The organism is Actinomadura chokoriensis, from assembly GCF_041463665.1.
Taxonomy (GTDB): domain Bacteria; phylum Actinomycetota; class Actinomycetes; order Streptosporangiales; family Streptosporangiaceae; genus Spirillospora; species Spirillospora chokoriensis_A.
In genome coordinates, this window is sequence record NZ_JAXCEJ010000020.1 from 1 (window position 1) to 55,855 (window position 55,855).

57 protein-coding genes (1 of these 57 cut by a window edge) are annotated in these 55,855 nt (G+C 72.1%); 31 read left to right on the forward strand and 26 right to left on the reverse strand.

Annotated elements, in window-relative coordinates; translation table 11 throughout:
* Window positions 1-119: 119 nt before the first annotated feature.
* From SM418_RS27070 to SM418_RS27080, 3 genes are all read right to left on the reverse strand, one after another.
* Complete coding sequence (locus SM418_RS27070) at window positions 120-617, reverse strand: DinB family protein (protein WP_371946158.1); 498 nt, start codon at window positions 615-617, stop codon at window positions 120-122.
* Between the two features lie 267 nt (window positions 618-884).
* Window positions 885-1,469: an SH3 domain-containing protein gene (locus tag SM418_RS27075; RefSeq protein WP_371946157.1), complete on the reverse strand. Its 585-nt coding sequence runs from the start codon at window positions 1,467-1,469 to the stop codon at window positions 885-887.
* Window positions 1,470-2,104: 635 nt separating this feature from the next.
* Window positions 2,105-2,662, reverse strand: coding sequence for a TetR/AcrR family transcriptional regulator (locus SM418_RS27080; RefSeq protein ID WP_371946156.1), 558 nt, complete (start codon window positions 2,660-2,662; stop codon window positions 2,105-2,107).
* A 71-nt stretch (window positions 2,663-2,733) separates the two neighbouring features.
* Between SM418_RS27080 and SM418_RS27085 the strand changes: the two genes are divergently transcribed.
* Entirely contained in the window at window positions 2,734-4,110 is a 1,377-nt protein-coding gene (locus SM418_RS27085) for an amidase (protein ID WP_371946155.1), read from the forward strand.
* Between the two features lie 58 nt (window positions 4,111-4,168).
* Here the strand turns inward: SM418_RS27085 and SM418_RS27090 are convergent, their stop codons facing one another.
* The 5 genes from SM418_RS27090 to SM418_RS27110 form a co-directional block, all read right to left on the reverse strand.
* Window positions 4,169-4,930 (reverse strand): glucose 1-dehydrogenase, encoded by a 762-nt coding sequence (locus tag SM418_RS27090; RefSeq protein ID WP_371946154.1) that lies wholly within the window; start codon window positions 4,928-4,930, stop codon window positions 4,169-4,171.
* Between the two features lie 69 nt (window positions 4,931-4,999).
* Window positions 5,000-5,596: a TetR/AcrR family transcriptional regulator gene (locus SM418_RS27095; RefSeq protein WP_371946153.1), complete on the reverse strand. Its 597-nt coding sequence runs from the start codon at window positions 5,594-5,596 to the stop codon at window positions 5,000-5,002.
* 85 nt (window positions 5,597-5,681) lie between these two features.
* Window positions 5,682-6,380 carry a deoxyribonuclease V gene (gene nfi / locus SM418_RS27100; RefSeq protein WP_371946152.1) on the reverse strand — a complete coding sequence of 233 codons (699 nt, stop codon included), beginning with the start codon at window positions 6,378-6,380 and terminating at the stop codon, window positions 5,682-5,684.
* A gap of 22 nt (window positions 6,381-6,402) precedes the next feature.
* Window positions 6,403-7,563, reverse strand: a complete 1,161-nt coding sequence (locus SM418_RS27105; RefSeq protein ID WP_371946151.1) for a serine hydrolase domain-containing protein — start codon at window positions 7,561-7,563, stop codon at window positions 6,403-6,405.
* 70 nt (window positions 7,564-7,633) lie between these two features.
* On the reverse strand, window positions 7,634-9,271 hold the full coding sequence (locus SM418_RS27110; protein ID WP_371966119.1) for a bifunctional lysylphosphatidylglycerol flippase/synthetase MprF: 1,638 nt from the start codon (window positions 9,269-9,271) through the stop codon (window positions 7,634-7,636).
* A gap of 217 nt (window positions 9,272-9,488) precedes the next feature.
* Here SM418_RS27110 and SM418_RS27115 point away from each other — a divergent pair, with 217 nt between their 5' ends.
* Window positions 9,489-9,944 carry a flavodoxin family protein gene (locus SM418_RS27115; RefSeq protein WP_371946149.1) on the forward strand — a complete coding sequence of 152 codons (456 nt, stop codon included), beginning with the start codon at window positions 9,489-9,491 and terminating at the stop codon, window positions 9,942-9,944.
* Window positions 9,945-9,982: 38 nt separating this feature from the next.
* Window positions 9,983-10,282 carry a Dabb family protein gene (locus SM418_RS27120; protein ID WP_371946148.1) on the forward strand — a complete coding sequence of 100 codons (300 nt, stop codon included), beginning with the start codon at window positions 9,983-9,985 and terminating at the stop codon, window positions 10,280-10,282.
* A 287-nt stretch (window positions 10,283-10,569) separates the two neighbouring features.
* On the opposite strand, the gene SM418_RS27125 is transcribed toward SM418_RS27120, so the two are convergent.
* A complete protein-coding gene (locus tag SM418_RS27125; protein ID WP_371946147.1) occupies window positions 10,570-10,800 on the reverse strand; it encodes a hypothetical protein in 231 nt (76 codons plus the stop codon).
* A 251-nt stretch (window positions 10,801-11,051) separates the two neighbouring features.
* On the reverse strand, window positions 11,052-11,720 hold the full coding sequence (locus SM418_RS27130) for a TetR/AcrR family transcriptional regulator (RefSeq protein ID WP_371946146.1): 669 nt from the start codon (window positions 11,718-11,720) through the stop codon (window positions 11,052-11,054).
* Between the two features lie 128 nt (window positions 11,721-11,848).
* Here SM418_RS27130 and SM418_RS27135 point away from each other — a divergent pair, with 128 nt between their 5' ends.
* Complete coding sequence (locus SM418_RS27135) at window positions 11,849-12,436, forward strand: HAD family hydrolase (RefSeq protein ID WP_371946145.1); 588 nt, start codon at window positions 11,849-11,851, stop codon at window positions 12,434-12,436.
* 95 nt (window positions 12,437-12,531) lie between these two features.
* Here the strand turns inward: SM418_RS27135 and SM418_RS27140 are convergent, their stop codons facing one another.
* The 3 genes from SM418_RS27140 to SM418_RS27150 all read right to left on the reverse strand — a co-directional run bounded on the left by SM418_RS27140 (window position 12,532) and on the right by SM418_RS27150 (window position 15,113).
* On the reverse strand, window positions 12,532-13,365 hold the full coding sequence (locus SM418_RS27140; protein WP_371946144.1) for an SAM-dependent methyltransferase: 834 nt from the start codon (window positions 13,363-13,365) through the stop codon (window positions 12,532-12,534).
* 446 nt (window positions 13,366-13,811) lie between these two features.
* Entirely contained in the window at window positions 13,812-14,027 is a 216-nt protein-coding gene (locus SM418_RS27145; RefSeq protein WP_371946143.1) for a hypothetical protein, read from the reverse strand.
* Window positions 14,028-14,042: 15 nt separating this feature from the next.
* Complete coding sequence (locus SM418_RS27150) at window positions 14,043-15,113, reverse strand: Rv1352/Rv1906c domain-containing protein (RefSeq protein ID WP_371946142.1); 1,071 nt, start codon at window positions 15,111-15,113, stop codon at window positions 14,043-14,045.
* Window positions 15,114-15,216: 103 nt separating this feature from the next.
* Between SM418_RS27150 and SM418_RS27155 the strand changes: the two genes are divergently transcribed.
* Window positions 15,217-15,885 carry a hypothetical protein gene (locus SM418_RS27155; protein ID WP_371946141.1) on the forward strand — a complete coding sequence of 223 codons (669 nt, stop codon included), beginning with the start codon at window positions 15,217-15,219 and terminating at the stop codon, window positions 15,883-15,885.
* A gap of 40 nt (window positions 15,886-15,925) precedes the next feature.
* Here the strand turns inward: SM418_RS27155 and SM418_RS27160 are convergent, their stop codons facing one another.
* Window positions 15,926-18,442: a M14 family zinc carboxypeptidase gene (locus SM418_RS27160; RefSeq protein ID WP_371946140.1), complete on the reverse strand. Its 2,517-nt coding sequence runs from the start codon at window positions 18,440-18,442 to the stop codon at window positions 15,926-15,928.
* Between the two features lie 54 nt (window positions 18,443-18,496).
* On the reverse strand, window positions 18,497-19,201 hold the full coding sequence (locus tag SM418_RS27165; protein WP_371946139.1) for a hypothetical protein: 705 nt from the start codon (window positions 19,199-19,201) through the stop codon (window positions 18,497-18,499).
* A gap of 185 nt (window positions 19,202-19,386) precedes the next feature.
* Between SM418_RS27165 and SM418_RS27170 the strand changes: the two genes are divergently transcribed.
* The 6 genes from SM418_RS27170 to SM418_RS27195 all read left to right on the forward strand — a co-directional run bounded on the left by SM418_RS27170 (window position 19,387) and on the right by SM418_RS27195 (window position 25,688).
* A complete protein-coding gene (locus tag SM418_RS27170) occupies window positions 19,387-19,680 on the forward strand; it encodes a hypothetical protein (RefSeq protein WP_371946138.1) in 294 nt (97 codons plus the stop codon).
* 546 nt (window positions 19,681-20,226) lie between these two features.
* Window positions 20,227-21,306 (forward strand): sugar ABC transporter substrate-binding protein, encoded by a 1,080-nt coding sequence (locus tag SM418_RS27175; protein ID WP_371946137.1) that lies wholly within the window; start codon window positions 20,227-20,229, stop codon window positions 21,304-21,306.
* A gap of 114 nt (window positions 21,307-21,420) precedes the next feature.
* A complete protein-coding gene (locus SM418_RS27180) occupies window positions 21,421-22,206 on the forward strand; it encodes an ATP-binding cassette domain-containing protein (RefSeq protein WP_371946136.1) in 786 nt (261 codons plus the stop codon).
* A gap of 10 nt (window positions 22,207-22,216) precedes the next feature.
* A complete protein-coding gene (locus tag SM418_RS27185; protein WP_371946135.1) occupies window positions 22,217-23,500 on the forward strand; it encodes a sugar ABC transporter permease in 1,284 nt (427 codons plus the stop codon).
* A gap of 203 nt (window positions 23,501-23,703) precedes the next feature.
* Entirely contained in the window at window positions 23,704-24,462 is a 759-nt protein-coding gene (locus SM418_RS27190) for an ATP-binding cassette domain-containing protein (RefSeq protein ID WP_371946134.1), read from the forward strand.
* Window positions 24,462-25,688, forward strand: coding sequence for an ROK family transcriptional regulator (locus SM418_RS27195; protein ID WP_371946160.1), 1,227 nt, complete (start codon window positions 24,462-24,464; stop codon window positions 25,686-25,688). The genes SM418_RS27190 and SM418_RS27195 overlap by 1 nt, the downstream gene beginning before the upstream one ends.
* 8 nt (window positions 25,689-25,696) lie before the next feature.
* Here the strand turns inward: SM418_RS27195 and SM418_RS27200 are convergent, their stop codons facing one another.
* The 3 genes from SM418_RS27200 to SM418_RS27210 all read right to left on the reverse strand — a co-directional run bounded on the left by SM418_RS27200 (window position 25,697) and on the right by SM418_RS27210 (window position 28,996).
* Window positions 25,697-26,917, reverse strand: coding sequence for a lysylphosphatidylglycerol synthase transmembrane domain-containing protein (locus SM418_RS27200; RefSeq protein WP_371946133.1), 1,221 nt, complete (start codon window positions 26,915-26,917; stop codon window positions 25,697-25,699).
* Window positions 26,918-27,120: 203 nt separating this feature from the next.
* The gene (locus SM418_RS27205; RefSeq protein WP_371946132.1) at window positions 27,121-27,390 is read right to left on the reverse strand and encodes a hypothetical protein; all 270 of its coding nucleotides are present in this window, start codon (window positions 27,388-27,390) and stop codon (window positions 27,121-27,123) included.
* A 61-nt stretch (window positions 27,391-27,451) separates the two neighbouring features.
* Window positions 27,452-28,996: a hypothetical protein gene (locus SM418_RS27210; RefSeq protein ID WP_371946131.1), complete on the reverse strand. Its 1,545-nt coding sequence runs from the start codon at window positions 28,994-28,996 to the stop codon at window positions 27,452-27,454.
* Window positions 28,997-29,102: 106 nt separating this feature from the next.
* On the opposite strand from SM418_RS27210, the gene SM418_RS27215 reads away from it, so the two are divergent.
* The gene (locus SM418_RS27215) at window positions 29,103-29,804 is read left to right on the forward strand and encodes an HAD family hydrolase (protein ID WP_371946130.1); all 702 of its coding nucleotides are present in this window, start codon (window positions 29,103-29,105) and stop codon (window positions 29,802-29,804) included.
* On the opposite strand, the gene SM418_RS27220 is transcribed toward SM418_RS27215, so the two are convergent.
* From SM418_RS27220 to SM418_RS27230, 3 genes are all read right to left on the reverse strand, one after another.
* Entirely contained in the window at window positions 29,796-30,863 is a 1,068-nt protein-coding gene (locus SM418_RS27220; protein WP_371946129.1) for a TRM11 family SAM-dependent methyltransferase, read from the reverse strand. The two genes, SM418_RS27215 and SM418_RS27220, sit on opposite strands and share 9 nt — an antisense overlap.
* Window positions 30,864-30,958: 95 nt before the next feature.
* Window positions 30,959-31,333, reverse strand: a complete 375-nt coding sequence (locus SM418_RS27225) for a hypothetical protein (RefSeq protein WP_371946128.1) — start codon at window positions 31,331-31,333, stop codon at window positions 30,959-30,961.
* A gap of 76 nt (window positions 31,334-31,409) precedes the next feature.
* A complete protein-coding gene (locus SM418_RS27230; RefSeq protein ID WP_371946127.1) occupies window positions 31,410-32,366 on the reverse strand; it encodes a ferritin-like domain-containing protein in 957 nt (318 codons plus the stop codon).
* A 222-nt stretch (window positions 32,367-32,588) separates the two neighbouring features.
* Here SM418_RS27230 and rimP point away from each other — a divergent pair, with 222 nt between their 5' ends.
* From rimP to SM418_RS27315, 17 genes are all read left to right on the forward strand, one after another.
* Complete coding sequence (gene rimP / locus SM418_RS27235; RefSeq protein WP_371946126.1) at window positions 32,589-33,326, forward strand: ribosome maturation factor RimP; 738 nt, start codon at window positions 32,589-32,591, stop codon at window positions 33,324-33,326.
* 25 nt (window positions 33,327-33,351) lie between these two features.
* Window positions 33,352-34,401, forward strand: a complete 1,050-nt coding sequence (nusA, locus tag SM418_RS27240; protein WP_371946159.1) for a transcription termination factor NusA — start codon at window positions 33,352-33,354, stop codon at window positions 34,399-34,401.
* 4 nt (window positions 34,402-34,405) lie between these two features.
* Window positions 34,406-34,708, forward strand: a complete 303-nt coding sequence (locus SM418_RS27245; RefSeq protein ID WP_371966120.1) for a YlxR family protein — start codon at window positions 34,406-34,408, stop codon at window positions 34,706-34,708.
* Window positions 34,709-34,816: 108 nt separating this feature from the next.
* A complete protein-coding gene (gene infB, locus SM418_RS27250; RefSeq protein WP_371966121.1) occupies window positions 34,817-37,831 on the forward strand; it encodes a translation initiation factor IF-2 in 3,015 nt (1,004 codons plus the stop codon).
* A 210-nt stretch (window positions 37,832-38,041) separates the two neighbouring features.
* A complete protein-coding gene (locus SM418_RS27255) occupies window positions 38,042-38,350 on the forward strand; it encodes a DUF503 domain-containing protein (RefSeq protein WP_371944662.1) in 309 nt (102 codons plus the stop codon).
* Window positions 38,351-38,495: 145 nt separating this feature from the next.
* Window positions 38,496-39,014, forward strand: a complete 519-nt coding sequence (rbfA, locus tag SM418_RS27260; protein WP_371944660.1) for a 30S ribosome-binding factor RbfA — start codon at window positions 38,496-38,498, stop codon at window positions 39,012-39,014.
* 80 nt (window positions 39,015-39,094) lie between these two features.
* The gene (locus SM418_RS27265) at window positions 39,095-40,168 is read left to right on the forward strand and encodes a DHH family phosphoesterase (RefSeq protein WP_371944658.1); all 1,074 of its coding nucleotides are present in this window, start codon (window positions 39,095-39,097) and stop codon (window positions 40,166-40,168) included.
* A gap of 15 nt (window positions 40,169-40,183) precedes the next feature.
* Entirely contained in the window at window positions 40,184-41,056 is an 873-nt protein-coding gene (gene truB, locus SM418_RS27270; protein ID WP_371944656.1) for a tRNA pseudouridine(55) synthase TruB, read from the forward strand.
* Between the two features lie 156 nt (window positions 41,057-41,212).
* On the forward strand, window positions 41,213-41,881 hold the full coding sequence (trhA, locus tag SM418_RS27275; RefSeq protein WP_371944655.1) for a PAQR family membrane homeostasis protein TrhA: 669 nt from the start codon (window positions 41,213-41,215) through the stop codon (window positions 41,879-41,881).
* A gap of 95 nt (window positions 41,882-41,976) precedes the next feature.
* Complete coding sequence (locus tag SM418_RS27280) at window positions 41,977-42,921, forward strand: bifunctional riboflavin kinase/FAD synthetase (RefSeq protein ID WP_371944653.1); 945 nt, start codon at window positions 41,977-41,979, stop codon at window positions 42,919-42,921.
* 224 nt (window positions 42,922-43,145) lie between these two features.
* A complete protein-coding gene (gene rpsO / locus SM418_RS27285; protein WP_021599383.1) occupies window positions 43,146-43,415 on the forward strand; it encodes a 30S ribosomal protein S15 in 270 nt (89 codons plus the stop codon).
* A 279-nt stretch (window positions 43,416-43,694) separates the two neighbouring features.
* Entirely contained in the window at window positions 43,695-46,022 is a 2,328-nt protein-coding gene (locus SM418_RS27290) for a polyribonucleotide nucleotidyltransferase (RefSeq protein WP_371944670.1), read from the forward strand.
* A 114-nt stretch (window positions 46,023-46,136) separates the two neighbouring features.
* Window positions 46,137-47,456, forward strand: coding sequence for a M16 family metallopeptidase (locus SM418_RS27295; protein WP_371944650.1), 1,320 nt, complete (start codon window positions 46,137-46,139; stop codon window positions 47,454-47,456).
* A 59-nt stretch (window positions 47,457-47,515) separates the two neighbouring features.
* Window positions 47,516-47,917 carry a phage holin family protein gene (locus SM418_RS27300; RefSeq protein ID WP_371944649.1) on the forward strand — a complete coding sequence of 134 codons (402 nt, stop codon included), beginning with the start codon at window positions 47,516-47,518 and terminating at the stop codon, window positions 47,915-47,917.
* 31 nt (window positions 47,918-47,948) lie between these two features.
* Window positions 47,949-48,686, forward strand: a complete 738-nt coding sequence (gene dapB / locus SM418_RS27305) for a 4-hydroxy-tetrahydrodipicolinate reductase (RefSeq protein ID WP_371944647.1) — start codon at window positions 47,949-47,951, stop codon at window positions 48,684-48,686.
* Window positions 48,686-49,222, forward strand: a complete 537-nt coding sequence (locus tag SM418_RS27310; protein ID WP_371944645.1) for a transglutaminase-like domain-containing protein — start codon at window positions 48,686-48,688, stop codon at window positions 49,220-49,222. Before dapB ends, SM418_RS27310 begins: the two co-directional genes overlap by 1 nt.
* A gap of 69 nt (window positions 49,223-49,291) precedes the next feature.
* On the forward strand, window positions 49,292-50,131 hold the full coding sequence (locus SM418_RS27315; RefSeq protein ID WP_371944643.1) for an SCO6745 family protein: 840 nt from the start codon (window positions 49,292-49,294) through the stop codon (window positions 50,129-50,131).
* Window positions 50,132-50,145: 14 nt separating this feature from the next.
* On the opposite strand, the gene modA is transcribed toward SM418_RS27315, so the two are convergent.
* A complete protein-coding gene (modA, locus tag SM418_RS27320; RefSeq protein ID WP_371944641.1) occupies window positions 50,146-50,925 on the reverse strand; it encodes a molybdate ABC transporter substrate-binding protein in 780 nt (259 codons plus the stop codon).
* Window positions 50,926-51,037: 112 nt separating this feature from the next.
* Here modA and SM418_RS27325 point away from each other — a divergent pair, with 112 nt between their 5' ends.
* Window positions 51,038-51,712, forward strand: a complete 675-nt coding sequence (locus SM418_RS27325; protein ID WP_371944640.1) for a uracil-DNA glycosylase — start codon at window positions 51,038-51,040, stop codon at window positions 51,710-51,712.
* Window positions 51,713-51,720: 8 nt separating this feature from the next.
* Here the strand turns inward: SM418_RS27325 and SM418_RS27330 are convergent, their stop codons facing one another.
* The 4 genes from SM418_RS27330 to SM418_RS27345 form a co-directional block, all read right to left on the reverse strand.
* Complete coding sequence (locus tag SM418_RS27330; RefSeq protein ID WP_371944638.1) at window positions 51,721-52,587, reverse strand: 1,4-dihydroxy-2-naphthoate polyprenyltransferase; 867 nt, start codon at window positions 52,585-52,587, stop codon at window positions 51,721-51,723.
* Between the two features lie 34 nt (window positions 52,588-52,621).
* Complete coding sequence (locus SM418_RS27335) at window positions 52,622-54,277, reverse strand: MFS transporter (protein ID WP_371944636.1); 1,656 nt, start codon at window positions 54,275-54,277, stop codon at window positions 52,622-52,624.
* Window positions 54,278-54,338: 61 nt separating this feature from the next.
* Window positions 54,339-54,878, reverse strand: coding sequence for a GNAT family N-acetyltransferase (locus tag SM418_RS27340; protein ID WP_371944635.1), 540 nt, complete (start codon window positions 54,876-54,878; stop codon window positions 54,339-54,341).
* A 39-nt stretch (window positions 54,879-54,917) separates the two neighbouring features.
* Window positions 54,918-55,493, reverse strand: a complete 576-nt coding sequence (locus SM418_RS27345; protein WP_371944633.1) for a CGNR zinc finger domain-containing protein — start codon at window positions 55,491-55,493, stop codon at window positions 54,918-54,920.
* A 122-nt stretch (window positions 55,494-55,615) separates the two neighbouring features.
* On the opposite strand from SM418_RS27345, the gene SM418_RS27350 reads away from it, so the two are divergent.
* Window positions 55,616-55,855, forward strand: the 5' portion of a protein-coding gene (locus tag SM418_RS27350) for a hypothetical protein (RefSeq protein ID WP_371944631.1). It continues 18 nt past the right edge of the window; 240 of the gene's 258 nt are visible here — the first part of the coding sequence; the start codon lies at window positions 55,616-55,618; its stop codon lies beyond the right edge, outside the window.

A 55,855-nucleotide genomic window follows, 5' to 3' on the forward strand; every position in this document is an offset into this window, starting at 1 on the left:
AACAAGATCCTTCCAGAAGGACCTCGTTGCAACAGACACTAGAAACCGCCGCGTCGGAGGCAACGACACGCCGCAAGTCAACGAGGTAGGCGACCCGGTCGACGTTCGTGGACACCGCACTAGTCACGCATGTGGTCGCCGGTCGCACCGTCGATCAGCTCCCGGACGATGTCCATGTGACCGGCGTGCCGCGCGGTCTCCTCGATCATGTGGATCAGCACCCACCGGAGCGTCACCGTCGCTCCGTGCCATGCGGTTCCGCGCGCCTCGACGTCCAGTTCCTCGATCACCCCGTCGGCCGCGGCCCGCGCCCTTCCGTAGAAGGCGACGATCGCCTCCGTGGTCTCGTCGGGCCCGACCCTCAGATCGGCGTCCGGGTCGTCCTCGTCGAAGGGCAGCGGCTCCGTCTTCCGCCCGAACGTCTCGCAGAACCACCCGTACTCGACGGCCGCCAGATGCTTGACCAGCCCGAGCAGGCTCGTCCCGGAAGGCGTCATCGCCCGGCGCGCCTGCGCCTCGTCCAGGCCCTGGAGCTTCCACAGCACCGCGTCCCGATGCCGGTCAAGCCCGGCTTTCAGGCTTTCCTTCTCTCCGCCCGTGAACGGCACGTTTTTCACCACGCAAGGCTACATTGCCCTCTGTGATGAATGGGAACCCTATTAGCCGCTTCTACACCGGCCGTTCGTCGGCGTCCGGTTCTCCCTCGGCCTGATCAGCCCGGCGCGCTCCGTTTCGGTCACCTCTCCACCATGGCGGCGCGGCTCGTCCTGCCCTTCTTCCTGTCGCTTACCACTGGGCTGGAGCGTCCCGTGGTGGTACAAGCGGCAGCGCAGGCAGACGTCATGAAAGGGCCGCCGCCCCGCGGGGCGGCGGCCCCTGCACGGTCAGCAGTTGTAGTACCGGACGTACCACTTGCCGTTGCCGTTGCCGAGCTTGTAGTCGGCGATCCAGCGGTTGGGGCTCATCCGAACCCACAGGTAGCCGTCCCGGCGCTGGATGGTGTCCCAGTCCGTCCAGACCTGGGAGCCGTGCGCCAGGGTGCCGACCCTGGGGTAGTGGATGCCCGGCCCGGTGCGGACGTTCAGCCCGTTCGTGGGCAGGACCGTTCCATGGCACCAGCGGGTGCGCTCCTCGTCCCGGCTGAGCAGCCGGTCCATCGCCCTGGCGGCGCCTTCCGGCCCCACGATGAGGGCGCCGGGCCCGTGCCCTTCTTCCTCTTCCTCCTGCGGCTGCTGGCCCGGCTGCTGCTGTTGGACCGGTGCCTGCTGCTGGTCAGGCGCCTCCTGCTGGGCCGGTGCCTGCTGGACCGGTGCCTGCTGCTGCTCCGGTGCCTGCTGGTCGATCTGCTGGTCCATCTGCTGGCCCGGCTCCGGCGGCGGAGCGGCCTCGGCGACCGCCCCGACGGTCAGCGTCCCGCCGGCGAGCACGCCCGCCACCAGCCCGGTAGCGAGCTTCGTACCTACGCGCATGTAACCCCTCCAGGTTCGTCCGACATGCAGTCAGGTCATTACCCGGAGTCATATTAGGTCGACCCAAAGTAACGAAAACTCTTGTTGTTCTTGCCGGGCGGCATGGCCTGGATCGCGCGCTTTCGGGCGAACTGATGCGGACATCCAGTGATGTTCCCGGCGTCATCCCCATGTGAGGATGCGGCAATGACCTCGCTGCTCACCCTCGTCGTCCCCGTTGTTCCTCGATTTCCGAGGCCGGGAACTGATCCCCTTCCTGTCGGGAGAGAGGGTCGCAGGAGCCAATCCGGAGAGCCGGCCTAAGCCGGGCGCGGTTCGGCTTCCCCGAAGCGTTCCCCGACGTCCCCTTGTTTTCGCAGGTAATCGGCCCTAGAAGCGACTTTCCGAGACATCCCCGGACGAGGCGCGAATAAGCCTGACTCAGGGGTTCCCTAAGTGAGGCTTAAGGGCGTTCTGCTGGGGCGGCCTGCGGCCTAACGTTGCGGGTGTCAGATTGAAGAGACGGCGGAGGTGCACAGGCGGAGAGCGAAGCGAACGTCGGCTGAGGTTCCGACTGAGGTTCCTGATTGAGACAGGTTTCTGGCCCGCACGGCCCCGTTACCCCGCTCTGGGGCCGTGCGGGCCAGAAACCTTTTTCACTGGGGGAGGGCGCCGAGGAGCAGGAGGCGGATGGCGTCCGCGGTGCCGGTGGCGGTCGTGTCGCCGGTGGCGAGGCGGCGGATGGCGAGGCCGTAGAGCATCGCGACGATCGCGGGGGCGTGCCGGTCGGCGTCCGGGATGTCGAGGGCCCTGAGGACGGCGGCGGCCAGGCGGTCGTACGCCTCGACGGAGCGCCGCGAGGTTTCGCGGAGGGCCGGGTCGCGGGCGGCGTGCAGGTGCAGTTCCAGGTTGGCTATCTGCTTCGGGCCGTCGGTGAAGTCGGCGACCGCCTTCTCGACCTGGTCGGCGGCCTGGACGGGAGCCATGCCGGAATCGGCGAGAGCCGTGACGTAGGCGGTGATGCGGGCTATCTCTTCTTCCACGAAGGTGTGCAGGGCCTCGCGGAGGAGGTCCTCCTGGCTGGGGAAGTGGTAGGTGAGGGAGCCGAGGGAGACGCCGGCCGCGCGGGCGACGGCGCGGTTGGTCACCGCGCCGATCCCCCGCTCACCGATGAGGTGGAGGGTGGCCTGGAGAATCCGGTCGCGGGCGCTCATCGGTGCTCAGTCTTCCCTACAGGTGATGGCATCAGTATCGTTCGTTCGAACGAACGATAGCGGGAGGTCGCGTGGTGCTGGGGCTCGCGGGGCAGGCGGAGGCGCTGGCGAGGGGCGAGATCTCGTCGAGCGAGCTGGTCGAGGACAGCCTGGAGTGCATCGGGCGGAAGGAGTCGCTCGGGGCGTTCCGGGTGGTGCGGGCCGAGGCGGCGGCGCAGGAGGCGCTGGAGGCCGACAAGCGGCTCGCGGACGGGGAGCGCCTGCCGCTGCTCGGCGTGCCCGTCGCCATCAAGGACGACACGGATCTCGCGGGGGAGACCACCCCGTTCGCGGTGGCGGGGGACCACCGGCCCGCGACGCGGGACGCCGAGGTCGTGCGCAGGCTGCGGGCCGCCGGGGCCGTGATCGTCGGGAAGACGACGACGTGCGAGCTCGGGTTGTGGCCGTTCAGCGAGTCGGCCGAGTACGGGTGCGCGAGGAATCCGTGGAATCCCGACTACACGCCGGGCGGGTCGTCGGGCGGTTCGGCGGCGGCCGTGGCGGCGGGAATGGTCGCCGGGGCCGTCGGGTCGGACGGTGCGGGATCCATTCGCATTCCCGCGGCGTGGACGGGCCTGATCGGCATCAAACCGCAGCGGGGAAGGGTTTCGGGGTACCCGCAGACCGATCCGTTCAACGGCATCACCGTCTGGGGGCCGCTGGCCAGGAGCGTCGAGGACGCCGCGCTGATGCTCGATGTGCTGAGCGGGAGTCACCCGGACGACGTGTATCAGGTCGACTTGCCGGTGAAGTCGTTCGCCGAGGCCGCGAGAAGGGAGCCCGGGAAGCTGCGGATAGCCGTTTCGTTCAGGACGGCCTTCGGCGTCAGCGGGAAGCTCGATCCGGAGATCCGGGCGGCGGTCGAGCGGCTCGCGAGAAGGCTGACCGATCTGGGGCACAAGGTCTTTCCCGCCGATCCCGACTACGGGCCGGTCGGGCTCGGGCTCGTTCCGCGCGGGACGGCCGGCGTCGCCGACTGGCTGGATTCCCTGCCGAACCCGCGGCCCGACCGCCGGACGGAGGTGGAGGCGCGCATCGGGCGGATCGCCGGGAAACGGCTCCTGCCGCTGGCGAAGAGGATGGACCCCTACCTGCGGCGGAAGGTCGGGCGCATCTTCCGGTTCGCCGACGTGGTGATGACGCCCACCACCGCCAAGCCGCCGTTGCGGATCGGGGCGTTCGATGGCGCCGGCTATCAGAAGACCCAGTCGGGGGTCGCCGCCGCGTGCCCCTATGCCTGGACGTGGAACGTGCTGGGGTGGCCGGGCGTGAACGTTCCGGCGGGGTTCACGAAGAGCGGTCTGCCGATCGGGGCCCAGCTTCTGGGGCATGACTCTGACGAGGCCACGCTCATCTCGCTCGCCGCACAGTTGGAGGGTATTGAGGGGTGGATCGAGCGGCGCCCGTAGGACCTGCGGCGGGCCGCGCCCCGCGACGAGGCCGCGGGGCGCGGGCGCAGGGGTGCGCTCAGTAGCCCGCTCCGGTCAGCATGCCGCCGTCGACCAGGACCTCGCTGCCGGTGCAGTAGGACGAGTCGTCCGAGGCCAGGTACACGACCAGGCCCGAGACCTCCTGGGACTTGGCCATGCGGCCGAGGGGCAGCGACTTCATGAACGCGTCCGCGCTGTCGGCCTTCGCCGCGATGATGTCGTCCTGCATGAACAGGGGGGTCACCACGCCGCCGGGGTGGATGGAGTTCACCCGGATGCCGTACTGGCCGAGTTCGCGGGCGGCGGACTTGGTCAGGCCGCGGACGCCGAACTTGCTGGCGCTGTAGGCGGCGAGGCCGGACGCGCCGATGAACCCCTCGGTCGAGGACACGTTGACGATCGAGCCGCCGCCCGCGTCCCGCATCGGCGCGGTCACCGACTTCACGCCGAGCCACTGGCCGACCAGGTTCACGTCCAGGATCGTGCGGAACTCGTCGAGCGCCATGTCCTCGATGGTCTTGTGCCGGATGATGCCGGCGTTGTTGACCAGGACGTTCAGGGCGCCGAACGCCTGCGTCGCGGTCTCGACGGCGGCCTGCCAGTCGTCGGGCGACGTCACGTCCATCCGGACGAACCGGGCGTCGTCCCCGAGGTCGGCGGCGAGCTTGGCGCCCTCCTCCTCCAGGACGTCGCCGAACACGACCTTGGCGCCCTCGTCCAGGAACCGGCGGACGTGCGACTTGCCCATCCCGCGCGCGCCACCGGTGATCAGCGCCACCTTGCCGTCAAGCTGCCCCATCAACGCTCCTCGTCGCCCGTTGCCACCACGCCAACCTAGCGAACGCTTGGTCAACGGAACAAGGCGCCCCTACCCGGTGCGCAGGCCGTCGAAGAGCAGCGCCAGCATCCGGTCGGCGTACGCGCCGGGATCGGGTGTGCGCTCGGCCGCGACGCCGATCGCGTTGGTGAGCCGCAGCAGGTCGCGAGGGTCGATTTCGGCGCGGACCGCCCCCGCCCGCTGCGCCCGGTCGAGCAGCCGGCCGAGCGCGTCGCAGATCGCGGCGGCGGAAGCGCCGAGACCGGTGGCGGCCCACTCCGCCGACATCGCCTCGATGATCACGGTGGACGTGCCGCGCGGGGTCGCCGCGCCGGCGAGGTAGCTGCGCAGCCAGCAGCCGAGTGCCGCCTCCGCGCCGAGCGCCGCCTCCGCGCCGGCCGGGGACGGCTCGGCGAGCAGGTCGTCGGCGTGCGCGAGGAGCGCCTCGATCCGCTCCCGCAGGACGGCGTGCAGCAGCGCGTCACGGGTCGGGAAGTGCCGGTAAAGCGTCCCGGATCCGACGCCCGCGCGCTTGGCGATGTCGTCAAGGGAGGCGCCCGTGCCGTTCTCCATGAAGGCCGTGCGGGCGGTCGTGATGAGTCGCTCGTAGTTGCGGCGGGCGTCGGCCCGCATCGGGCGGGTGTCCATGGGCACCGTCCAGCGGTGTGGCGATGACCTGCGGTGGTCGCCGCCTGGCTTTGGGACGAGCCTGCCACCTACCCGGGCGGTAGCGCTACCCGGCGCCGCCGGAGGACAGCGCGTCCCGCGACAGCCGATCGGCTCTGCGGGTGGTCTCCGGCAGCCGGTATTCGGGCGTGAGGGCGAGGACGTTCCGGCACGCCGTGTCGAGGTCGACGCGGTGGCCGACGGAGACGAACACCGGCTTCACGCCGTCCCGCGTGCGGAGCACACGGCCCACGACCTCTCCGCCGTCCAGCAGCGGGCTCGCGTCACCGCGCCGCGCGCCCGGCTCCTCGTAGGCGCCGATGAAGGCGGTCTTGCCGACGCCGACGGTCGGCAGGCCGGTCAGGACGCCGAGGTGGCAGGCGAGCCCGAACCGCCGGGGATGCGCGACCCCGAACCCGTCGCAGACCAGCAGGTCGGGCGTGGTCTTCAGGTCGCGGAGGGCGTCGAGCAGCGTCGGCAGCTCACGGAACGCGAACAGGCCCGGGACGTACGGGAACGCGGCCGTGCCGAGGGCGACCGACTCCTCCAGCACCTCCAGGGTCGTGCCGTCGAGGACGACCACGGCGGCGGCGAGCCGCGTCCCGGCTCCGCCGCCGTCGCCCGCGTAGGAGACGTCCAGCCCCGCGACCGTGCGCGGTGCGCCCGGCCCGGGGACGTCGAGTTCGAGCATCGGACGCAGCCGGTCCTGGATCGCCTCCGCCTCCTCCGCCGTGGACGGCCGGCCGTGCAGTTCCCGTACCAACATGCCTCGGGACGCTATCGCCTGCTCAGGACAGCGACGCGTAGGCGGCCTCGGTCAGCCGGTAGGCGCGCAGGTCGCCGGACGCCTGGTCGCCCATCAGGTTCGGCAGGTAGGCGAGCGCGAGCCCCGCGTCCGGGTCGCCGAGGCCGATGGACCCGCCCGCGCCGGTGTGCCCGAAGGCCGACGCCCGTCCCGCCTTCGGGACGAAGTACGTCTGGGCCGGGCGCATGAAACCGAGCCCGAACGAGCTGTCGACGAGCAGCGTCCGGTCCGGGCCGCTGACGCGCGGGCGCATCGCCTCCCGCAGCGTGTCCGGACGCAGGATCCGGCCCGCCACGAGGTCGCGGTAGAAGGCGGCGAACGCGGGCGCGGTGGCGAGCATCCCGGCGGACGGCCATCCGGCGCGCAGCACGACGGGGTTGTTGAAGCCGCCCTTGCCCGGGTGGGGGTTGTTCAGCGACCGGTTCATCGCGCTGTCCGGGTCCACGTAGGCGGCGGCGAGGCGCGTCAGCAGGTCGTGACCTGCGGCCCTCGGGGTGCCGGCCGCGCCGCGCCGCCCGGCCGACAGCCTCGCGGCCCGCTCGATCACGTCGTCGGGGGAGCCGATCCACATGTCGAGGTCGCGGGTGAACTCGTCCTTCACGAACGCGCCGACCGTCCTGCCCGAGTGGCGCCGGACGATCTCGCCGGCCAGCCAGCCGTAGGTCAGGGCGTGGTAGCCGTGCGCCTCGCCGGGCGTCCACTCCGGCGTCTGCGCGGCCAGCCGCGCCGCGAGCGCCGGGGCGTCCGCCGCCTCCTCCGCCGACACGGGACTGGCGAACGCGGGCAGGCCGACCTGGTGCGACAGCAGGTGGGCGGCGGTCGCGCCGTCCTTGCCCGCGGCGCCGAACTCCGGCCACCAGGCGGTCACCGGGCCGTCCACGTCGTAGGCGCCGCGCTCGGCGAGCAGCAGCGCGGCGGCGGCCGTGACCGCCTTGGTGCAGGAGAACCCGAAACAGGGCGTGCCGGGCAGCCACTCCCGGCCCGTGCGCCGGTCGGCGACGCCGCCCCACAGGTCGACGACCTTGCGGTCGCCCGCGTAGACGGCGACGGCGGCGCCCAGCTCGCGCCCCTCGGCGAAGTTCCGCTCGAACACCTCGCGGACGCCCGCGAACGCCGGATCGCAGTGCCCCTGCACAGTGCCCATCGCCGCATTCCTCTCCACCGGGGACTCCATAGAATCACGTTCTAGGATTTTCCGGCGCAGCGGGACGCGGTCAGCGGCCGAGGTGGTGGACGGGTTCGGTCAGCGGTTCGGCCGCGGGCAGGGCCGGGCGCGTGCGGCCGAACTCCAGGGTGAGCAGCGCGGCGGCCAGCGGGGCGATGTCGGACCACGAGCGGAAGACGACGTTGCGCGGCTTGTAGGACGGCCTGAACTTTTTGTTGAACAGGTACAGGGACTCGACGGCGATCCACGGGTCCAGCAGGTGGAGGGCCTGGTAGCCGGCCTTCTCCAGGAGCCCGCGCTCGTCGTTGTCGAGGAGTCCGCGGAAAGCGGCGAAGTTCAGCGAGACGGCGCCGTGCCCGTGCTCGGCCGCGTACTCGATCATCTCGACGATGAGGCGCTCGTTGACGCCGTTGGGCCCGCCGGGACTGCGGCGCATCGCGTCCAGGCTCACGCCCTGCCCGGCGGTGACGTAGCGCTGGAACGCGATGGGCTCCTTGTCCTCGTCGTAGGCGATCGCGACGATCGCTCCCGGGTGGTAGCCGGTGAGCAGCTCGTCCAGGTTCATGGAGAATCCGCGTTCGGCCGCGCCGTCGAGGGAGCGGGACGCGACGTCCAGCAACTGCTCGCGCAGCGCCGGCGTGAGTTCGCGTTCCGGGACGATCCGGGACGTGACGCCGGCGTTCTCGGTGCGCTTCACCGCCTGCCGGACGTTGCGCATCCGGCGGCCGCTCAGCGCGAACTCGCCGGGACGGACGATGACCTCGTCACCGAATCCGATCGTGCGGCACGGGCCCCAGGCGGGCAGCAGCTCCTCGCTCGCGCCGAGGACGGCCGGCCGCCAGCCGGTCGTCCGGCACATCGCGAGGAACGCGCGGACGGCATCGGTTCGCGAGGCGGGATCGCCGACGGGGTCGCCGCCCGCCACCGCGACGCCGAACAGGACGCGGTAGCCGATCGCGGCCCGCCCGTCCGCGCTGAACACGTACGCCTTGTCGCGGCGCAGCGCGAACGGGGCCAGCGTGTCGGAGCCGGGGTGCGCGACGAGGCCCGCGACGCGGCGGCGCTCCGGCTCGTCGCCGGGCGGCGGCGCGGGATCGGGCGCGAGCAGCGTGGTGACCAGTACGAGGAGCCCGGCGGCGCCGGCGACGCCGAGCGCGCCGGACAGCCAGGACGCGCCGTCCAGCGGCGCGCCGGTGGACCCGAGACCGGCGGCGACGGCGCCGACCGACCGGACCGACACGCCGCCGAACAGCAGCGATCCGACGATCGCGGCGACCACCAGCAGCGCGCCGGTCTTCACCGCCGTGCGGACGCGTTCGGGGTGCGGGCGCACCGGGAACCGGTCGCGCTCCAGCCACAGCCCGCCGAGCACGGCACCGAGGATCGGCAGCCGCCACAGCGGGTCCTCGCCGGTGACGACGGCGAGCAGGCCGAGGGCGACCAGCACGACGAGGCCGTACCAGGCGGCGCGGCGGAGCAGCAGGACGCCGCGGGCGACGAGCGCGAGCGCCAGGCCGAGGGCGATGGCGTGGGCGGGGGCGAGCGGGCTGCCGGTGACGAGCCGGGACGCCCCGCCGAGCCAGTGCGGGGAGCCGGACAGGGCCGGGACCGCGATGAGCACGGCGACGAGCGCCGTGGCCAGCGCGAGCGGCCGGACGGGCGGCGCGGGCCGTGCCGGTGGCGGCACGGCCGGTTTCCCTGGTTGCACGAAGGACACCTCCGGTGAACCCCCAACCAAGATCCTTTGGAACTCATTCCCCCGGCCGGGCGTTGGATATGCCTCCCAAGGGCAGCCTACGGTCCGGAGCACGGGCCGGGAACGGCTCTTCTGCCACGTCGGAGGGAGCCCCGGCACGGACGGGCATACCCGGCCGGCGGCGCCGGACACCGATAGTCTCGAGGTGATGAAGAGGCTCCTGCTCGTCCATCACACGCCGTCGCCGTCCGTGCAGGCGATGTTCGAGGCGGTGCGCGCGGGTGCGTCCACCGACGAGATCGAGGGCGTGGAGGTCGTGTCCCGGCCCGCGCTGACGGCGTCCGCCGTGGACGTCCTGGAGGCGGACGGCTATCTGCTCGGCTCGCCCGTCAACCTCGGCTACCTCTCCGGCGCGCTCAAGCACTTCTTCGACCAGATCTACTACCCCTGCCTGGAGGAGACGGTCCGCCGCCCGTTCGGGGCCTTCCTGCACGGCAACAACGACGCCACCGGGGCCCTGCGCGCGCTCGACTCCATCACGACGGGGCTGAAGTGGAAGGCCGTCCAGCCGCCGGTCGTGGTGACCGGCGAGCCCGGCAAGGCCGACATCGAGGCGTGCTGGGAACTCGGCGCGATCACCGCGGCGGAGCTCGGCGGCGGTTGAGCGGCCGGTCCGGGGCGGCCGGCCGATAGTTTGCCCGCATGAGTGGTTTCCGTCATGTGGTGATGTTCAAGTGGGCCGAGGGAACGACGACCGGCCAGCAGGACGAGGTCGCGGCGAAGCTGGGGCAACTGCCCGGCCGCATCCCCGAGATCGGGACGTACAGCATCGGGGTGGACGCGGGCGTGAACCCCGGCGCCTACGACTTCGTGGTCGTCGCGGACTTCGCCGACCGCGACGCCTACCTCGTCTACCGCGACCATCCGGCTCACCGCGCGATGATCGAGGAGTTCATCGCGCCGATCGTGGCGGAACGCGCCGCCATCCAGTACGAGACGTGACGGAGAAGATAACCGAGCAAGCGCTTGTGTCCGAACGGATTTCGGGTTAGTTTCTCCAGAGACGCCCGCTGGGGACGGATCGCGCCCCGTCCCCGGCGGGCGGCACGAACCCCGCCGGGGATCGCCCGGTGAGCCAGGCGAACGCCCGGGATGGACGGGCTCGCCGCCAACTTTCCGGATCTCATCCGATTGGCCTGAACGCCGAAGACGCACGCCGGCCCGACCCAGCACCGATGCGCGGGCATCGCGGAGGACGCGCGCCAGGGCGCACGCCGGCGGCGGGCCGGTCAGCCCCGGTTCCGCAGGCTCATGATCTCGTCGCGGAGCTGCTGCGGCGACGGCGCCTCCAGCAGCCGCGGCCCGTCCCGCAGCGGCACCATCGCCCACCACGAACCGGTCGCCTCGCCGTACCAGACGCGCACCCCTGGGAACTGTTCCTGAAGGCTCCGTGCCGTGGCGGCGCGCAGGGCCGCGGGCATGGGCTCGTCGCGACCGGCGGCGCCCCCTTGAGCCGTCATGTCGCCCTCCCCCCGTAGATCTCTCCAGTTACAGCGTCCCTATGGGCCAATGCGTCACCCCTACTCGGCAATTTGTGACTAAGCACACTATGGGGGTTAAGGACTGCACACAGTGGGATACCGCGCCGGGTGTACTTGAACGAAAGTATGCGGAGGGCCGGACGCGCCCCGTCCTCCGGGGTGCCGCTAGCCGTCCGCGCGCCGGACCACGGCGCGTCACGGGCCGTGGAGCGTCCGCGAGGCGCCCGAAGTCAGTGCAGGTTGATGCCGTCGAACATGACCTTGAGGTAGTGCTCCGCCAAGCCCTGGGCGTCCAGCCGGCCGCCCGGCCGGAACCAGCGGACCGCCACCCACACCGTGTCGCGGATCATCCGGTAGGTCAGCTTCGGGTCGAGGTCGGGGCGGAAGAGCCCTTCCTCCTGGCCCGCCTGGAGCGTGTCCACCCACATCTTCTCGACCTCGTCCTCGGACTTGATCAGGTAGGTGAACCGGTCCATGCCCTTCAGGTAGTTCCAGTCGTTCTGGATCACCGTGATGGCCGCCCGGTGCGGCTCCAGGGAGCCGAACGCGACCCGGACCAGCCCGCCGATCGTGTCGCGCGGGTTGCGGCGCTCGTCGATGACCGCCTGGTAGGACGCCATGATCTCGGTGTAGAAGCCGGCCAGGATCTCGTCCACGATCGACTCCTTGGAGTCGAAGTGGTGGTAGAGGCTGCCGGACAGGATGCCCGCCTCGTCGGCGATGTTGCGGACCGTGGTGGCCTGGAAGCCCTTCTCCGCGAAGAGCTCGGCCGCGAGTTTGACCAGATGCTCGCGCCGTTCCGACGCCAGGGCGGGCGAGCCCCTGCCCCGGCGGCGGGAGCCGCCCTCGCCCGCGGCACGGGTTCGGGATCGTCCGGACTTAGCGCTCGTGGTCGTCACCCTCTCATTATGCCGTGCCGCCCAACCGCTTGCTCGATTCGGCCGCCGCCCCAGGCTACGGCCTATTACCAAGCGCTTGCTACGCCTGTGGCGGAGGTATCTCGCGCGCGCCGCATAGGCTCGGACGCATGCCCGATGTGATCGTGTTCGACCTGTACGGAGTGATCGCCCGCACGCAGACTCCGGAGGCGATCCGGCGGATCGAGGGGATCGCCGGGACGTCCGGCCCCGCGTTCTGGGACGCCTACTGGGGCTGCCGTCCCGCCTACGACGCCGGCCAGGAGAGCGCGGCCTACTGGGCGGACGTCGCCGCCCGCCTCGGCGTCGCGTTCCCCGACGTCCCCGCGCTGATCGAGGCCGACCTCGACAGCTGGACGGACGTCGACGACGAGATGGTCGCCCTCGTCGGCGAGCTGGCCGACGAGGGCCGCACGCTCGGGCTGCTCTCGAACATCATCGGCGACCTGGTGCCCCGCATGGAGGCCCGGCACGGCGCCCTGCTCGACCGCTTCCACGCGCTCGTCTACTCCTGCCGGATCGGCGTCGCCAAGCCCGACCTCCGCGCCTTCGAGATCTGCGCCGAGCGCCTCGGCGTCAGGCCCGCCGACGTCCTCTTCTTCGACGACACCGAACGCAACATCGTCGCCGCCCGCGAGGCCGGCATGCGCGCCGAACTCTTCACCGGCCCCACCCAGATCCGCACCCTGCTCGCCTAGTAGCGCGGGCGGCCCGCCTGTCAGCTCCGTGCGGGTGCGAAATGATCTCGACTCTCGGACGTGCTCCGCCACCACCTGGACGAGATCCTCCCGCGCTAGGGCTTGCGGGCGACGCCGCCGAACGAGTCGATGGGGCGGGGCTCGGCGGCCTGCGGGAAGTCGGGACGCCATAGGGGAGTCGACGCGACGCCGGGCTCGACCAGCTCCAGGCCCTCGAACAGCGCCTCGATGTACTCCGGGGTGCGCGCGTGGTACGGGACGGTGCCCGCCTCCGCGCACAATCGGAGCGCCTCGCCCCGGGCGGTGGCCTCGGCGGGCGTCCACTCGTCCACGCCGAGGACGTTCGTCCCGTCGTTGATGGCCACGTAGCTGCCGGTCGGCAGCGCGTCCGTGAGCCGCCGGACGATGCTGGGTGGGTCGTCCTCGTCCGCGATGTTCCCGACGATGCCGAGGAGCAGCAACCCGACCGGCTGGGTGAAGTCGATGACGGACGCGGCCTCCTCGATGATCGTCTCGGGGGCGCGGACGTCGGCCTGGACGTAGGAGCAGGCCCCGTCCGGGACGCTCTTCAGCAGCGCGCGGGCATGGGCGACGACCAGCGGATCGTTGTCGACGTACACGACCCGCGAATTCCGCACGTCCCGCTGCGCGATCTCGTGGGTGTTGTCGACGGCGGGCAGCCCTGTCCCGATGTCGAGGAACTGCTTGATGCCCTGGCCGGTCATGAAATGCACGACGCGGACCAGGAACGCCCGCGACTGCCGCGCCACGTCCGCGATCTCCGGATACACCGCCGCGATCCTGTCCCCGATCTCCCGGTCGATCTCGTAGGTGTCCTTGCCGCCGAGCCAGTGATTCCACAACCGCGCCTGATGCGGTCGCGTCTTGTCGATGACAGGGCTCGACTGGGCTGCGCCGTCGTCCATCATGTGACCTTCCCGGAGGTTCCTGGCGAACTTCAGCACATCACCATAAACCCGTTGTGTGTATGGCTGTCATCCAGCAGGTCGCGCGACATTGCTGCCGCAGAATATGGCCGGATACGGTCACGGCGCTCCTGATGGACCCTGGATCGTCTCGGAAAGGACGTCGACCTCGACGGTTAATTATGGTCAGGGTCCTCCGGCTTTTCGGGCACCCGCTATGGAACAGCTGGGATGTGGGGCTGCCGCATAGGTCGCTGATCCTGATGATGTCGAACATAGAACAGGCCGTAGGTCGGTTCGGCGGAACCGGAAATACGTAGGCAAGTGCTGTCGGAGCCTATTAGATGATGGCCTGTCCAGGAAAGGTGAGCATTCTAAGTTGCTGATGACCTATGCAGGCGCTGAAACCGATGCGCTGACCTGATGAACGTCGTGCGAGAGGAGGCGCGTCAGTCGGGCATTGGAAAGAATCTGGCCAACGGGAGCAGGGCGGCCATGACCGCCAGACCGGCGAGCGCGAAGAGCGCGGCGCGCTTTCCGTCATATTTCGCCGCGCGGATGAGCAGATATCCTCCGCCGAGAAATCCCGTGGCGCCCACGAGCCCGCCGACGTAGAGGTAGATCGCTGACATGACGCCGAGCGCCGCGCCCGCTGCCATGGCCATACCGGGATAGGCCGCCTACCGCGGGGGCGGGAGTTCGCTGGCCGCTTCGGCGGCCTTGGCGAGGCGGTCGCGGAGGGTGCGCAGGAGTTCGTCGCCCTGGTCGGTGAGGCGCTCGATCGCGGGGAGCGCCAGGTCGTCGCGGACGGTGTCGGCGAGCAGTTCGTCGTACTCGTGGGCCTTCTCGGCGATCGCCTCCAGGTGGCGCTGGGCGCGCAGGACCTCGTCCGCCGACCTGGCGCGTTCGGCGTAGCGTTCCAGGGCCTCCACCCGGCGCGTCACCGCCTCCACCGAGATGTCCAGCTTGTCGCGCAGCGGGCGGAGGGCCGCCTCCACCTCGGGGATCGCGGCGGCCTCGGTCATCTCCGCCTGCTCGGTGCGCAGCTTCGACTGCTTCGCGAGGACCTGCGCGATCTCCCACTCCTGGCGGGGGAGCGTGACCGCGTTGTCCACCGCGTCCAGCAGGCCCTCGCGGTTCACGGCGGAGTCGCGGACGGAGTCGACCGCCGTTTGGACGCGGGCCAGCAGCTCGCGGCCGTCGTCGTCGAAGTCCTCGGGGGAAAGGTAGCGGTCGCGGCGCCGCTCCAGCTCGCGGGCGCGGCGCAGGTCGAGGGAGACCGACGGGGTGCCGAGCGCGACCAGCACGGCGAGCATGCCGAGGCCGATCAGCCAGAGGGAGCCGAGCAGCGGGGAGCCGATCAGGCCGAGGGCGAGCACCGTCAGCGGCGCCAGCCACATCAGCGGGCGGCGGCGGCCGACGATCGTGTCGAGTTCGGCGCGCAGTGCGGGGTCGGCGACCGGGCGCAGCTCGGCGGGGGAGCCGTCCGCGGGCGCGCTCGGGGCCCCGATCCGCTGCCAGGAGGTGGAGACGTGGGTCTCGAACGCGAAGTCGGTCCGCGCGATCTCGATCACGGTGGGGCCGGGGGGCAGCGGCCACGAGCCGACGGGGTCGCCGCCGCCCGGGCCGGTGAAGCGCACCCACCAGCCGCCCTTGCCGTCGTCGCATCGGTACCGGCCGGGCGCGACGTCGATACCGACGAAGTACGTTCCGACACCCGGTATGGAATCACTCCATGCGCCTCTGGTCACGGGCGACCTCCCCTTACCTGCACGACGTCCGGGGAACGGTAAGAGTTGCATTACCCCACATCCGCCCGGGAAAAGCCGGATCTGGTTTTGGAATACTCCTCGGGTGCGACCTGACTACGACCCCCTCGATGATCCGCCCTGGGCGATGCAGCTGGTGGTACGCGCCGAGAAGTCCGGCCCGCCTGGCCATGGCGCCGTCTGCGAGGCGGCCGCGACCGCGGTCGTCCGGCTGCTCACCGACCCGCGCGCCGTCGAGGGCGAGTGGCGGGAGGCCGTCCGCGAGTGGGAGTCGCGGCGCATACGGAAGGTGACGAGGCGGGCGCGCGGGGTGCGGTGGCCGGAGGCGGAGGCGCTGCCCGGCGTCACGGTCGAGCACGCGGGCGCGCAGGTGCGGGCCTTCCCGCCCGGTCCCGTGTCGGACGTCCCGCCGCAGCTCGCGAAACTCCAGGTCGCCGGTCTCGACCTCGCCGAGGCCGGGGAGCCCGCCCCGCCGCCGGAACCCCCGTACGCGGCGATCGCCCTCAACCCGGACGTGACGATCACGACCGGGAAGGCCGCCGCGCAGTGCGGGCACGCCGCCCAGCTGCTCCTCCGGCGGGGCCGCCGCAAGGACGTGGCGGCGTGGGTCGAGGCCGGCGCGCCCGTACGCCTGGCCCGTGACGTCCCGTGGCGCACGTGCGTGAAGAAGGCGACCGTCGCGGTGCGCGACGGCGGTTTCACCGAGGTTCCGTCCGGCACGATGACCGCGATCGCATGGATCGTCCGTAAGTAGGGCGCGGCGTGCCGGACGCGCCGGCACGCCGCGCGGCCGATCAGGGGAGGACGACGGCGACCGGAGTGATGCCGGCCTCGCGGATGAGGGACGGGAGGCGCCCGGCGAACGGGTGGTGGTCCACCGGCAGCCCCCGCGGGTTGTCGATCACGTAGTGGACGACGCCGCCGGAACGGGACTCGGCCCATCGCGCGCCGGCCGACCGCAGCACGGACGCGGCCTTCGCGGCGTCCGCCGACTTCACCGACACGCGGATCGGCGACTCATACGAAGGCAGCTCAGCCGCCTCCTGCACGGCCTTCGCCGTTCCCTGGGCGACCGGGGCCTTCGCCGGGTCGGGGCCGAGGATCGCGTTGTAGAGCAGTTTGGCCGTGCCGTCGCTGAACGCGCGGAAGTTCGGCTCCGCCGCGAACAGCACGGAACGCCCGCCGCCGACGGGCTGGTCGACCACGGCCGCGGTGCCGCCCAGTTCGGCCGCGCCCCGCTCGAACCCGGAGGTGAACCAGTCGGGCGAACCGACCTCCGGATACGACACGGCGACGCCGCTGGACGCGTTCATCACCAGGTCGTAGGAGGTGAAGTTCCAGGCCGTCGCGCCGACGCCCTTCGACAGCGGACTCGACCCGTCCACCCGCACGCGGAACAGCGTGCCGGGAATGTCGGACGTGGGCTCGGCCAGGGTCGCGGTCGTCAGGCCGAGCCGCGCGGCGAGCTGCGTGCCGCCCTGCCAGCCGATGTACCGGCCGCCGTCCCGCGTCCACCGCTGGAGCGCGGCCCGCCCGGCGTCGCCGAGCGCGGTGTAGGCGGACGACGCCGGGCCGTCCGGCGTGACCAGGACCTCGATGCCGTCCAGCTTGCCCGCCGCCACGTCCGCCGGGGTGAGCGGCGTGAACGGCAGGTTCCACTCGCGGTCGAGGCGGTGCCGCAGCCAGCCGGTCGACTGGCGCGCCGCCGACGACGTCGCCGACAGCTGCAGGACGCCGAGCTTCGGCGCCTTGCCCTCATGGCCCGGACGCGCCGCCGGAAGCGTCGGCACCGGCACGGCCTGCGGACGCAGGTCGGCTCCGGACGACCCTCCGGACACGTTCCCGAGCAGCGGCAGGCTCCACGCCGTCACGTCGTAGAAGTACGGGAACGGGGTGTAGGAGTCCTCGTTCAACATGGCCTGGATCCAGTGCTTCTGGCCCTGCGCCATCGAGATCCAGTACGTACCCGCCGGCAGCTCCGTCCTGGCCTCGGCGCGTCCGTACGCCTTGAAGTCCGGAACGGTCAGCGGGCGGACGAGTTTCTCGACCCGCACCCCCATGCGCTGCAGCCGCCGCACGATCAGCCGGACCTCGGCGCGCTTGGCCGGGTCGTCGTCGCGCAGGAAGTAGCCGCGCACCTTCCGGTCGGGGACCTGCCGGTCGATCTGGTTCGGCGGGTTGTAGATCTGGTTGGGCTCCAGCGTCCCGGCCCTGCCCTGCGCCTCGGCGTCCACGGTCATCTGGCGCCACTGCGTGAGGATGCGGTGCCGGGCGCGGGCCGCCGCCGACAGCGACACCCACTGGGTGAGGTACTGCTCCTTCACGCGCTCCGGGTACGGGCTGCCGTCGCCCTTCTCGTACGTCATCCCGGCGGCGTGGAAGGCGCTGGTCGGGACCGAGTCGCCGTACCCCTGGTAGAAGAGGTCGTAGACGTCGCGGTTGAAGAAGTCGATGCCCTGCCGCGTGAACTCGGCGGCCATCGCCGCGCCGTACAGGTCGTTGATCCAGCCGACGGCCTGCTCGGGCGTCTCGTGGTAGATCGGGTCGGCGTTCGGCGGGAAGAAGTAGGACGTCCCACCCATCTCGTGCGCGTCGATGTAGAGCGCCGGCGGGTACTGGTTCAGCATCGCCAGCTTGCCGTCGGTCTCCGGCTGCGTGCGCGCGAACCAGTCGCGGTTCATGTCGAAGCCGTAGGCGTTCTGGCGCGTGTTCAGCTCGCGTCCGTCCGGGTTCTGCGTCGGCAGGACGATGACGAGCGCGTTGTCGAGGATCGTCGTGGCGGCGCAGTCGGTGCGGTCGCCGAGGTCGCGGAGGACCCGCAGCGCCGCGTCGGTGCCGCTCGGCTCGTCACCGTGGACGTTGCCGCTGATCCACAGGATCGGGACGCCGCGCTCGGTGATCCGCCGCGCGAGCGCCTCCGGGGTGCGGGGGTCGCGGAGCAGCCCGGCCTCCCGCCGCACCTTGGCCAGCCCCGCCTTGGACAGCAGCGCGGGACGCCCGGCGATCGCGTACTTGAGCGGACGTCCCTGCGCGGTCGTGGCCAGCGTCCCGGACACGACGCGCTCGCTCCCGGCGGCGACCGCCTCCAGGTAGGCGTCGGACTGGGCGGCGCTGACCGGCCGCTCACCGAGGTCGAAGCCGAGGACCTGCTCGGGAGTGGGGACCTTGCCCCGGTAGACCGGTGCGGTCCGTGTCGGGTCGCACGCTCCCGCGGGTGCGGCGGGACGTGCCGATGCGGGCGCCGCGAGCGACGCGGGCACCGCCAGGGACACCGCCAGCACCAGCGGCAACGCCAGTTTTCGCGCTCTCATGAGGCACAACTTGACATCAGGCGGAGGCCGCACCAATGGCAACTTCTGCCAAGATCAGTCGCGCTTTTCGGGGCGCGGGCGCGGCCCGGTGAGCGCCGCGGCCCGGTTGATCGCCTGGAGCGCGAACTCCTGGGTGCGGGTGAGCCCGCCCGGCCCGGCCGGTGACGGGCCGGGCCCGGCGCTCCCGGACGCGCCCGCGAGCTGCGCCTTCGCGCTGAACCCGTAGGACAGGAACAGCAGCACGACGAACGCCGCCAGGTAGAGCAGGTGCTCGATCAGGCCGCCCCAGCGGCCCGTGAAGACGTCCAGGACGGCGAACATCGCGAACCCGGCCATCCAGCCCGCGAGCGGCGGGACGAACAGCATGTCGCGGCGGAGCGCCATGCCCGCCACGGCGCTGAGGACGAGCAGCGCCTGGACCACCTTGACGAGGACCAGGACGCCCGCCGCGGGGCCGGAGCCGAAATAGCCCTCGGCCTCGTCCGTCCGGTCGCCCCACAGCAGCACCGCGCTGACCAGGCCCGCCGTGCCGTAGGCGATGAGGAACACGCCGACCGCGTAGTGGAACCGGTGCCACGTCCGCGCTCCCGATGCCGGGCGCCCGCTCCGCTCCCGGTCCGGCGCCGCGGCCCGCAATGGGACCGGCGCCGCGCCGGGTGCGGTCGGCGGTGCGACGCCGACGGCCGGAGTGGCGTCCGGGTCGGATCCTGGATCGGGGCCCGCGCCCACCGTCATCTTCGCCCCCATGTGCCCGTTCATGTGTTACGCGCAAGATATCCCGGATAGGGTCCCGGGGACCTCCGAAACGCGGGCCGCCCGCGCCTCCCGCGTCGCCGGCCGCGCGGTGACGCACCGCGCTGACCAGCCGATGTGCTTGCGCGCCGGCCGGTGAAGGGGGAGGGTGAAGACACGTCGGGCCGCGCGGAGTCCGTGAGGGAACAAGGATGACGCCTGACGATACGGGAACGGCCGCGCCGTCGAAGACGCGGATCGAATATCTGGAAGAGCTCGGGGCCGAGCTGGTCGAGCGCGGCCTCCGGGTGCGCCTCACGCTGCCCCGGGGCCAGTCGCCGAGCCTGCACGTGATGAACCCGGACGCCGCCGCCCTCACCGAGAACATCCTCGCCGAGCAGGGCGCCGACGGCTGGTGGTACTGGTGGTCGTGGGCGGAGCGCATCGCGCCCGCCGCCGACGTCGCCTCCGCCGCCGACCGCGTGGCCCGCGTCCTTTCCGCCTGATCGCACCGGGTCCTTGAAGAACTCGGTCCGCCCGAAGATATCGGTCCGTGTGACGACCCGGTCCGCCTGAGCGCCTGGTCGGCCTGAGCACCTGGTCGGCCTGAGCACCTTGCTTCGCCTGAGCACCTCGGCGCGCCGTCCACCGGCGTCGCCGGTGTAGCGCTGCCCTCGCAAGGCCGCACTCGCGGCGGCCAGGCCCGCACGACGGTCCCCGGAGGGGCGGGGCCGACCGTGACCGGCGTCACGGTGAATGTTGAGACGCCAAACATTTCCAACGCCGTGGCCGGAAGCCAGGACGTGCCCGTCCACCGCCGCGCCCCCGCGTCCTGAACGGGCCTCAGCGCGTGTCACCCATGGTGATCTCGCGTTACATGATTGTTATCGCGCACAACAAATCAACATCCGGACGGGTCTGGCGTGACCGACAAGTGCGACATAAGTTGCGGGACACAACATTCGTCCCCGGTGGACGCCTGACCTCGCTCACCGGGTCCGAAGACCCCCGGCCGCGGCACGGCGGCCTCCCCCCCAGAAAGGACCCGGGCAATGCGCAAGGGGATCCTCAGCCTGACGGCCCTCGCGACGGCCGCGGCGCTCAGCCTCACCGCGTGCGGGGACGACGGCGACGACTCCGGCGGAGACGCGGCCAAGGGCAAGGTCGGCGTGATCCTGCCCGACACGGCCTCGTCCGCGCGCTGGGAGAACTTCGACCGGCCCTACCTCGAGCAGGCGTTCAAGACGGCCGGCGTCGAGAGCGACATCCAGAACGCCGAGGGCTCGGCCCAGCGGTTCCAGACCATCGCCGACCAGATGCTGACCAGCGGCGTCACCGTCCTGCTCGTCACCGGGCTGGACTCCAACTCCGCAGCCGCCGTGCAGCGCAAGGCGCAGGCGCAGGGCGTCAAGACCATCGACTACGACCGCCTCACCCTCGGCGGCGTCGCCGACTACTACGTCTCCTTCAACAACGTGAAGGTCGGCGAGGAGATGGGCACCGGCCTGCAGAAGTGCCTGGGGGACAAGGGCGCGAACATCGTCTACCTGAACGGCGCCCCGTCCGACAACAACGCGACGCTCTTCGCCAGGGGCGCGCACAACGTCCTCGACAAGGTCTCCGCCTACAAGAAGGTCGCCGAGCAGCCCGTCCCGGACTGGGAGGCCGAGAAGGCCGCGACCCTGTTCGAGCAGATGTGGACCGAGCAGCACGGCAAGATCGACGGCGTCCTCGCCGCGAACGACAACCTCGCCAACGCGGTGATCTCGATCCTGAAGAAGAACCAGCGGGCGGGCAAGGTCCCGGTGACCGGCCAGGACGCCACCGTGCAGGGCCTGCAGAACATCCTCGACGGCACGCAGTGCATGTCGGTCCACAAGCCGACCAAGCAGGAGGCGGACGCCGCCGTCAAGCTCGCCGTCGCGCTGATCAAGGGCGAGAAGGGCGCGACCACCGCCACCGAGCACGACCCGGTCGGCAAGCGGGACGTCCCGTCGGTGCTGCTGAGCCCGGTCGGCATCACCAAGGAGAACATCAAGCGGGTCATCGACGACGGCGCCGTCAAGACGGCCGACCTCTGCAAGGGGGCGTACGCGGCCAAGTGCAAGGCCGCCGGCATCACGGCCCAGTGACGACCCCCGCCGAACCTCGTGGCGGGCCCCGCACCGCTGAGGGCGTCCCGGGTACCCGGAAACCCGGGGCGCAGGGGCCCGCCACGGGCGCGCGCAGAACCTGGAAGGAAGCACGTGGCTGAAAACGGAGACCCCGTCCTCCGCCTGACCGGGCTCAACAAGAGCTTCGGCGCCGTCCACGTCCTGCACGACGTGGACTTCACGCTGCGGCTCGGCGAGGTCGTGGCCCTCGTCGGCGACAACGGAGCGGGCAAGTCGACGCTGATCAAGTGCATCGCCGGCATCCACCCGATCGACTCGGGGCGGATCGAGTTCGACGGGCGCCCGGTGGCGATCGACGGGCCGCGCGCCGCGTCCGATCTCGGCATCGAGGTCGTCTACCAGGACCTCGCGCTCGCCGACAATCTGGACATCGTGCAGAACATGTTCCTCGGCCGCGAACGCCGCGCCGGCCTCGTGCTGGACGAGGCGTCCATGGAGGAGTCCGCCCGGGAGGTCCTCGCCCGGCTGTCGGTCCGCACCGTCAAGTCCGTCCGCCAGCAGGTGTCCAGCCTGTCCGGGGGGCAGCGGCAGACGGTCGCCATCGCCAAGGCCGCGCTGTGGGAGTCCAAGGTCGTGATCCTGGACGAGCCCACCGCCGCGCTCGGCGTCGCCCAGACCCAGCAGGTGCTCAACCTCGTCCGGCGCCTCGCCGACAGCGGCCACGCCGTCGCGCTGATCTCGCACAACATGAACGACGTCTTCGAGGTGGCCGACCGCATCACCGCCCTGTACCTCGGCCGCGTCGCCGCGGACGTCGCCCGCTCCGAGGTCACCCACGGCCAGGTCGTGGAACTCATCACCGCCGGACGTTCCGGTGATCTCGGCCTCGCGCCGACGACCGCCGCCGAGAGCATCTGAAGGGGGACGCGTGTCCACCGACCTCCCGGGCCCGAAGGAGACCGCCATGACGCTGGCGGACTCGGACTTCGCGACCGACCGGCGCGAGCACGACATGAAGTCGGCGGCGCTGGACTACTGGAACAAGATCAAATCCGGTGAGCTGGGGGCGCTTCCCGCGATCCTCGGCCTGATCTCCCTGGTCATCCTGTTCACCGCCCTGAAACCCGACACGTTCCTCAGCAAGGCGAACGTCGCGAACCTGTCCACCCAGGCGCTGCCCATCACCATCCTCGCGATGGGCCTGGTGTTCGTCCTGCTGGTCGGCGAGATCGACCTGTCGGCGGGCGTCGCGAGCGGGCTCAGCGCGGCCGTCATGGCCAAGATCCTCGTGGACGTGGGCCAGCCCTGGTACGTCGCGATCATCAGCGCGGTGGCGACCGGCATCATCATCGGCACCGTGATCGGCTGGCTCGTCTCGGTGCTGCGCATCCCGTCGTTCGTCGTCACGCTCGCGTTCTTCCTCGGGCTGCAGGGCATCACGCTGCGGCTGATCGGCGAGGGCGGCACCGTGCCCGTCCGCGACGACGTCATCGTGGCGCTCGCCACCAAGAACATGCCGATCTGGCTCGGCTGGACGCTCGCCGTGGCCTGCTCCGCCGGCTACACCGCGACGCAGGTGCTGCGCTGGCGCCGCCAGCGCGTCCGCGAGCTGCACTCCAGGCCGCTGGAGTTCGTGCTCGCCCAGTCCGGCGTCGTCGCCGCCGCGCTGCTGATCAGCACCTACGTGCTCAGCCAGGACCGCGCGCCCAGCCCGCTGATCACGCTGGGCGGCATCCCGTGGGGCGTCCTGCTGGTCGGCGTCCTGCTGATCGTCTGCACGTTCGTGCTGGGCCGCACCGCCTACGGCCGGCACATCTACGCCGTCGGCGGCAACGCCGAGGCCGCGCGCCGGGCCGGCATCAACGTCGTCCGCATCCGGATCTCCGTCTTCATGATCGGGTCCGGGCTGGCGGCGGTGAGCGGCATCGTGGCCGCGTCCCGGCTCAACTCGGTCGCCGTCAACGCGGGCGCGGGCAACACGCTGCTGTACGCGGTCGGCGCCGCCGTCATCGGCGGGACGAGCCTGTTCGGCGGGCGCGGCAAGGCCCGCGACGCCATCCTCGGCGGGCTCGTCATCGCGATCATCGAGAACGGGCTGGGACTGCTCGGCACCAAGGCCTACCTGAGCTTCCTCATCACCGGGGTGGTGCTCCTGCTCGCCGCCACCATGGACGCGCTGGCCAGGCGCCGGCGGACGTCCACCGGACGATGAGCCCCGGCCGGGCGGAAGCCGGGCGGGGCGAACCGGTGAACGCGGCCGGGGACGCGGGGGAGCAGATGGCCCGCACCATCGACTCCCCGGCGTGGCCACGCGGGGATCGTGCCGTTACCGAGGCCGTGAGCACTGCTGCTACGCTCACGGAGCATGACCGCCTGGCGCGCGGCGGCGGTGTGGCACGGTGGGAGCCCCTCGGCATGTCAGTGACGCCAGCCGTCGACCTGCGCGGTATCGACAAGAGTTTCGGTTCCGTGAAGGTCCTGCACGGCGTGTCGTTCTCCGCCTACCCCGGTGAGATCACCGCGCTCGTCGGCGACAACGGCGCTGGCAAGACCACGCTGGTCAACTGCATCGGCGGCATCCACTCCTTCGACCGCGGCGAGTACCGGTTCGAGGGCGAGCCCGTGCGGGTCGCCAGCCCGCGCGCCGCCACCCGGCTCGGCATCGAGATCGTCCATCAGAACCTCGCGCTCTGCGAGAACCTCGACATCGTCCAGAACCTCTTCCTCGGCCGGGAGCGGCGCAGCGGCCTCGCCCTGGACGAGGACCTGATGGAGGAGACGGCGCGCACCGCGCTGTCGGGGCTCGCCGTCCGCGCGCTCGGCTCGGTCCGGCGGCGGGTCGCCACGCTCTCGGGCGGGCAGCGGCAGATCGTCGCGATCGCCCGCGCCGTCCTGCTGGACGCCAAGGTCGTCGTGCTGGACGAGCCGTCCGCCGCGCTCGGCGTCGCGCAGAGCCAGCAGGTCCTGGAGTTCGTCCGGCGGCTCGCCGACCGGGGCCTCGCCGTCGTGCTGATCTCGCACAACATGAACGATGTCTTCGCGATCTCCGACCGGATCGCCGCGCTCTACCTCGGCCGGATGGTCGCCCAGGTCAGGACCGCCGACGTCACCCACCGCCAGGTCGTCGAGCTGATCACCTCGGGCACCGGGGGAGAGTTGGGGCTGCGCCGATGATGAAGGCGGGCCCGTCGCAGGAGGACATCCGGCGGCACAACCTCGGGACGCTGCTGCGCTTCGTGCACCTGCGCGGCCCCGCGTCGCGGGCGACGCTCGCCGAGTCGCTCGGCCTCAACCGCAGCACGATCATGGCGCTGACGTCCGACCTCACCGCCGCCGGCCTGGTCCGCGAGGAGCTGCCGCGCGGCCCGGGGCGGCGCGCCGGGCGGCCGTCCCTCGTCGTCCGCCCCGAGTCGACCCGCGTGTACGTGCTGGCGTTCGAGGTCGGCGTCGACCGGCTCGTCGTCGCCCGGGTGGGCCTCGGCGGCGTCGTCCTGGACCGCCGCGAGGGCGTGCGGGTCCGCGACTCCGACCCGGCCGAGCTGCTCGGCGTGCTCGTCGCCGGCGCCCGGTCCCTGGTCCGCAAGGCCGAGCGGGACGCCGTCTGCGTCGGCGCCGCGCTCGGGTTCCCCGGCACCGTCCGCCGCTCCGACGACACCATCATGTTCGGCCCGAACCTCGACGTCGGCGACCTGCGGCTCGGTGACGCGCTGTCGCGCCGCCTCGGCCTCGGCCTCTCCGTGTCCGTCTGCAACGACGCCAACCTCGGCGCCCTGGCCGAACACGAACGCGGGGTCGGCGTGAACTGCGACAACCTCATCTACCTGCACGGCGACGTCGGCGTCGGCGGCGGCATCATCGCGCACGGCCGGCTGCTCGGCGGGGACGAGGGGTTCGGCGGCGAGATCGGCCACATGATCATCAACCCCGGCGGCCGGCGCTGCGCCTGCGGCTCCCACGGCTGCCTGGAGGCCGAGGTGGGCGAGCGGGCGCTGCTGCACCACGCGGGCCGCGAGGAGGCCCCCGGGCAGGCGGGCCGGGACGCGGTCCGCGACGTCCTGGCGTCCGCCGACGCGGGCGACATCGTGGCGCGGGAGGCTCTGCACCGCGTCGGCACGTGGCTCGGCCTCGGCGTCGCCAGCCTCGTCAACGTGTTCAACCCCGGCATGATCGTCTTCGGCGGGACGCTCCGCGACATCTACCTCGGCGCCGCCGCGCAGATCCGCAGCGTGCTCGCCACCGGCGCGCTCGCCGCTCCCCGCGAGAAGGTCAAGCTCCGTACCGCCGCGCTCGGCGACGACACGACCCTCGTGGGCGCCGCCGAGTTCGCCTTCGCCGAGGTCCTGGCCGACCCCGTCAAGGTCCTGACCCGTCTCCGGGCCCCCGAGGACACACCCGTCTGACCGCGCCGCTACGGACGCCGGGCCTCCGGGGCCTGCATGGGGACGGTCGTGTAGTGGGTGACGAACGCGAAGGCCATGAGGCCGTCCATCATGAGGCTGCCGGCGGACGCGAGGCGGGCCCTGATGCGGGCGCCCAGGCGGGCGTGCTCGTGCAGGCCGGCCCAGGCCAGCCAGCCGACCCCGACGACGGCCCAGTAGGAGACGAGGCGGTAGAGGCCCACGGCCGCCACGGCCGGGGACATGGTGGCGCCGAACGCGACCAGCGAGGCGGCCATGCTGCCCTCGATCGCGCCGAGGCCGCCCGGCAGCAGCGGGAGCATGCTGCCCGCCGCCTGGGCGGCGAAGTAGGTGAGGGCGACGCCGGTCGGCGGCACGTCGACGCCGACCGCGTTCGCCGCCGACAGCAGAGCCAGGATGTCGAACACCCAGTTCAGCAGGGCGAGCGAGGCGAGCGCCGCCCAGTCGCGGCGGGTCGGGCGCAGCACGTCGCGGACGCCGGCCAGCCGCTCGGCGTACGGGGCGATCTTGGGATGGGCGAGCGCGAACCGGTGAGCGCGGCGGATCGGCGCCGTCACCACGGCGCGCGGCCGGGGCCGGCGCAGGACGGGGACGAGCAGCACCGCCAGCAGCAGCGGGACGGCCATCGCGATCAGCGCCGGCCCGCGGGCGCGGGGGTCGGTGAGCAGCGCCAGCAGGCCGACCAGCGTGTAGGCGGTCGTGGTGATGACGCCGCCGGCGAGGATCACCGCCGTGGCGAGCCGCGCCGACGCCCCGCCGCGGCGGAACTGCCGGAACGTGTAGACGACGCTCACCGCGGGGCCCGCCGGCAGCGTCGTGGACAGCGCGTTGCCCGCGTAGGTGATCGCGAACGCGCGGCGCAGCGGCATCCGCAGGCCGCCGACGCGCAGCAGCCGTCGCTGCAGCCGGGCGAACGCGCCCATCGAGCCCGCCACCGACAGGACGACCATGGTGAGCCAGCCGGGATCGGCGTGCGACGCGGCCGACCAGATGGCGCCGAGGTCGGGAAGTTCGTCGCCGTAGAGGGGGATGGCGGCGACGGCCGCCAGGACCAGCGCCCACTGGACGATCAGCCCCGCCTTGCGCCGCCACCAGGGACGATCCGCCTGCTCCGCCTGCTCCGCCTGCTCTGCCGTTCGCCCGTCGCCGAGCGGGAAAGGGGATTCGACGTCGGCCGGAGGGCGGGCCGGTGCCGCGACTGTCTCATGCATGTCCCGGTCACCTCGCAAGCTAGCCCGCATTGCGCAACCTATGGCCCGCCTATGACATTCCCCTCGGTCCGAAAACGAATCGCAAAGGGACCCTCGTCACAGGCGTCACCGGTCTCCGGCGCTCGCGGGCCGATCAGGGGCGCCCTCCGGCGCCCGGACGCCGGGTCCGGTGCGGGCGCGCAGGGCGACGGTGCGGAGCGCGGTCAAGGTCTGCGGGTGGGGTTGACCGCGTCGGACTCGGCGGCGGTGTCCGGCCGGGGGCGCTCCTCGTCGCCCTCCCTGGCCGCCTGCTCCTCGTACTCGGTGATGCCGAGGCCGTCCCTGCTCTGCTCGGGCTCCTCGATCACCAGGTCCTCGGGCGGGTCGGTCACGTACTCCTCGGTCAGGGCGATCTCCTCGTCCTGATCGTTGTCGCCCATGTCGTCGATGTCCGCGCGGAAGTCGCGCGTCTCACCTGGCTCGCGTGCCCTCATGGTTCCTCCCGGTTCGCATCGTTTTCACCTGATCGCACCGGTATCCCCGCTGACCGGGTCCCTACTCGCGGTCACGGACGGCGACGAGCCCGCCGAGGACGCCCACGTACGCGGTCCCGTTCGGTCCGATGGTGACGGGCGCCCAGTTGTTGTCGAACCACTTGCCCGTGCCGGTGAGCACCTTGTAAACGGTCCGGCCCGTGTGCACGTCCACCGCGGTCAGGTACCAGGCATCGATGAGGTCCTTGCGGGGCTCCTTGGTGTAGAGATACAGCAGGCCGGCGGGAACGGAGACCTTGGCCACGGTGGACGGCGAACGCTCCGGGCTCGTCCAGACGGTCACGCAACCCTTCCCACCTGGCTGCACGTCCACCCGGCTCACCCCGCCGACGGACGACCCTCCTGGCGGGAGTTCGAAGAAGTTGCGGTAACCGTAGTTGTTCTCAACGAACAGGCTGTTGCCATAGCCGATGAGCGAGTTGTCCGTCGCGCTGGCCCCGCTGTTGAACACCGGGATCTCGCAGACGAGTTCGCCGTCGTCCCTGCGGCGGACTATCACGTGCATGCGGTCGTCGGCGTTGTCGGTGATGGCCACATAGTCGTCGCCGAAGAACGTGGGAGTCGTCCCCGAACCCTGGTCGATCTGGCCTGGCTTGCGTCCGCTGCCCCTGTCGTAGGGCTGGCGCCAGACGACCTTTGGGGTACCGGCACCGTCGGCCCGCATCTGGTAGAGCGCGTGATCGGAGACGATCGAGACACCATTCTCGGCCGCGGCGAACGAGTTCTGGATGCTCTCACCAGTGAGTTGCACCATCCGGACGGCGCCGGACTCCGCGTTCACCGTGCCGACCCGTCCGTTGCGCGTGATCCACCAGATCAGGCCGTCCCAGGCGGGGCCGACAGCGGTGATGGGGTCGCATTCACCCTTCGGCCACGGATTCGTCCACGTCGCGCAGTCATGGGGGAGGTACCCGCTCAGGTCCCAGTCGTCGGTCACCGTGAAGCGCCACTGGCCGTCCGCCCCCTTCTCGTGCGCGAAACGACGCAGGTGGAACGCCGAGTCCGCCAGCACGGCGCGATCCTGCGGGTCCAGGTAGTAATACGCCCCGCCGGAGGTGTCGGTGAGCACCTTGTCGAGGCTCAGCGAGAACACCGCCTGGACGGTCGAGGGCCTCGGCGGCAGGTCGTACGTCGCGAGGTCCTTCAGCGTCGTCGGGTCGATCAGCCGCAGGACGAAGTTCTGCCCGCGCGTGCACTGCGCGACGATCAGGCCGGTGCGGCGGGCGAACGTCACCGTCGAGCACAGCCCCGGCAGGCCGCCGCCCTTGGCCTCATTGAGCACCTCGGGATCGCGGCCGAGCGGCCCCGGGAACGGGTACGTGTCGGACGCGTAGCTGTCGGCGTGCATGGACGACGTCCCCACCGGCCCCTGATGGGGGTTGGCCGGAACAGGACGACCGGCCAGCGGCTCCGGCGTGGCCGGACCGCCGACGTACGCCGGGACGAACCCCCTGCCGGGCCCGTCGGGGATCGGATCCGCCGCCGCCGGAGCGGCTAGACAGGCCAGTGTGAGGGCCAGGAGGGCGGCGAGCAGGGGTCTGCGCATGAAGGGCTCCTAGACGGGGCGTGCGATGGCCCGGTCGCGCCCTCCGGGACGATCCACAGCGTAAAGGGAGATCGTCCGCTCCGCCCGGATGGTTACGATCCGGAGCATGGGTGTACAAGCTGTGATCTTCGACTGGGGCGGCACGCTGACCCCGTGGCACGACCTCGACCTCGCCGACATGTGGCGCGCGATCTGCTCCGCCCACCTGCCCGCCGACACCGTGGAGAAGGCCGCCGCCGCGCTCGCGGACGCCGAACTGGAGCTGTGGCGCCGCGGCAACGAGGAGCACCGGAGCGCCACGCTCGCCGAGGTCTTCGAGATGGCGGGCGTGGAGCCCACCGAGGCGCTCCTCGCGACGCTGTTCGAGACGTGGACCCCGCACACCCACACCGACCCCGCCGTCCCCGAGCTGTTCCAGGCCCTCCGCGAGCGCGGCATCAAGATCGGCGTCCTGTCCAACACCATCTGGACCCGGGAACTGCACGAGCGCGTCTTCGCCCGCGACGACGTCCTCGATCTGCTCGACGGCGCCGTCTACTCGAGCGAGATCCCCTGGACGAAACCGCACGCCGAGGCGTTCCGCGCCGCCATGGACGCCGTCGGCGCCACCGACCCCGCCTCCTGCGTCTTCGTCGGCGACCGCCCCTACGACGACATCCACGGCGCCAAGTCCGCCGGGCTGCGCGCCGTCCAGATCTGGCACCAGACCACCCACGCCTTCGAGCGGCCCGGCCTCATGCCCCCGGACGCCCTGATCCACGGACTCGACGAGCTGCTCCCGCACGTGGAGCAGTGGTACTCAGCCTGACGACGGTTTGCGGGCGGTGATCAGATCACGGGAGATGGCCTGGTCCACGCGGTGGCGGAAGCTCCGGTAGGCCTCCGAGTCCTGGACGTCGAGCCCGCTGGAGCCGAGGATCCCGGCGAGTTCCTCGCGGCGCCCGACGAAGGTGTTCCAGGAGATCCCGATGGCGCCGCCCGGACGCAGGAGCCGGGCCCACTCGGGGACGGCCGCCGCCAGCAGGTCGACGGGGCTGCGCGACAGCTGCGGCCTCCCCTTGGGGCCTGGTTGCGCACCCTTCGGCCGGCTGCCGTGCTGGACGCCGTACGGCGCGTCCGTCACGATCAGGTCGAACGAGGCGGGACGGAAGAACTTCCCGGCCTCCACGGAGTCGGCGTTCACGACGGTGATCTCCATCGTCTCGCCGCTCTTGTACTGCTCCTTGGACGCCCCCAGCGTCACATGGAGGCGGCGCCCGAGGAGGGCCTTCTCCCGCCGGATGTTGGCGATCTCGGCCTGATGCTTGACCCGGTTGTTCTTCAGCCAGGTCTTGATGAAGGCCGCGTAGGCGTCGAAGTCCTTGCCGTCGATGTCGATCCCGGCCGCGTCCAGCCCGTACATCATCGCCTGGTTGAGGGTCGTGCCCCGCCCGCACATGGGATCGAGGACTCGGGGACGGCCGGTCACCAGGTCCATGGGTGAATCCGTCGCCATCGCAGTGACGTTCAGCAGCAGCTTGGTGAAGTACTCGTTCGTCTTGCCGGAGTACTTCTGGATGGTGAGCAGGTCGCTGCCGAACACATCGAGCGGCTGGAGCGTGACCGGACGCAGCAGCCCGTCCTCGATCTGGAACAGCGCGTAGAGCGACGACAGGTTCGACAGGAGACGGACGTCCTGCTCTGTCAGCTCGTCGGCGGAGAACGTCACGTACGGGACGCCGCCCATCACCGTCTCCTGGGCGTCGCGCACGCGCCCGCCAAGGGCCCTCTCACTGAACACGGTCAGTTCGGCCTTCACCAGGTCGGCGGCGGCCTGGGCGTAGACGCGGTTGTGCGAGGGGGAGACGAGAAGGCCGTACGCGGTCATTCGCAGAACCTTATTGGATGGCAGGAGCGAAGACCGCCGGGGCAGAAGCTCCCGGCGGTCCCCGTACGGCCCTCGGGCGGGCCGTTCCTCCCCGGCTAGGCCGCTCGTTCGGAACGCTCGGCGCCTTCAGAACGCTCGGCGCCTTCGGAACGCTCGTCATCTTCACGATGTTCGGGACGCTCCGCGTCGTCGGGAGCGTCCGGCGCGTCACCGGCGGGGAGCTCCGCCCTGCCGGGGCCTTCGACGGCCGGCAGGTCGGGCAGGTGCCGCGAGGCGGCGGCCAGCAGCTCCTGCACGCGGCCCTTGAGGCTCGCGAGGTCGGCGCGCGCCACGTCCGCCTGCGCCTGTGCCCTGCGCGCCTGGCGCCGCGCGGCGTCACGCTCGGCCGCGAGCCGGTTCAGCTGTTCGTGATAGGCGTCCCTCAGCTCGTCGAGGGCGCTGCGCCCGCTCTCCTGCGGAGTCGTGGTCACGTCTGGGCTCCTCCCCCGAGTTGTCCGATGGGACCAACGCGATCGATGCCGCGCATCGTTCCCGCCGTGTGGAAGATCACTCACCCGGTTCGGGACGAGGCGAGAGCGCCGCGGACGGCAGCCCGGGGAACGCGTCCCGCGGGATCGCGGCGCCCGCCTTCACGCGCCACCGGGCCGACCGCGCCATCGCCCGCTGCGCGCTGTCGGCGGCGAACGCCCGCAGGTCGGGGGAGGAGGCGCCGGCGAGGCCGACGTAGGCGGGGACGAGATCGTCCTCCAGCGCCACCGCGAGCCGCGCGGCGCCGCGGGCGTCGGAGACCCTGACCCGCGGCCGGTAGGCGGTCGCCGCCGGGACGGGCTCGCCGGACAGGATCGACTCCAGCCGGTCGCGCTGCGCCCGGTGGCCGTTCCACATGTCCTTCGCGACCTCCCGCAACGCCCCGGTCAACCGGGCCCCGAGCAGCCCGTACCCGTAGACGGCGGCGTGCTCGGCGGCCAGTGCCGCCCGCAACGCCTCCGCGTCGGACGTCGACCGGACGGCCGGAGCCCGGCCCTTGACCGTCCCGGCGTGGCCCGCCTCGCAGGCGCCGATGCTCGCGAGCAGCTGGGCCAGCGCGGGGTCGGCCTTGGCGGCGTCGGCCGTCCGCGCCCTGGCGGCGCGGTCCTCCGCGTCGCGCAGCAGGGTGAGCGCGGCCGAATCTCCGGCGGGGATCTGGGAAGCGGTTCCCGCGGACGGGACGGCGCCGCCCTCGCTCGCCCGGTCGCCGGAGCCGGGCACGTAATGCCGCTTCAGCACCGCCAGATGCTCCCGGTGATGCGCGAGGACGGGATCCAGCCTCCCGGCCAGCGGAGCGTGCGCCGACCGCGCCGCCTCATAGGCGGCGATCAGGTTCTGCTCGGCCACGATGGCGCCCACGAGCAGGGGAACGTCCGCGTGCGGGGCCGTCTTCGCCTCGCACCCCGACAGCCACGGCAGGATCAGCGCGGCCCCGCCGCCGAGCAGCAGCGCGCGCCGCGGCATCGCCTCTGGCAAGGCAGACTCCTCACCCGGTGGTGGAGGTGGTGGAGGCCCGCTGCGGTCCCCGTCCCCGGACGCGTCCATCAGGCCAGCTCAAGCATTCCATATCCGCCGCGCCGGTGAGCCGTCCGAAAGACCGCCGCGGTCTCCGGCTGTCGATAGTCTTGAGGTGTCGACGGACGAACGGTGACATCCGCGATCGCAAGCGTGACAACAGAGGGAAGGCGAGGAGGGCCCATGAGCGTCGAGTCCCGCGGTGGCCGCGCTCAGGGCGAGCACGGCGCCGAGAGGCGCGCCCCCGACGGAGGCGCCCCCGGCAGGCGTCCCGACGCCCCCGCGCGCCCCGCGCGCGACACGGCCGTCGCCGAGCTGACCGGGCTGCTCGCGCCCGCCGTGGCCGAGGCGGGCCTCGACCTGGAGGAGGTCGACGTGCGCCCGGCCGGCCGCCGCCGGCTCGTCAAGATCGTCGTGGACGGGGACGGCGGGGTCGACCTCGACGACGTCGCCAGGGTGAGCGAGACGGCCTCCCGGCTGCTCGACGAGTCCGACGTCATGGGGACCTCGCCCTACGTGCTGGAGGTGACCTCGCCCGGCGTCGACCGCCCCCTCACCGAGCCGCGGCACTGGCGCCGTGCCGTCGGCCGGCTGGTCGTCGCCCCGCTGACCGAGGGAGGCCAGATCGAGGGCCGCGTTGTCGCGGCCGACGACGAGGCCGTCGAGATCGACGTCGTCCAGAAGCGCCGGGCCAAGGGGGCCGGGGCCAAGACCGGGTCGCAGGCCGGGTCGCAGGCCGGGTCGAAGGGCGGGGCGCAGGGCGGGGCGAAGGGCGGCAGCACGTCCGCCGGACAGAAGGGCGCCGAGACGGTGCGGCGCAGGTACGGCCTGGCTGAGCTGGGGAGCGGCCGTGTGCAGGTGGAGTTCAAACCCCTGGACCACAAGGCCGAGGAAAAGCGTTCTCCGGCTGAGCCGGACTAGAGGGGGGAACCTCGTGGACATCGACATGACCGCCCTGCGGGGCCTGGAGAGCGAGAAGGACATCTCGCTCGACGTGGCCGTCAAGGCCATCGAAGACGCCCTGCTGATCGCCTACCACCGGACGGAGGGCGCGGCGCCGAAGGCGCGCGTCGAGCTGGACCGGCAGAGCGGGCACGTGACCGTGTGGGCGACCGAGACCGACGAGGAGGGCAACGACCTCCGCGAGTACGACGACACCCCGACCGGATTCGGCCGCATCGCGGCGACCACCGCCAAGCAGGTGATCCTGCAGCGGCTGCGGGACGCCGAGGACGAGCTGACGTTCGGCGAGTACGCCGGACGCGAGGGCGACATCGTCAGCGGCATCATCCAGCAGGGCAAGGACCCGCGGAACGTGCTGGTCGACCTCGGCAAGATCGAGGCGGTGCTGCCGCCGCAGGAGCAGGTGCCGGGCGAGCGCTACGACCACGGCGAGCGGCTGCGCGCCTACGTGGTGCAGGTCCGCAAGGGGCACCGCGGTCCCTCGGTGCAGCTGTCGCGGACGCACCCGAACCTCGTCCGCAAGCTGTTCGCGCTGGAGGTGCCCGAGATCGCCGACGGCACCGTGGAGATCGCGGCGATCGCCCGCGAGGCCGGCCACCGCACCAAGATCGCGGTGCGCTCGCGCAAGTCCGGCGTCAACGCCAAGGGGGCCTGTATCGGCCCGCTCGGCGGCCGGGTCCGCAACGTGATGGCCGAGCTGCACGGCGAGAAGATCGACATCGTGGACTGGTCGGAGGAACCCGCCGAGTTCGTCGGGAATGCCCTGTCGCCCGCGCGGGTTTCCCATGTCGAGGTCATCGACGCCGACGCCCGCGTCGCCCGGGTGATCGTGCCGGACTACCAGCTCTCCCTCGCCATCGGCAAGGAAGGGCAGAACGCGCGCCTCGCGGCCCGGCTGACCGGCTGGCGAATCGACATCCGGTCCGACACCGAGTCCGAGCAGACGCCCGTGAAATCCGCTGAGCCCGGTCAAACGGGATCTTCTACGTCAGGAGAGCATGCGACAGGCCCCGCCGACGCCTCGGCGCGGTAGACTCATGGAACGTGGCCGGACGGCCCCTGTTCGCACGTGTGCGGGCTGCCGGGTCCGAACGGCCAAGTCCGACCTGCTGCGCCTGGTGGTGGTCGAGGGCGTCATCGTCCCCGACCCCCGTGGGCGGCTGCCGGGGCGGGGTGCGCATCTGCATCCCGACCTTGCGTGCCTCGAGCTCGCAGAGCGACGTCGGGCGTTCCCCAGGGCATTCCGCCTTCCGGGGCCGCTCGACGTCAGTGCGCTGCGGGAGCGGCTTGCGGCACGCGCCGCGCAGCAGCAGGATGGCCGAACGGTAAGCGACGTCTAGTCGGAAGCAGGTCGAGATTGCTATGAGCGCTCGATGAGCACGCCGCGATGAGTACGGCAAGTTAGCGACGGTCCGGAGGCCGCACCCCCGGACCGAGTAGGGAGTGCAGTGGCCAAGGTCCGGGTGTATGAACTCGCCAAGGAGTTCGGTGTAGAGAGCAAGGTCGTCATGGCCAAGCTCCAGGAAATGGGCGAGTTCGTCCGGTCGGCGTCCTCCACAATCGAGGCGCCGGTCGTACGCAGGCTGACAGAAGCCTTCTCCAATTCTTCTTCTTCGTCCTCCAAGCAGGGGGACAAGCGGGGCGCGCCGAAGCGACCTTCGGGTCCGCGTCCCGCCGCGCCGCGTCCGGGTCCCTCCGGCGGCGCGTCCGACTCGCAGGGCGCGCGCCCGCAGGCCCCCCGGCCCGCCGCGCCGCGCCCGCCCGCGCCCAAGCCGGGCCCCGCGGGCCCGGGAACGGGCGGTCCGGGAGCCGGCGGTCAGGGCGGCGGGATGCCCAAGCCGGGCCCGCGCCCGCCCGTCCCGCCGGCGCCGAGCACGCCGGTGAACGTCCCCGCGGCGCAGGGCCCGAGCGCCCCGCCCGCGGCCGGTCCGGCGGCCGGCAACGGCGCCGGCACCCGTGCGCCGGGCGGCCCGAAGCCGGGTCCCCGCGCGCCCAAGCCGGGTCCGCGTCCCGGCCCGCGCCAGGGCGGCGGCGGTGGAGGCGGCGGCCGGCCGCGTCCGGGCAACAACCCGTTCAGCTCGACCAACACCGGCATGGGCCAGGCGCCCAAGCCGGGCCCGCGTCCCGGCCCGCGGCCGGGCGGTGACCGCCCCGGCGGCGACCGTCCCGGCGGCCCGGCCGGAGGCCCGCGTCCCGGCGGCCGTCCCGGCGGTGCGCCGGGCGCCGGCGGCCCGCGGCCGAACCCGGGGAGCATGCCGCCCCGGCCGGGCGGCCCGCGGCCGAGCCCGATGAACATGCCGTCCTCGCGGCCCGCCGGCGCCCCCGGGCGCGGCGGTCCGGGCGGCGGCGGCCGCGGTCCGGGCGGCGGAGGCCGTCCCGGTGGCGGCGGCGGTGGCGGTCGCGGCCCCGGTGGCGGCGGTCGTCCCGGCGGTGGCGGCGGCGGCTTCGGCGGCCCCCGCGCGGGCGGCGGCGGTCGTCCCGGCGGCGGTGGCGGTTTCGGTCCCCGTCCCGGTGGCGGCGGCCGTGGCCGCGGCGGCACGCAGGGCGCGTTCGGCCGTCCCGGCGGCCGTCCCGCGCGCGGACGCAAGTCGAAGCGCGCGCGTCGTCAAGAGTTCGAGAACATGCAGGCGCCCGCCGTCGGCGGCGTCTCGGCTCCGCGTGGCAACGGCAAGATCATCCGGCTGCCGCAGGGCGCGTCCCTGACCGACTTCGCCGAGAAGATCGGCGCCAACCCGGCGTCGCTCGTCGCGATCATGATGCATCTCGGCAAGATGGTCACCGCGACCCAGTCGGTCGACCCCAGCGACCTCGAGGAGCTCGGCGTCGAGCTGGACTTCGACGTCCAGGTCGTCAGCCCAGAGGACGAGGACCGCGAACTCCTCGAGTCGTTCGACATCGAGTACGGCGAGGACGAGGGCGGCGAGGAGAACCTCCAGTCGCGTCCGCCGGTGGTCACCGTCATGGGCCACGTCGACCACGGTAAGACCAAGCTGCTGGACGCGGTCCGGCACGCCAACGTGCAGGCGGGCGAGGCCGGCGGCATCACCCAGCACATCGGCGCCTACCAGGTCGAGACCGAGGTCGACGGCCAGGACCGCAAGATCACCTTCATCGACACCCCGGGTCACGAGGCGTTCACCGCCATGCGCGCCCGCGGTGCCGACACCACCGACCTGGTGGTGCTGGTGGTCGCCGCGGACGACGGCGTCAAGCCGCAGACCACGGAGGCGATCGACCACGCCACCGCGGCCGGCGTGCCGATCGTCGTCGCGGTCAACAAGATCGACGTCGAGGGCGCGGACCCGAACCGCGTCCGGGCGCAGCTCACCGAGTACGGCCTGATCGCCGAGGAGTTCGGCGGCCAGACGCAGTTCGTCGACGTGTCCGCCAAGCAGGGCACCAACATCGACGGGCTGCTGGAGGCGATCATCCTGACCGCCGACGCCGAGCTCGACCTGAAGGCCAACCCCGAGATGCCCGCCCAGGGCTCGGCCATCGAGGCCCACCTGGACAAGGGCCGGGGCGCCGTGGCGACCGTGCTGGTGCAGCGCGGCACGCTGCGGGTCGGCGACTCGATCGTCTGCGGTGTGGCCAACGGCCGCGTGCGGGCGATGCTCGACGAGAACGGCAACAACGTCGAGGAGGCGGGCCCGTCCCGTCCGGTGATGGTGCTCGGCCTCGCGGCCGTGCCCGGCGCCGGCGACAACTTCCTGGTCGTCGACGACGACCGGGTCGCCCGGCAGATCGCCGACAAGCGGGTCGCGCGCAAGCGCAACGCCGAACTGCTCAAGAGCCGCAAGAGCAGCTCCCTGGAAGAGCTGTTCAGGGACCTGGAGCGGGGCGAGCGGCAGGAACTGCTGCTCATCCTCAAGGGCGACGTGTCCGGTTCCGTCGAGGCGCTGGAGGACTCGCTCCTCAAGATCGACGTGGGCGAAGAGGTGCACCTGCGGATCATCCGCCGCGGCGTCGGCGCGATCACGCAGGACGACGTCAACCTGTCGCTGGCGTCCGAGGGCGCGGTCATCATCGGCTTCAACGTGCGGCCCGAGCGCAACGCGCAGGAGCTGGCCGACCGCGAGGGCGTGGACATCCGGTACTACTCGATCATCTACCAGGCGATCGAGGAGATCGAGGCGGCCCTCAAGGGCATGCTCAAGCCGGAGTTCGAGGAGCACCAGCTCGGCACGGCGGAGGTCCGCGAGATCTTCAAGGTGCCGCGGATCGGCAACATCGCCGGTTCGATGGTCACCTCGGGGATCATCCAGCGCAACGCCAAGGCCCGCCTCGTCCGGGACGGCGTCGTGGTCGCCGACAACCTCACGGTGTCCTCGCTGCGACGCTTCAAGGAGGACGCGACCGAGGTCCGCGACGGCTTCGAGTGCGGTATCGGCGTGGGGTACAACGACATCAAGCTCGGCGACGTCATCGAGTGCTACGAGATGCGGGAGAAGCCCCGCGACTGAGGTCGGCGGCACGTCCGCGCGACCCGGCCACGCACGGCCGGGTCCGCGCGGGCGGCCCGACCGTCGCCGATGTGATCGTTAAATCGGATGACAGGACGCCAGGCGGATCTTCTAGCCTGGCGTCCGTCATGTCCGGCCGTTCCCGCCCCCGCGGTGCGGCCGGGAACACGGCGGGAGACCCCCGTCGTTCCATCTTCAGAAGATCCCGAGGTGATCGACCAGGTGTACGTGGGTGCGCTGACACTCGATTTGCTGCTGGGGGACGTCCGCTCGCTGAAGCAGAAGCGGTCCGTCGTCCGGCCCATCATCGCCGAGGTGCACAAGCACTTCCCGGGGGTGGCCGTCGCCGAGACCGGCGGCAACGACCTGCACCGCAGGGCGGAGATCGGGGTGGCGGTGGTCTCGGGCACCGCCGCGAACTGCACCCAGGTGCTCGACCAGTGCGAACGCCTGGTGGCCGGGCGGCCGGAGATCGAACTCCTGTCCGCCCGCCAGCGCGTCTTCAACGACGAGGACTGATCGGCGGCTGGAACCGGGCGTCCGATGGCGTGGAGCCCGCCGTTCGTTCCGCATCGAGGTATGGGGGCATTCCCCCACAAATAGAACGACGGCTTTCGCCGTCGCACCACAGAGGGTCGGCAGACCATGGAAAGGGAGTGCGATCATGGTGGACGCAGCCCGGGCGCGCAAGCTCGCCGACCGCATCCAGCAGATCGTGGCCGAGATGCTGGAGAGGCGGATCAAGGATCCGCGGCTCGGTTTCGTGACCGTGACGGACACCCGCATCACCAATGACCTGCGCGACGCGACCGTGTACTACACGGTCTACGGGTCGGACGGCGAGCGCGCCGAGACGGCCGCCGCGCTGGAGAGCGCCAAGGGCGTCATCCGGTCCGAGGTCGGCAGGAGGACGGGGGTCCGGCACACGCCCAGTATCACCTTCGTCATGGACTCCCTGATGGAGAACGCGGCGCACATCGACGACCTGCTGGCCCAGGCGCGCGCGAAGGACGCCGAGGTGGCGCGGGCCGCGCAGGGCGCGTCACCGGCCGGTGAGGCGAACCCGTACCGGGAGGCCGACTCGGACGAAGCGGATGAAGGAGACGCCGGAGAAGGCGACTTCGACGACCACGACGCGGTGGGGGACGGTGAGGACGGCCGTTCCGGACGCCCGCCATCGTGAGCGGATCTGAGGGCCGCGCGGAGACGCCGGGCGCCGGGCGGCCGGACGAGTGCCGCCTGCACGATACGGACCGTCATACCGTGAGCGACCACGACATCGTCTCGCGCGGTGGCGGCGGTGGCGCGCGGCACGGCGGGCCCGCCGTGCCCGACGGCGCGTCCGCCGAGCTGGAATGGGACCGCGCGGTCGAGTTGATCGGGGCGGCGGAGGAGATCTGCCTCGCCTGCCACGTGGCGCCGGACGGTGACGCGCTCGGCTCCATGCTGGCGCTGGCGCAGGCACTCCGAGCGCTGGGCAAGCGGTGCGTCGCGTCCTTCGCGGACCCGTTCACCGTGCCGGCGATCCTGCGGTTCCTGCCGGGCCAGGAGATGCTGGTGGAGCCCGCGCGGGTGCCGTCCGCCCCGGAGCTGATGATCTCGCTGGACGCGGCCGGCCGGGCGCGGCTCGGCGGCCTCGCCGGGCGCACCGACCGGGCCGGCGCGCTCATCGTCGTCGACCATCACGCGTCCAACACCGCGTTCGGCGGCGTCCGGCTCGTCGACCCGGACGCCGCCGCCACCGCGGTGCTGGTAGAGGAGCTGATCCGCAGGCTCGGCGTCCCGCTGGACCGCGACATCGCGCTCGGCCTGTACGCGGGGCTCGCCAGCGACACCGGCTCGTTCAAGTACCCGTGTACGACCCCGGAGGTCCACGACCTGGCGGGACGGCTGCTGGCCGCGGGCGTCCGGCCGGACGCGGTCGGCCGCGAGCTGTGGGACCGGGCGCCGTTCGGCTACCTGCAGGTCCTCGCGGGCGCGCTGGCGCGGGCCCGGCTGGAGCGCGACGCGGCCGGCGGCCTCGGCCTGGTCTGGACGACGGTCGCCCGCGCGGACCGGGACGACCGCGACGTCGACTACGACCAGCTCGAAGGGGTCATCGACCAGCTCAGGCGCACCGACGAGGCCGAGGTCGCGGTCGTGTGCAAGGAGAACGACCGGGGCGAGTGGTACGTGTCCACCCGCTCCAAGGGCTTGGTCGACGTGGGCCGCGCCTGCGTCGATCTCGGCGGGGGCGGGCACCGTACCGCCGCCGCGTTCACCATGGGCGGGGAGCCCGCCTGCATCATCGACCGGCTGCGCGCGGCGCTGCGCGTGCCCGGCGATCCCGACGACTGATATTTCGGAGCGCGCGTGGACAATTCGGGACTCGTCATCGTGGACAAGCCCGCCGACTGGACGTCGCACGACGTGGTCGGGAAGATGCGGCGGATCGCCAGGACCCGGCGGGTCGGGCACGCCGGCACGCTCGACCCGATGGCGACGGGCGTGCTCGTCCTCGGGGTCGGCAAGGCCACCCGCCTGCTCGGGCATCTCGCGCTGACGGAGAAGGGGTACGACGCCACGATCCGCCTCGGGCAGTCGACGAACACCGACGACGCGGAGGGCGAGATCACCGCGACGGCGTCCGCCGCGTCCGTCACGGACGAGGCCCTGCGCGCGGGCGTCGCCGACCTGACCGGGCCGATCCAGCAGGTGCCGCCGCAGGTCAGTGCGATCAAGGTGAACGGCGAGCGGGCCTACAAGATGGCCCGCAAGGGCGAGGAGGTCGCGCTGGCGGCCCGCCCGGTGACCGTGCACGGGTTCACGGTGACGGGCGTCCGGCGGCAGGGCGACCTGATCGACGTGGACGCGTCGGTCTCGTGCTCGTCCGGTACCTACATCCGCGCGCTGGCCCGCGACCTCGGCGCGTCGCTCGGCTGCGGCGGCCACCTCACCGCGCTGCGCCGCACCCGTGTCGGCCCCTATGACCTGTCCATGGCGCGGACGCTCGACCAGCTCGCCGAGAAGCCGGAGATCCTTCCGATGGGCGAGGCGGTCGCCGCGGTGTTCCCGCGCAGGGACGTCTCGGACGAGGACGCCCGCAAGGTCGCGCACGGCGGGCGGCTGCCCGCCGCGGGGCTCGGGCCGGGGCCGGTCGGCGTCTTCGGGCCGGACGGCACGCTGCTCGCGCTCGTCGAGGAGCAGGGCAGGCTCGCCAAGCCCCTCGCGGTCTTCGTGCCCTGACCGGGTCCGCTCTCCTGACCGGCGGGCGTACCGGTGGGCGACGCTCCTGTACGGCGGCCGCGCTCGTGGTGAGCATCACCGGGCGAAGGGGATGCGCGGAAACCCTACGCGCGCGTAACCTACGTGAGCGTAGGTTCGCTTGGTGAGGAGGTGTCCGTGACCACGGTGAAGGACCAGCCCCCGGTGGCGTCCCCGACCCGCCCTCGGCTGCGCGGCTGGCTGCACCTCGGCGCTTTCCCCGCGGTGCTGGTCGCCGGGCTGGTGCTGGTCGCGCTCGGCCCGAGCGTGCACGCGCGGCTCGCGTCGGCGGTGTACGTGGCGACGTCGGGGATGCTGTTCGGGATCTCCGGGACGTACCACCGGCAGCAGTCGCCCCGGCTGATCGAGGTACTGCGCCGGTTCGACCATGCCAACATCTACCTGATCATCGCCGGGACGTACACGCCGTTCGCGGTCGTGGCGCTGGACGGCGGCCTGCGCGTCGCCGTCCTCGTCACCGTCTGGGCGGGCGCCGTCGCCGGCGTCGTCTTCCGGACGACCTGGATCGGCGCCCCGCGCTCCCTCTACGTGAGCCTCTACATCGTGCTGGGCTGGGTCGCGGTGTTGTTCCTGCCGCAGTTCCTGGACGGCGCGGGCGTCGCGGCCTGCGTGCTGGTCGCGACCGGCGGCATCTGCTACAGCGTCGGCGGGGTCGTGTACGGCCTGCGCCGCCCGAACCCCTCGCCGCGCTGGTTCGGCTTCCACGAGGTCTTTCACGCCTGCACGCTCGCCGCCTACATCCTGCAGTACATCGCCGTGTCGCTGGTCGTCTACCAGTCGGGCTGACGGGTACCCCTGGGTGCGACTAGAGCGTCGCGTGCATGGCACTCTTAAGGACGGCAGAATAAGCCGGCAGGCACGTCCTACGCAGGGAGAGAATGGTGCGGCGTTGGAATGGCCTCGACGAGGTTCCCGCGGACTGGGGCCGTTCAGTGATCACCATCGGGGTGTTCGACGGCGTGCACCGCGGCCATCAGCGGATCGTCGGCGCCGCGGCGGACGACGCCCGCCGCCGCGGCCTGCGCTCGGTGGTCATCACGTTCGACCCGCATCCCGACGAGGTCGTCCGGCCGGGCACCCATCCGCCGCTGCTCGCCACCACCAAGCGCCGCGTCGAGCTGCTGGAGGGCCTCGGCACGGACGCGGTCGTGGTCGTGCCGTTCACCCTTGAGCTGTCCAAGACGCCGCCGGACGAGTTCGTCCGGCAGGTGCTGGTCGACCGGCTGCACGCCGCGCACGTCATCGTCGGCGAGGACTTCCGCTTCGGGCACAAGGCCAAGGGGGACGTCGTGCTGCTGCGCGAGCTCGGCGAGAAGTACGACTTCACCGCCGAGGGCATGCCGCTTGTGGCCAACGGCGACACGATCTCGTCGACCTACATCCGGGAACGGCTCTACGCGGGCGAGGTCGACGCGGCGGCGCGCGCGCTGGGCCGTCCGCACCGCGTCGAGGGCATCGTCGTCCGCGGCCACCAGCGGGGCCGCGCGCTCGGGTTCCCCACGGCCAACCTGGAGACGCCGCCGAACACCGCGATCCCGGCCGACGGCGTCTACGGCGGCTGGCTGGTCTGCGACTCCGACCGCTACCCGGGCTTCCGCTGGCCCGCCGCGATCTCCATCGGGACGAACCCGACCTTCGAGGGCGCGGGGGAGCGGACCGTGGAGGCGTACGCGCTGGACCGCGACGACCTCGACCTGTACGGCGAGCACATGGGCGTGGACTTCACCGCCCGCATCCGCGACACGCTGAAGTTCGACTCGGTCGACGCGCTGATCGACGAGATGCGCCGGGACGTGGCGCGGGCTCGGGAGATCACCTCCGACTGATTGCCCGCGAACCGCCCGATCCGCTGCATACCCTGCGATAACAGAGGTTTTCGCTTCGTGACGGGGTGGGTTTCCGGCGTGGTACGGTGAATAGTCGCCGGGAAGGGCCCCGGCGCGGCTGGCTGCACCCTCATGCGGCCCGCCATCTCTTCACCACGCACCATGCGGACCTTTGCGCCCTCGGGGCCAGGATCTGCGGGTGACGATCCCATCGAAGGAGCCACGTGTCGCTCGACACCGCCACCAAGAACCAGATCATCGCCGAGTACGCGACCACTGAGGGTGACACCGGATCGCCGGAGGTCCAGGTCGCGCTGCTGACGCGCCGCATCAACGATCTGACCGAGCACCTCAAGGAGCACAAGCACGACCACCACAGCCGCCGCGGCCTGCTGCTGCTGGTCGGCCGTCGTCGCCGCCTCCTGAAGTACCTGAGCAACAAGGACATCAACCGCTACCGGCAGCTGATCGAGCGACTCGGCCTGCGCCGCTAGCACGGTGAGGGAGTGGCCCGGCCGGGCCACTCCCTTCCTTTTACGGCCGGCGGGCCCGGGAAGGGCCGTCCGCCCCGCCGTACAACTGCAGACAAGCCTCGCGGACACCGCTGGTGCGGGCCGGTCCTCGGTAGTGGCTTCCGGATCCGTTCCGCCGCATCGGCGGAGATCTCGATCCGGCTGCTTCGATCGAAGACCGGCAGCGTGACAAGCCACGGGAAACGGCCGCGAGGACCGACCTGGAACCTGAGGAGGTTTCCCGTGACAGAAGCCGTGCGCATCGACGGAGCGCAGAGCACCGAGGCCGTGATCGACAACGGCACGTTCGGCACCCGCACCATCCGCTTCGAGACGGGCCGGCTGGCCCGCCAGGCGGCCGGCTCCGCCGTCGCCTATCTCGACGACGAGACGATGGTGCTGTCGGCGACCACCGCGTCCAAGAAGCCCAAGGAGAACCTGGACTTCTTCCCGCTGACCGTGGACGTCGAGGAACGGATGTACGCGGCCGGGCGCATCCCCGGCTCGTTCTTCCGCCGCGAGGGCCGGCCCTCCGAGGACGCGATCCTCACCTGCCGGCTGATCGACCGGCCGCTGCGCCCCTCGTTCACCAAGGGTCTGCGCAACGAGATCCAGGTCGTCGAGACGATCATGGCGCTGCACCCCGACCACCTGTACGACGTCGTGGCGATCAACGCCGCCTCGATGTCCACGCAGCTGGCCGGCCTGCCGTTCTCCGGCCCGATCGGCGGCGTCCGCGTCGCGCTGATCGAGGGCCAGTGGGTCGGTTTCCCCACCCACCCCGAGCTCGAGCGCGCCACCTTCGACATGGTCGTCGCCGGGCGCGTCCTGCCGGACGGCGACGTCGCGATCATGATGGTCGAGGCGGAGTCCACCCGCGACACCATCAAGCTCGTCGGCGAGGGCGCCACCGCCCCGACCGAGGAGACCGTCGCCGAGGGCCTCGAGGCGGCCAAGCCGTTCATCAAGGAGCTGTGCAAGGCGCAGAGCGACCTCGCGGCCGTCGCCGCCAAGGAGACCGCCGAGTACCCGCTCTTCCTCGACTACCAGGACGACGTGCTCGAGGCCGTCACCGACGCCGTCAGCGGCGACCTCGCGCAGGCGCTGACCATCGCCGGCAAGCAGGAGCGCGAGTCCCGGCTCGACGAGATCAAGGCGGCCGCCGCCGACAAGCTCGCCGAGCAGTTCGAGGGGCGGGAGAAGGAGATCTCCGCCGCCTACCGCGCCGTCACCAAGAAGCTGGTCCGCGAGCGGGTCATCCGCGACGGGCTGCGCATCGACGGGCGGGGCCTGAAGGACATCCGCCAGCTCACCGCGGAGGCGCACGTCGTCCCGCGCGTGCACGGCTCGGCGCTGTTCGAGCGCGGCGAGACCCAGATCCTCGGCGTCACGACGCTGAACATGCTCCGCATGGAGCAGACGATCGACACGCTGAACCCCGAGCGCACCAAGCGCTACATGCACAACTACAACTTCCCGCCGTACTCCACCGGTGAGACCGGCCGGGTCGGCTCGCCGAAGCGCCGCGAGATCGGGCACGGCGCGCTCGCCGAGCGCGCCCTGCTCCCGGTGCTGCCGAGCCGCGAGGAGTTCCCGTACGCGATCCGGCAGGTGTCGGAGGCGATCAGCTCCAACGGCTCCACCTCGATGGGCTCGGTCTGCGCGTCCACCATGTCGCTGCTGGACGCGGGCGTCCCGCTGAAGCAGATGGTGGCGGGCATCGCGATGGGCCTGATCAACGAGGGCGACGAGTACGTCACGCTCACCGACATCCTCGGTGCCGAGGACGCGTTCGGCGACATGGACTTCAAGGTCGCCGGCACCCGTGACCTGATCACCGCGCTGCAGCTCGACACCAAGCTCGACGGCATCCCCGCCTCGGTGCTGGCCGCCGCGCTGAAGCAGGCCAAGGGCGCGCGCCTCGCGATCCTGGACGTCATGCAGGAGGCCATCGAGGCGCCCGCCGAGATGAGCCCGAACGCGCCGCGGATCATCACGATCAAGGTCCCGGTCGACAAGATCGGCGAGGTCATCGGCCCCAAGGGCAAGATGATCAACTCGATCCAGGACGACACCGGCGCCGACATCACGATCGAGGACGACGGCACCATCTACGTCGGCGCCACCGACGGCCCGTCCGCCGAGGCCGCGCGGCAGGCGATCAACTCGATCGCGAACCCGCACATGCCGGAGGTCGGCGAGCGGTTCCTCGGCACCGTCGTCAAGACCACCACGTTCGGCGCGTTCGTGTCGCTGCTGCCCGGCAAGGACGGCCTGCTGCACGTCTCGCAGATCCGCAAGCTGCACGGCGGCGCCCGGATCGAGAACGTCGAGGACGTGATGGGCGTCGGCGAGAAGATCCAGGTCGAGGTCACCGAGATCGACCAGCGCGGCAAGCTGTCGCTGGTGCCGGTCGAGGTGGTCGAGCGCGAGGCCGCCGAGAAGGGCGACGCGGGCGACGGCGCCGCCGCCGAGGAGCCGGCCGAGGCCGACTCCGGTGAGCGCCGGCCGCGCCGGGACGACGGGGAGCGCGCCCCGCGCCGCCGCCGCACCCGCCGCGGCGACGACTCCGGCCAGCGCAACTCCTGACCGCGAGCGGCCCGCCGTCGAACAGTCGAGCGCGGCCGTCCTCCCCGGAGGGCGGCCGCGGGGCTGGGGACGGCGGGCCGCCTGCCGCTTCCAACGACGGAATGTGAGCGAGACGTGACCCTGCCGGCGTGGGCGCAGGAGCCCGGCACCACCACCACGATCCACACCGACGGGGCCGGCGCGGTGCGCCGCACCGTCCTGCCCGGCGGGCTCCGGATCATCACCGAGACGATGCCGACCGTGCGCTCCGCCGCGTTCGGGATCTGGTCGGCGGTCGGCTCCCGCGACGAGGGGCCCGCCGACGCCGGCGCCAGCCACTACCTGGAGCACGTGCTGTTCAAGGGCACGAAGCGGCGGTCGGCGCTGGAGATCTCCGCGGCGATCGACGCGGTCGGCGGCGACCTCAACGCGTTCACCGCGAAGGAGTACACCTGCTACTACGCGCGGGTGCTGGACGCCGACCTGCCGCTCGCCGTGGACGTCGTGTCCGACATGGTCGCCGAGTCGGTCAACCGTCCCGAGGACGTCGAGGCCGAGCGCGGTGTGATCCTCGAAGAGATCCACATGCGCGACGACGACCCGGGCGACCTCATCCACGACGAGTTCTCCACCGCGCTGTACGGGGAGACGCCGCTCGGCCGTCCCATCCTCGGCACCGAGGACTCCATCAACGCCCTGTCGCGCGACCGGATCCACGGCTACTACCGGGAGCACTACGTCCCGTCCAAGCTGGTGGTGTCGGTGGCGGGCAACATCGACCACGAGGAGGTCGTCCGGCTGGTGTCCCGCGCGTTCGCCGAGCACCTCACCGGCGACGCCGCGCCCGCCGCGCCCCGGCTGGACGGCGCGCCCGCCCCGGTCGACCCGCGCAGCGTGGTGATCGACAAGGACACCGAGCAGGCGCACATCATCCTCGGCGGCGCCGGCGTGTCCCGCACGGACGACCGCCGGTTCGCGCTGGGCGTGCTGAACGCGGCGCTCGGCGGCGGCATGTCGTCCCGCCTCTTCCAGGAGATCCGGGAGAAGCGGGGCCTCGCCTACTCGGTCTACAGCTACACCGCCCAGTACGCCGACTCCGGCATCTTCGGCGTCTACGCGGGCTGCCAGCCCGCCAAGGCCGAGGAGGTCCTGTCGATCTGCCGGGACGAGCTCGGGAAGGCCGCCGAGGAGTGCCTCACCGACGAGGAGTTGGAGCGCGGCAAGGGGCAGTTGCGCGGCGCCATGGTCCTCGGCCTGGAGGACACCGGCTCCCGGATGAGCCGCATCGGCAAGAGCGAGCTGGTCTACGAGTCGCTGCTGCGGGTGGAGGAGGTCCTGGCGCGCATCGAGGCCGTCACCCTGGACGACGTCCGCGCCATCGCCGCCGAGGTGCTGTCGGCTCCGCAGGCCCTCACCGTCATCGGCCCCGTCGGCGACCGGGTCTTCAGCGCGTGAACCGTCCGGGCCGGGTCGCGATCCGTTAGGCGGCCGCCCCGATCGGGTAGATCGGGCGCGTGAAGATCCTCGTCAGGCTCGTCATCTCCGCGATCGCCCTGTGGGTCGCGGAGGCGGTGGTCGACGGTGTCGAGCTCACCGCCGGGAGCACGACCGAGCGGGTGCTGACCCTGCTCGTCGTGGCGGCCGTCTTCGGCGTCGTCAACGCCGTCCTCAAGCCCGTGATCCAGGTTCTGGGCTGCGCGTTCTACATCCTGACCCTCGGGCTGTTCGCCCTGTTCGTGAACGCGGGCCTGCTCATGCTGACGAGCTGGGTCGCGGGCGAACTCGACCTGCCCTTCCACGTCGAGTGGTTCTGGCCCGCCTTCTGGGGCGCGATCATCGTCGGCGTCGTGAGCTGGCTCCTCAACCTGTTCGTCGCCGACGAGGCGCGCGGACCGGGCGGGCGCTCGTGGCGATAGGCTCGGCCGGGACGCCAACCGGGAGGAACACGTGATCAAGGTCGGGGTGCTGGGCGCGCAGGGCCGCATGGGGGCCGAGGTGTGCCGTGCCGTGCGGGGAGCCGACGACATGGAACTCGTCGCGGCCGTCGACCAGGGGGAGGCGCTCGACGCGCTCACCGCCGCCGAGGTCGTCGTCGACTTCACCCACCCCGGCGTCGTCATGGACAACCTCAAATGGTGCGTCGAGCGCGGACTGCACGTCGTCGTCGGCACCAGCGGCTTCGACCCGCCCCGGCTCGACACGGTCCGCTCCTGGCTGACCGACGAGTCGTCCGGGAACGTCCTCATCGCTCCGAACTTCGGGATCGGCGCGGTGCTGATGATGCACTTCGCGCAGAAGGCCGCCCCGTTCTTCGAGTCCGTCGAGATCGTCGAGACGCACCACCCGAACAAGGCCGACGCCCCGTCCGGCACCGCCTACCGCACCGCGGAACTGGTCGCCGCCGCGCGCGCCGAGGCCGGGGTGTCGCCGTCCCCCGACGCCACCACCTCGGAGATCGACGGCGCCCGCGGCGCGGACGTGGACGGCGTCCGGGTGCACGCGGTCCGCATGTCCGGCGCCGTCGCCCACCAGGAGGTCGTCCTCGGCGGCCACGGCGAGCTGTTCACCATCCGGCACGACTCGATGAACCGCGAGTCGTTCATGCCGGGCGTCCTCCTCGCCGTCCGCAGGGTCCCTGAGATGGACCGGCTCACGCTCGGCATCGAGACGCTCCTCGGCCTGTGATGGACTTCGCCGCCGACCCCTGGGACTACCTCGCCGCGTCGGAGGCGATCGACATCGAGCACCCGCTCGTGCAGTCGATCGCCGCGGAACTGCGCACGGGCGACGACATCACCTACGCCCGTTCCGCGTTCGACTACGTCCGCGACCGGATCCCGCACTCGATGGACGCCGGCGATCTCCGCGTCCCCTGGCGCGCCTCCGACGTCCTCGACCAGCGGACCGGCCTCTGCTACGCCAAATCCCACGCCTACGTCGCTCTGCTCCGCGCAGGGGGCATCCAGGCCGGCCTCTGCTACCAGGAATCGTCCGGCGTCCTGCACGGCCTCAGCACCGCCCTGGTGGACGACCGCTGGGTCCTTCTCGACCCGAGGGGCAACAAGCCGGGCATCGACGTGCGTTTCTCCCCGTCGGAGGACTGCCTCGCCTTCCCCGACGACCGGGTCTACCCGACGATCTACGCGGCGCCGCCCGACGCCGTCCTGGAGGGCCTCAAGGCGATGCCCGAACCGGCGGCACTCCCGGCACCCCTCGAATGACCTCCGCCCCGCCTCTCCCGCCGACCACGAGCTTGTGCGGGGGCGGGAGGCGGGCCTAGCGTTCGGCGGATGGATGCCGAGTTCGCGCGGGACATATGGAAGGTCATCGAGCCGCTGCACGCGGTGACGTACTTCTCGGAGGAGTGCCTCACCGCCAACAAGGTCGTCGGGCTCAAGGGCTTCTGGATGGGGTATTTCGGCAGCCGGGGCGCACCGCTCGGCGCCGTGTCCGCGGGGACGATCGAGGCGACGTTCTTCGGGTTCCATCCGGCGCGGATACGGCGGGCCGTCCCGGACGCGTGGAGATTCGCGTCGCCGGAGAGCATCCTTCGGGTCCGGGGCGAGGCGGCGGCGCGCGCGCTGCGCCGGGTCTTTCCCGGGATCGAGGACGTGGCGGTGACGGCCGCGCCGCGCTTGCACGAGGTCGTCATGGCGGCGGACGCGGCAGGCCGCGCGTTGTTCGCCAGCAACCGTGACCTGGACGTCCCAGAGGACCCCGTGGAGGCGCTCTGGCAGGCGACCACGGCGTTGCGCGAGCACCGCGGCGATGGGCACGTCGCCCTTCTCACGGGGGAGGGGCTGAGCGGGCTGGAGGCGAACGTGCTGGCGTCCGCCGTCGGTGCCGTCCGGGCGGAGCAGATGCATACGAGCCGGGGATGGCCGCCCGAGGAGTGGGACGCGGCGGCCGATGCGCTGGCCGAGCGCGGCCTCGTGGCACGGGGAGAGGCCACCGAGGAGGGACGGGCGCTCAAGGCCCGGATCGAGCGGCGCACCGACGAACTCGCCGCGGTGCCCTACGGCGTCCTGGACGACCCCGAGGCACTCCACGAACTGCTCGTTCCGGCGGCGCGGGCGGCTGCTGACGAGATCCCCTTCCCCAACCCGATGGGCCTGCCCCGCGTCGGCTAGCGGCTCCGCGCTGCTCAGCGGGGGGAGGGCGGGTTGACGAAACCGTACTTGTGGAAGAGCTTCTGCGCGTCGGGAGTCAGCAGCCATGACACGAACGCGCCGGCGGCCTCCGCGTGGGCCGAGTCCCGAAGCGGGGCGGCGGTGAAGGCCGCGGTGACGTTCAGGTCCGCCGGGATGGGCACGCTGCTCGCCGCCACGCCCGCCGAGCGCAGGTCGGTGATGTAGACGATCCCCGCGTCGGCCTCCCCGGAGCGGATCCGGTCCAGGACGGCGCGGGCGCTGATCTCCTCCGAGCTCCACCGGATCGTCAGCCCCGCCTTGGCGAGGACCTGGCGGGTGTAGCGGCCGATCGGGACCGACCCCGCGCCGACGACCACGCGCAGGCCCGGCCGCCGCAGGTCCTGCGGGCCCCGGATGCGCCGCGGGTTGCCGGGCCGGACCGCGATGGTGAGCATGTCATGGGTGACGAACCTGGGGCGCCCGGCCAGGTGGCCGGCGGCCTCCTGCATGCTCGCCAGGTCGGCCGTCACGAGGACGTCGCCGGGGTCAAGGTCCGACAGCCGGCCGACGATCTCGGGGGACCCGCCGAACACGAAGCGCAGCCTCGTGTTCGGATGCTGCTGGTGGTAGGCGGTCCCCATCTCGCCGAACACCTCGGTCAGCGACGACGTGGCGAGGACGGTCAGCGTCACCGGCCCGGGCGAGCCGCCGCAGCCCGCGCCGAGACCGGGCAGGACGAGCACGGCGAGCAGCGCGGACGCACGGAGCCGCCGCCGACGGGGGGATTCGGGCATATGACGTCATCCTAGGGTCGGGCTCCTCGCACGCCCGTGATTCGGCGTGGCGTGTCAGAGGCGCGCACTAGTGTTTCCGGCAACTGATGATCACGTCTTCGGAGGCCCGACGATGTCCCTCGACCTGATGGAACTGCTGCCCGGCGACTGGCGGGAGCGGCTCGACCCGCTGCTCGACCCGATCGCCACAGCCGCGCTGGGCGCGTTCGTCGCGGGGGAGTACGAGGAGCAGACCGTCTACCCGCCGCGGGAGGACCTGTTCAGCGCGTTCCGGCACTGCCCGTACGAGAGCGCCCGCGTCCTGATCCTCGGCCAGGACCCCTACCACGGCGCCGGCCAGGCGCACGGGCTCAGCTTCAGCGTCCGCGACGGCGTGCGGCTGCCGCCGTCGCTGCGCAACATCTACAAGGAGCTGGCGACCGACCTCGACGTTCCGGCGGCGGCCTCCGGCGACCTCACCCGCTGGGCCGACCAGGGCGTCCTGCTGCTGAACGCGGTGCTGACCGTCCGCGGCGGCGAGGCGGGCTCGCACGCCGGCAAGGGCTGGGAGGACTTCACCGACGCCGCCATCCGCGCGCTGAACGACAAGAGCGAGCGCGTCGTCTTCGTGCTCTGGGGCGCCTACGCCCGCAAGAAGGCCCGCCTGATCACCGGCCCGCAGCACACCGTGATCGAGTCGGCCCACCCGAGCCCGCTCAGCGCCAAGAAGTTCTTCGGGACGCGCCCGTTCAGCGCCGTCAACAAGGCCCTCGTCGACGCAGGGCTCCCCGAGATCAGCTGGGGGTAGCCCGGTCGTCAGAGTGCGAGGCCGATCGCCAGCAGGACGCCGTAGGCGATCTGGAGGCGGCCGGTCTCGCCCAGCACCGGGATCAGGTCGGCGCCGGACGCCCCGTGCAGCACCTTCTGCGTCGGCGGCAGCGACAGCGGCGCGGCGAGCAGCGCGAGCAGCACCCACGGGTGCGGCGCCGCCAGCGCCAGGACGAACATGAACGGCAAGGCCGCGCAGGCCGCGTACAGGATCCTCGTCCAGGGGCCGCCGAGGACCACGGCGAGGGTCCGCTTTCCCGATTCCCGGTCGGTCGGGATGTCGCGCAGGTTGTTCGCGACGAGCAGCGCGCAGGCCAGCAGCCCGATCGGCACCGCGGCCCCCCACGCCTCCCACGGCAGCCTCTCGACCTGGACGTACACCGTTCCTACGACGGCGACGAGGCCGAAGAAGACGAAGACCGACACCTCGCCCAGCGCCCGGTACCCGTACGGCGTCTTGCCGCCCGTGTAGAACCAGGCCGCGAGGATGGCGAAGGCGCCGACCAGGAGCAGCCACCAGGTCGTCACGGCGGCGAGCACGAGCCCGGCCACGGCGGCGGCGAGGAAGCAGGCCAGCGCGGCGGCGAGCACCTGCTTCGGCGGCGCGACCTTCGAGCCGACGAGGCGGAGCGGTCCGACGCGTTCCTCGTCGGTGCCGCGGACGCCGTCGCTGTAGTCGTTGGAGTAGTTCACCCCGATCTGCAGGACGAGGGCGACGAACGCGGCGAGGGCCGCGCGCCACCAGACGGCTCCGCCCTCGCCGACCGCGACGCCGGTACCGACGACGACGGGGACGAGGGACGCGGGCAGGGTGCGGGGCCGGGATCCGGCGACCCATTGGGACAGCGTGGCCACAGTTACCGATTGTTCTCGTGGGACGACAGGGGGACTACCTCTTCGATTCTTCCCGATGGAGATCACCGGTCGGGCGCAGCCGCAGCGACACGGCGAGCCCGAGCGCGAGGATCGCCGCGGTGGTGAGTGCCGCGTGCCTGGTCGCGACGGCGAGGCTCGCGTCGGCGGCGCGCGCCTCGACCTCCAGCCCGGGCGCGGCGTGCAGGTCGCGGCCGTACGTGCCGGCGCTCTCCCGCAGGTCGTGCGCCATGGCGGCGCGCCGCTCGGGCGGCAGCGCGGAGTCGCTGGACAGCCGGTCGGCCATGGCGTGCCCGAGGCTCGTCGCGAACACCGTCCCGATCGCGGCGATGCCGAGCGCCGCGCCGACCTGCCGGGCCGTCGACTGGGTCCCGGACGCCTGCCCGGACTGCGCGGGCGGGACGTCCGCCAGCGACACGTTCGTCAGCTGCGCGGACGTCAGGCCGAGGCCCACCCCGTACAGCAGCATCCACGGCGCGAGGCCGAGCCCGCCGGTCGTCGCCGACACCGTGAGGCCGAGCGCGACGACGGCGGCGACCTCCAGCACCATGCCGATCTGCACGACCCGGTGCGCGCCCCGCCGGTTCGCGAGTCTGCCCGCGTACCCGCCGGACAGGAACGCCCCGACGGCGAGCGGCAGGATCGCCAGGCTGATCTCCAGCGGGGCGGTGCCGTGCACGCCCAGCAGGAACAGCGGGAGGACGAACAGCAGCCCCAGCTCGCCGACGTTGATGAGGGACGAGGCCAGGTTGCCGCGGCGGAAGTTCGGGATGCGGAACAGCTCCAGGTCGAGCATCACCGGGCGCCCGGCGGCGGCCCGCGACCGCTCCACCACGACCAGCGCCGCGATGAGCAGCGCCCCGAGCGCGAGGACGACCGGGACGGGCGACAGCGCCGTCTCCGGCCAGTCGAACCCGGCCACCGCGAACGGGCGCGTCGGGGTCCACCAGCCGTACGTCTGCCCCTCGATGATCCCGCACACGAGCGCGCCGAGCCCGAGCGCGGACAGCACCCCGCCCGCCCAGTCGATCTCCCGCCGCGCGCTCCCGGCGCCCGGCCGCCTGGTCTCGGGCATCAGCCACAGGGCCGCGACGACGAGCGCGACGCCGAGCGGCAGGTTGATCCCGAAGGCCCAGCGCCAGCCGCCGCCGGTGGCGATGGCGCCGCCGGCCAGCGGGCCGAGCGCCGCCATACCGCTGATCATCGAGCCCCAGATGCCGAAGGCGACGGCCCGGTCCCGCCCGGTGAAGACCGCGTTCAGCGTGGACAGCGTGGCCGGCATGATCATCGAGGCGCCGACGCCCTGCAGGGCCCGCGCGCCGATCAGCGCCGAGCCGTCCCCGGCCAGCGCGGCGGCGACGCTCGCCGCCGCGAACACCGCGGTGCCGAGCACGAACAGCCGGCGGCGCCCGAACAGGTCGCCGGCCCGCCCGAACGGGATGAGCAGCGCCGCGAACACCAGCGCGTACACCGAGGTCACCCACTCGGCGTCCGTGGTCGTGAGGCCGAGTTCGGCGATGATCCGGGGGAGCAGCACGCCGACGATCGTGGCGTCCACGATGATCAGCGAGACGCCGAGGCTGATGACGGCCATGCCGAGCCAGCGGTGCCGGACGGCGGGCGCCGCCGCGGTGGGGGAGCGCGGCGGTGTCATGGAGGTGGACTCGGGCACGGCTTCAAAGATATTGCCGGATGACCTGTGCGGTTCACCGACCCCTGGTTAGGGCGCCTAATCAGGCGCTGATGTCGGTGTGGAGGCGGATCTGCCGGACGGGCTCCCCCATGTCGAGCGTCCGGGCCGTGCCGTCGGGCCCCCAGCCGGCCGAGCCGAGGAACGTCCGGGTGACCTCGTCGTCCTCGAAGACCCAGCTGATCAGGGTGGTGAAGCCGTCCTCGCGGAGCAGGTCGGCGGTCGCGGCGAGCAGCCGGCTGCCGTGCCCGGCGCGGACGTGCAGCGGATCGACCAGCAGCGTGATCAGCTCCGCGGTGGCGGCGGCGTCGAGGTCCTCGTCCTCGGCGGGGCCGTGCGCGGCGAACCCCACGACCAGGTCGGAGGCGACCGCGACCAGCAGCCGGTGCCGGGGGGTCGGCGGCGCCGTCGCGGCCTCCGCCCACCGCTCCCGCCACGCCTCCACCGCGTCGGCCCCGGTCACCTCGTCGAGGACGCCCGCGGGCAGCAGGTCGCGGTACCCGTGCCGCCACGCCCGCACCTGGATGTCGGCGACGGCGGCCGCGTCCGCCCGCCGTGCGGGCCGCACTCCTGCATCGGCCATGCCGTCCCCCGTCCTCGCTCCGGAAACCCGCGGCCCACCCTAGCGATCTCGAACCGGCCGGTCCGCGGGGGATCTGCGGCGGGCGCGGTAGGCGCGGGTCTTGGTGCGGTTCCCGCAGACGCTCATCGAGCACCAGGCGCGGGACCGGTTCTTGGACGTGTCGAGGAACGCCCAGCGGCAGCTGTCCTCCTGGCAGACCTTGAGGCGGGGCCACGTCCCCTCGGCGATGGAGTCCACGATCGCGGCGGCGATGCGGGCGAGGCCGGCGGCGGCGGTCCCGGGCGGGTCGAGCGGGACGAGCGCCGGACGCGGGCCGGTGAGCGCGATCCGCAGCGGGAGAGCGGCCAGGGCGTCCTCGAAATCGTCCGGGAAGTCGGCCTCCCGCGGCCCGTGGTGCGCGGACATGGCTTCGCGGAGCCCCTCCCGGAGCGTCACGGCCACGCTCAGGTCGGCGTCGCCCGCTTCCGCGGCCGCGGGGACGAGCCCGCGTTCGGCCAGCCATCCGGCGAGGCCGCCGGGCGTGGCGATCCCGTCCGTCCCGGACTCCACGTCGAGCGTGTTGACGAAGTCCGTGAGCAGGAGCGCGGGGCCGTCATCGGCGTGAGCGTCTGCCATAACCCCTCCTGCGTGTCCACCTGCACTCTACCAAGCGGCACACCGTCATTGAGGTTTGACCGGTTGCATCGTGGCAACACCATCGTTACGGTTTAGGTGGTGTCAAAGAACGGGAGAACGAGATGAATCCGCTGCCGTACCTGGCGGGTCTCGCCGCTCGGCGCGCATGGGCGGAGCGCGAGTTCGCGCGGCTGCACGCCGACCTCGTCGAGGCGAGGCTCGCCGCCCGTGCCCGCGAGGCCGAGCGCGCCGCCCGGATCCGCCGGTGGCTGCTCGGCGGCGTGCCCGATCGCCTCGGCGACCGGCGCCGCCCCGCCCGCGTCGCGGGGCCGGCTCCCCTCTGCAGGCGGGCCGCCGCCCGC

Coding starts and splice junctions, on each gene's coding strand:
- SM418_RS27075 (WP_371946157.1), bottom strand. CDS start 1,469: ATGCGCGTAGGTACGAAGCTCGCTACCGGGCTGGTGGCGGGCGTGCTC.
- SM418_RS27080 (WP_371946156.1), bottom strand. CDS start 2,662: ATGAGCGCCCGCGACCGGATTCTCCAGGCCACCCTCCACCTCATCGGT.
- SM418_RS27090 (WP_371946154.1), bottom strand. CDS start 4,930: ATGGGGCAGCTTGACGGCAAGGTGGCGCTGATCACCGGTGGCGCGCGC.
- SM418_RS27095 (WP_371946153.1), bottom strand. CDS start 5,596: ATGGACACCCGCCCGATGCGGGCCGACGCCCGCCGCAACTACGAGCGA.
- nfi (WP_371946152.1), bottom strand. CDS start 6,380: ATGTTGGTACGGGAACTGCACGGCCGGCCGTCCACGGCGGAGGAGGCG.
- SM418_RS27105 (WP_371946151.1), bottom strand. CDS start 7,563: ATGGGCACTGTGCAGGGGCACTGCGATCCGGCGTTCGCGGGCGTCCGC.
- SM418_RS27115 (WP_371946149.1), top strand. CDS start 9,489: ATGAAGAGGCTCCTGCTCGTCCATCACACGCCGTCGCCGTCCGTGCAG.
- SM418_RS27120 (WP_371946148.1), top strand. CDS start 9,983: ATGAGTGGTTTCCGTCATGTGGTGATGTTCAAGTGGGCCGAGGGAACG.
- SM418_RS27125 (WP_371946147.1), bottom strand. CDS start 10,800: ATGACGGCTCAAGGGGGCGCCGCCGGTCGCGACGAGCCCATGCCCGCG.
- SM418_RS27135 (WP_371946145.1), top strand. CDS start 11,849: ATGCCCGATGTGATCGTGTTCGACCTGTACGGAGTGATCGCCCGCACG.
- SM418_RS27140 (WP_371946144.1), bottom strand. CDS start 13,365: ATGATGGACGACGGCGCAGCCCAGTCGAGCCCTGTCATCGACAAGACG.
- SM418_RS27145 (WP_371946143.1), bottom strand. CDS start 14,027: ATGGCCATGGCAGCGGGCGCGGCGCTCGGCGTCATGTCAGCGATCTAC.
- SM418_RS27160 (WP_371946140.1), bottom strand. CDS start 18,442: ATGAGAGCGCGAAAACTGGCGTTGCCGCTGGTGCTGGCGGTGTCCCTG.
- SM418_RS27165 (WP_371946139.1), bottom strand. CDS start 19,201: ATGAACGGGCACATGGGGGCGAAGATGACGGTGGGCGCGGGCCCCGAT.
- SM418_RS27170 (WP_371946138.1), top strand. CDS start 19,387: ATGACGCCTGACGATACGGGAACGGCCGCGCCGTCGAAGACGCGGATC.
- SM418_RS27175 (WP_371946137.1), top strand. CDS start 20,227: ATGCGCAAGGGGATCCTCAGCCTGACGGCCCTCGCGACGGCCGCGGCG.
- SM418_RS27190 (WP_371946134.1), top strand. CDS start 23,704: ATGTCAGTGACGCCAGCCGTCGACCTGCGCGGTATCGACAAGAGTTTC.
- SM418_RS27195 (WP_371946160.1), top strand. CDS start 24,462: ATGAAGGCGGGCCCGTCGCAGGAGGACATCCGGCGGCACAACCTCGGG.
- SM418_RS27200 (WP_371946133.1), bottom strand. CDS start 26,917: ATGCATGAGACAGTCGCGGCACCGGCCCGCCCTCCGGCCGACGTCGAA.
- SM418_RS27205 (WP_371946132.1), bottom strand. CDS start 27,390: ATGAGGGCACGCGAGCCAGGTGAGACGCGCGACTTCCGCGCGGACATC.
- SM418_RS27210 (WP_371946131.1), bottom strand. CDS start 28,996: ATGCGCAGACCCCTGCTCGCCGCCCTCCTGGCCCTCACACTGGCCTGT.
- SM418_RS27215 (WP_371946130.1), top strand. CDS start 29,103: ATGGGTGTACAAGCTGTGATCTTCGACTGGGGCGGCACGCTGACCCCG.
- SM418_RS27220 (WP_371946129.1), bottom strand. CDS start 30,863: ATGACCGCGTACGGCCTTCTCGTCTCCCCCTCGCACAACCGCGTCTAC.
- rimP (WP_371946126.1), top strand. CDS start 32,589: ATGAGCGTCGAGTCCCGCGGTGGCCGCGCTCAGGGCGAGCACGGCGCC.
- nusA (WP_371946159.1), top strand. CDS start 33,352: ATGACCGCCCTGCGGGGCCTGGAGAGCGAGAAGGACATCTCGCTCGAC.
- SM418_RS27245 (WP_371966120.1), top strand. CDS start 34,406: ATGGAACGTGGCCGGACGGCCCCTGTTCGCACGTGTGCGGGCTGCCGG.
- rbfA (WP_371944660.1), top strand. CDS start 38,496: ATGGTGGACGCAGCCCGGGCGCGCAAGCTCGCCGACCGCATCCAGCAG.
- SM418_RS27310 (WP_371944645.1), top strand. CDS start 48,686: ATGGACTTCGCCGCCGACCCCTGGGACTACCTCGCCGCGTCGGAGGCG.
- SM418_RS27315 (WP_371944643.1), top strand. CDS start 49,292: ATGGATGCCGAGTTCGCGCGGGACATATGGAAGGTCATCGAGCCGCTG.
- modA (WP_371944641.1), bottom strand. CDS start 50,925: ATGCCCGAATCCCCCCGTCGGCGGCGGCTCCGTGCGTCCGCGCTGCTC.
- SM418_RS27325 (WP_371944640.1), top strand. CDS start 51,038: ATGTCCCTCGACCTGATGGAACTGCTGCCCGGCGACTGGCGGGAGCGG.
- SM418_RS27340 (WP_371944635.1), bottom strand. CDS start 54,878: ATGGCCGATGCAGGAGTGCGGCCCGCACGGCGGGCGGACGCGGCCGCC.
- SM418_RS27345 (WP_371944633.1), bottom strand. CDS start 55,493: ATGGCAGACGCTCACGCCGATGACGGCCCCGCGCTCCTGCTCACGGAC.